Source organism: Novosphingobium sp. 32-60-15, assembly GCF_002280675.1.
Taxonomy (GTDB): Bacteria; Pseudomonadota; Alphaproteobacteria; order Sphingomonadales; family Sphingomonadaceae; genus Novosphingobium.
Map to the genome: position 1 here is coordinate 225847 of NZ_NCEN01000002.1, position 57513 is coordinate 283359.

Here is a 57513-nt window from a genome sequence, read left to right on the forward strand (position 1 = left end):
TTTTTAAGCGGAAAACCCATGCAGAACCTCAAACTTGAAACGAACGCTGACGGCTTCGCGATCCTGACGCTGGATGCCGCAGGCCAGACCATGAACGTCGTCAACGACGCGTTCCTTGCCGATATGGAAGAGGCCACCGCCAAGATCGCGGCAGATGACAGCATCAAGGGCGTGATCCTGACGTCGGGCAAGCCCGCCTTCATGGCCGGGGCTGACCTGACCCAACTGGTGCAAGGCTTCGGCACGCTGACCAAAGCGCAAGCCTACGCATTCTCGCAGCGCGCAACCGCAATGCACCGCGCGATCGAACAGTCGGGCAAGCCATGGGTTGCTGCAATCAACGGGCTGGCGCTGGGCGGCGGTTTCGAACTGGCACTGGCGTGCCATCACCGCGTTCTGGTCGACAATCCCAAGGCGCTGGTCGGCCTGCCCGAAGTCAATGTCGGGCTGCTGCCGGGTTCGGGCGGAACCGTGCGTTTGGCACTTCTGGTCGGCTACAAGAAGGCGCTGGACCTTCTGCTTTCAGGCCGCAGCGTTGGTCCTGCCGAAGCCTTGAAGCTGGGCATCGTCGATGAAGTGGTGCCCGCTGACAAGCTGATCGATACAGCGCGCGCATGGCTTGCCACCGGGCCTGACCCGGTCCGGCCGTGGGACGTCAAGGGCTGGGTGCCGCCGCAGAAAAAGGGCCTGACCGTGCCTGAAGATTCGGTTGCCTATATGATGGCCGCAGGCGCGATTGCACAGAAGGGCTATAACACGCCCGCACCGCAGGCCATCCTGTCAGCCGTGTTCGAAGGGCAGCAATTGCCGTTCGACAAGGCGCTGTCGGTGGAAGGCAAGTATTTCGCCAAATTGCTGACCGATCCTGTCGCCCGCAACATCATCCGCACCACATTCATCTCAAAGCTGGCCGCCGAAAAGGGCGCGCGCCGTCCGGCGGGCGTGCCCAAGTCCGAAGTGAAGAAGTTGGGTGTTCTGGGCGCGGGCATGATGGGCGCAGGGATTGCCTTCGTTTCGGCAACCGCCGGGATTGAAGTCGTGCTGCTGGACCGGGATGTACCCTCGGCAGAAAAGGGCAAGGCCTATACCGCCAAGGCGCAGGCCAAGCTGATCGAAAAGGGCAAACTCAGCCAGGACAAGGCCGACGCCGTGCTCGCACGGATCACGCCGACCGATGATTACGCGCTGCTGGAAGGCTGCGACATGATTGTCGAAGCCGTGTTCGAAGATACCGCGATCAAGGCAGAAACCACGCGCAAGGCAGAAGCGGTGATCCCGTCGACCGCCGTATTCGCGTCGAACACCTCGTCTCTGCCGATCTCGGCACTGGCTACCGCATCCAAACGGCCCGACCAGTTCATCGGCATCCACTTCTTCTCACCGGTTGACCGCATGGGTCTGGTCGAAGTGATCGTGGGCAAGCAAACCTCGAAAGAAACGCTGGCCAAATCGCTCGATTTCATTGCGCAACTGCGCAAGACGCCGATTGTCGTCAACGATTCACGCGGATTCTACACCAGCCGCGTGTTCCGCATGTTCATCTTTGAAGGCGTGGCAATGCTGGAAGATGGAGTAGAGCCTGCGCGCATTGAAAACGCTGCCAAGGCTGCAGGCTTCCCCATCGGGCCGCTCGCGCTGCTCGATGAAGTGACAATGGAATTGCCGGTCAAGATCGTAGACGAGGCCGCGCGCGATTCTGCCGACACCGAGAACAAATACACCATCGAACGCGGCATGAAGGTGTTGGGCCGGATGATCGAACTGGGCCGGGGCAGCCGCAAGGCAGGCGGCGGTTTCTATGACTATCCTGCAACCGGCAGCAAACACTTGTGGGCAGGGCTGGCACAGGAATTTCCCGTGTCCGAAAGCCAACCCGATCAGGAAGAGCTGAAAAAACGCTTTCTCTATTCCCAGGCCAACGAAACAGCACAGACCTTTGAAGAAGGCGTGCTGGAAACGCCAGAGGACGCCGATCTTGGCGCGATCTATGGCTGGGGCTTCCCGGCATGGACCGGCGGGACGCTCAGCTACATCGATACGGTTGGTATTGCCGCATTCGTGGCAGAATCTGACCGGCTCGCCCGGCTCTATGGCCCACGCTTTGCCCCTTCGGCATGGTTGCGCGAGAAGGCTGCAAAGGGTGAAGGCTTCTATCCCGCCGCCAATCAGCCGGCTGCCAAGGAGTTGACCTCAGCATGAAGCGCGTAATCTTCGAATCGGAACATGAGCAGTTCCGTGACAGTGTGATCAAGTTCATGCAGACCGAAGTCGGCCCTCATGCCGAGAAATGGCGCGCAGAAGGCATGGTCCCGCGCGAGTTGTATCTCAAGGCCGGCGAACAAGGCCTGTTGTGCACTTGGGCCGATGAAAAATACGGCGGAGCAGGAATCGAGGATTTCCGCTTCGAACAGATCATCATCGAAGAGAACATGCGCCACGGCGACATCGGCTTTTACATCAACCTGCACAACGATCTGGTCGCGCCCTACATCGCCAAGCTGGGCAATGATGAACAAAAGGATCGCTGGATGCCGGGCATCGTCTCGGGCGAGAAGATCCTTGCCGTGGCTATGACAGAACCGTCGACCGGTTCCGACCTTGCAGGCATGAAGACCCGCGCCGAAGACAAGGGCGATCATTGGCTGCTGAATGGTGCGAAGACCTACATCTCGAACGGCATTCTGTCCGATCTGATCGTAGTCGCTGCGCGCACCGATCCTGAAAGCCGCCATGGCCTCAGCCTGCTGGTGGTTGAGCGCGGGATGGAAGGCTTTGAACGCGGCCGCAAGCTGTCCAAAATGGGCTTGCACGCGCAGGACACCGCCGAATTGTTCTTCAACGACGTCAAGGTCCCCAAGGCAAACATGCTCGGCGATCCGGGGCAGGGCTTCCGCTATCTGGCGCGGTTTCTTGCGCAGGAACGCCTGGTCGCAGCCATCGGCTTCATGGCAACCGCGCAGACCGCATTCGACATCACGCTTGATTATGTCAAAGAGCGCAAGGCATTCGGTAAGCCCATCGGCGCGTTCCAGAACACCCGGTTCAAGATGGCGACGATGCGTACCGAACTTGATGCAGCGCAGACGTATATCGACCAACTGGTGCTTTTGCTCAACGCAGGTGAACTTTCGGCAGAAGATGCCTCGGGTGCCAAGCTGCTCGCTTCCGAACTTGAAGGCCGGGTGATGGACGAATGCGTCCAGTTCCACGGCGGCGCAGGCTATATGGAAGAATACCGGATCAGCCGAATGTACACAGATGCGCGCATCAGCCGGATCTTCGCCGGAACATCGGAAATCATGCGCGAAATCATTGGCCGCGGGCTCGGTCTTGACGAACGCAAGATGTCCTGACCAGAATGGGCACGCGCCACCTGGTCGATCCAGCGCTGCTACCGCTGATCGACTCTATGCCGCCGATGGTGCTGTCTGACGCCAGTTTGCCGATGATCCGCGCGGCGCTGCCAGCCATGATCAAAGCAGTGCCGCTGCCCGATCTGCCGGTTGCAGTCAGTGAAGTGATGGTACCATCAGGCGAAGATGACCGCGCGGTGCGGTGCCTGCAATTTCGCCCCGAGGCAGTGGCGGGCTCCGCTCCTGTACCTGTAATACTGCATATGCATGGCGGCGGACATGTGCTTGGAATGCCGGAAATGAATGCCGGTACGCTAATGCAGTGGGCCGATGCACTGGGCTGCCTGATTGTGTCGGTCGACTATCGCCTTTCGCCCGAAACGCGCTTTCCCGGCGCAATCGAGGATTGTTACGCCGTGCTTGGCTGGTTGCACAACCATGCCGCTGCGCTTGGCGTTGACCGCAACCGGATTGCAGTCAGCGGTGAAAGCGCAGGCGGAGCGCTGGCTGCTGGGCTTGCTCTGCTGGCGCGTGACCGGGGCGAATATGCTATTGCCTTCCAGCACCTCGAACAGCCAAGGCTGGATGACCGCACAGCAACGTCGGCCACACCAAATCCCCACACTGGCGAATTTGTCTGGACGCGGCAAAGCAGCCACTTTTGCTGGATCGCACAATTGGGCAAGGAGCCGGGCGGGGATGACACATCGCCATATGCCGCCCCAGCGCGGGCGGCTGACCTTGCCGGACTGCCTGCCGCATTCATCGCTGTCGGCACGCTCGACCTGTTTGTTGACGAATGCCTCGACTATGCGCACCGCCTGATCCGCGCCGGAGTGCCAACCGAACTGCACGTCTATCCCGGCTGCATGCACGGCTTTGGCATGGCGCGCGACAGCGCACCGGCACGCCGGGCCCAGGCCGACAATCTTGCCGCATTGCGCGCCGCGTTTTCGCGGTAAAACTTACAAAAGCGGAAGGGAAATCCATGACTACCCGGCACCTTGTCGACCCTGATCTGTTGCCGGCATTGGAGGCCTTCCCTTCGCTGAAGGCCACGCGTGAAACTTTGCCTGCAATGCGGGCGGCGATGGACCCGCTACTGAAGGGCGCGCCAGTTCCGGTCCTGCCAGTCAATGCGCAGGAAATTCATATTTCATCGCCTGAAGGCCATCAGGTGCGCGCAATCTTGCTTCGGCCCGAAGGCCTGACCGGCGCAGTTCCCGCCCTGCTGCATATCCACGGCGGCGCCTATATCATTGGCGTGCCCGAGATGAGCGTGCCAGAACTGACTGTCACTGCCCACCAACTCGGGATCGTGATCCTGTCGGTCGATTACCGGCTAGCGCCTGAACACCCGTTTCCTGCCGGAATCGAGGATTGTTATGCAGCGCTGGGTTACCTGCACGACAACGCGGCCACGCTCGGCATCGACGCTGCGCGGATTGCGGTCATGGGCGAAAGCGCAGGCGGTGGGCTGGCCGCGTCGCTCGCCCTGCTAGCCCGCGATCGCGGCTCGTATTCACTGGCGTTTCAACTGCTCGACGCGCCGATGATCGACGACCGCACGTGTGTGCGTCCGCAAAATCCGGTGACAGGCGAATTCATCTTTCAGCCTGCAGACAACCACTTCGGCTGGAGCTGTTTGCTGAATGCCGAACCGGGCAGCGCGGATGTTTCGCCATATGCCGCGGCTGCGCGCGCCACGCAATTGCAAGGCCTGCCACCAACACTGATCGCCACCGGTGCACTCGACCTGTTTCTTGACGAAAATGTGGATTATGCAATGCGACTGAATTCTGCAGGGGTTGCAGTAGAACTGCACATCTATCCGGGGTGCCCGCACGGTTATGTTATTGCCGCCGATGCGCCGGTTTCCCAGCGCGCGCTTGCCGATAAGCGACTGGCCCTGCGCAGAGCATTGGCACTCTGATGCCGGTCCTCGATATCGAGCGCCTGCTGCGCTATAAAGTCCCTGCGGCACATGACTTTTACGATGCGCGCGATACCATCCTGTATGCCTTGGGGACCGGCGCAGGTCTGGCCCCGCAGGTTGACGACCTCAACTTCGTGTTCGAACGCGACCTGAAGGCACTGCCATCCATGGCTTTCGTATTGGGAACACCGGGCTTCTGGGCAATGGACCCCGCCGCCGGTCTTGACTGGCCACGAATATTGCATGGCGAACAATCGCTTGTGTTGTATCGGCCGCTTCAGGCCCAAGGTGAAATCAGCGGCAGCACCCGGATTGGCGAAATTGCCGACAAAGGGCCTGGAAAGCCTGCACTGGTGCGTATTTATCGCACACTCACGGACGAATCCGGCGCAAAAGTGGCTGATATGTCCGAAGTTTGGGTGTTGCGTGAAGCCGGCGGTTTTGGCGGAGAACGCGCGCTATCGGGGCCGCCTCCTGTCATCGTTCCCGAGACGCCAGCCACGCACAGTCTCGACCTGCCGACCAGCTTGCAACAAGCCTTGATTTATCGGCTGTCGGGTGATCGCAATCCCTTGCATGTCGAAGCGGAAACAGCGCGGATCGGAGGCTTCGACCGGCCCATTCTGCATGGGCTGTCCTCGCTTGGTCTTGCCGCGCGCGCCTTGGTCCACCTGCATTGCGATGGCGATCCCATGCGCCTGTCATCACTAGCCGCCCGGTTTACAGCGCCCGTGCTGCCCGGTGACACGATACGGACGCAAAGCTGGCAGCACCAAAATCGCATTGTTTTCCGGTCCATTGCAATAGAACGCGATGTGGTGGTGATCGACGGCGGTACGGCATCGGTTGACAGTTTTGCCGATCCACATGCCATTCCTTCCGGGTGATAGGTTCGCGCGTTGCCGCAACACCGTTCATAGGCATTCGGCTATTTTGAATAGTGGCCGGAACAAGCACCTGATCGGAAAGTGAAAACGGCATGGCTGCGCAACCTGTTCAAACAAGCGAGACGCGTTTCGGGATCTGCAAGGTCTGCTGGGCAGGGTGCCCGGTTGAAGTGACGGTTGAAAATGGCCGTGCGACCAAGGTAATCGGCGACCGCCAGTCCCCTATATATGGCGGTTATACCTGCCCCAAGGGTCGGGCCATGCCTGATGCCCATTATTCACCGACGCGTGTGCTTCATCCGCGCAAGCGGATGCCCGACGGCAGTTACCGCGAAATCCCGATGGCGCAGGCGGTTGAGGAAATCGCCCAGCGTATTGAGGCGATCGTCGCAGATCATGGGCCGGAAGCCATCGCGGTCTATCCCGGCAACGGCAACCTGACCAACCCGATCAATCCGGTGATCGGCGCGATGTTCATCATGGCGATGGGCACATTCCCTGACCGTTTCTTTTCAGTCCAAACCATTGATCAGGCCGGAAAAGTCATTGCGCAGGCATTGCACGGCCGCTGGATTCCCGGTCCACAACCCTTCAGCACCGCCAAGACGTGGATCATGGTCGGCACCAATCCGGTCATTTCCAAGCAGGGTGTGATGGTCAATCCCGGCCAGACTGTGAAGCAAGCGGTGAAGGACGGCATGAAGCTGATCGTAATCGATCCGCGTGCCACAGAATCCGCCACGCATGCCTTCCTGCACATCGCCCCGCAACCGGGGCAGGATGCCAGCATTCTGGCAGGCATCCTTCGGGTAATATTGTCAGAAAACCTTTACGATGCGGACTTTGTGCGCGCCAATGCCATCGGCCTGGACATGCTGAAGGCGGCGGTTGAACCGTTCACGCCCGAACACGTTGCATCAGTCGCGGGTATCACTGCACAAGAAGTGGTGCTGGCTGCGCGCACTTTTGCCTTGGCCGACAGCGGCTGCGTCGTGACGGCCACAGGCGCGCATTTTCCGCTTCATGGTACGCTATGTGAATATCTCGCGCTCAGCCTGAATACGGTTTGCGGGCGGTGGGTGCGCGCAGGAGAAGCGCATGGGCAACCGCATGTGCTCCTTCCGGACGTTCCAATCCGCGCCCAACCTCATGCTGCCTATCAGCCGTGGGATTATACCAAGAAAAGCCGGATCAATGCCCTGCCTCAAACGGTTGTCGGCGCGCCGACTGGCACTTTACCCGACGAAATCCTGACACCCGGCAAGGGGCAGGTGCGTGCGCTGATCTGTTCCGGCAGCAATCCTGCGGTATCTTTGCCGGACCAGAACCGGGCGGGCCGTGCGCTACGTGCGCTTGATCTGCTCGTCTCCATCGATGTCGAGATGTCCAATACAGCGCGCATGGCCGATTACGTGATACCCGACAAGATGGCTCTGGAAACGCCGGCCTGCTCGCAATTTTCGGAATCGATGAAATACTACGGTATCTGGACGGGGGGTTACGAAGTTCCCTATGCGCAATATGCGCCAGCCGTGGTCGATCCGCCCGCAGGCTCGGACACCATCGAAAGCTGGGAATTTTTTTACGAACTTGCCAAACGCCTTGGCAAGCAAATCACGTATTTCGGCAATGCTGCAGGTACAGGCGAGCATTGGGACAAGCCTCCGGTGCCTTTTACCCTACCTATTGACCGGCGCCCAACGACGGAGGAGATGTTCGAAGCGATGTGCGCGGGTTCGCGCGTGCCCCTGTCCGAAGTAAAGGAATTTGCTCACGGCAATGTCTTTGCCGCACTGGACCTCACGGTACTGCCACGCGCTGATGACTGTACGGCGATGCTGCAATTGGCTGATCCGACAATGATGGCCGAACTGGCGGACGTGTTCGAACACCGCGGCGATACGGCCTTGCCCAGCGCTGAATTCCCGCTTCTGCTCATCCCGCGCCGCGCGAACGACATGATGAATTCGATTGGGCGAAACAATCCAAAACTTACCGCCCGGCGCACGCACAATCCGGCCTATCTGAACCCGGCAGACCTCGACGCGATGGGACTTGCAACCGGCGACATCATCCGGATCCGGTCTGCCCATGGCGAGATTCAAGGCGTCGCCGAGGCAGAAACACGTTTGCGTACAGGCACGATCTCGATGTCGCATTGCTTTGGCACTAATCCTGATGAGAAAGACGATCCGCTTGGGCAGGGGGGATGCACCTCGCGCTTGATCGATGCCAATGCAGCGTTCGATCCGGTGTTCGGACAACCCCGCATGGGTGCGATTCCGGTCAGCATCGAAAAGGTCCCAGCCTTGGCGCAATAACACCGTGCCCTATCGATAGATAGGAGTACGTCGTTGCATCGCAACGGCATATGCGCGACAAAGGCCTGCGAAAGCGACCAGCAGAGTCGCTTCCTTGGAGAGAGCAAAATCATGGGTCTTGTCCCCACGACGATCATTCCGCCGCGCACGACAGCAGTCATCGTTCAACGCAAAGGTTTCCTGAACCGTGTTGATGCGATTTGCCGGGCGAGGCTGGTCACGTTTTGTGCACCTGCCGGTAGCGGAAAGACTACGGCAGCGCATTATTGCCTCAACCTCATGAAGCAGCAAGGCCGTCCGGCGATGTGGCTTTCGGTCAGGGCTGGCATCCGCGACTTTTCATCGTTTTTCGGCGCGCTAAAAGCCGCAGGGGTCGCTGTAGGTCTGGAGTGGGACCATCTGGACCGCGATAGCCCGGAAGAGCTTTGGCTGGCAGCGCTCGCGCAAGAGCATGAAAAGCCACCGGTTCTTGTTGTCGATGATGCGCAATTGCTTCCTTTGGCAGTGCTGGATTTCATAAGCCAGGCGATATCCAGCGTCCGCGATGCGATGACCATCATCCTGATTTCACGCGGGGCGCTGCCGGTGCCAGTCGCCCGATCGCGCTCACTGGGCTTCCTCGTGGAAGTTGGCGCGCCCGAGCTTGCGTTCGACGATGAGGAAGCAAGCGAACTGGTAACCCGCGTTGCCGGTGTTCCAGTTGAACCAGAGGCCATGCAGCAAATCATTCGTGATGCGCACGGCTGGGCTGCCGGTCTTGTCATTGGTGGTGAACTGTACCGGCGCGAACAAGCGCGCGGAAAAGTGTGGCAACCGTTATCGGATTATCTGCGAAGCGAATTTGCAAGCTACTTCTCGGAAGAGGTTCTGGCTCTGCAAACCCCGGAAGTACGCGATTTTCTGATCAACACTTGCATTCTTGATGAATTGACCGGACCTTCCTGCGCGGCTGTGACCGGAGACGACAATGCCCGCGCGATGCTTGACGATGCCTATCGTGCGGGATTGTTCATCGATGCGATCGATGAAGAGCGCAGTTGTTATGCCTATCATCCATTGTTCCGGGCGATGGCGCTTGGCCGTCTTTATGAGCGGGCCTTCGCACGCGCTGCAGAATTGCACCGCCGCGCCAGCCGGTTCTTTGCCGCGCAAGGTGAATTGCTTAAAGCGCTTGAACATGCATCGGCCAGCGGCGACCAGGAATTTATGGCCGACCAGCTGGACTTGCTTGCAAATGAACTGACAACGACCGGGCACCTCCACCGGCTTGACCAGATTGCATCCGAATTGCCGCTTTCCATCAGCGCCAAGCGTCCGATGCTTGTCCTGGCAATGGCGTGGCGCCGCATTCGCAGGCTGTCCTACCCATCTGCAGGCCGCCTGATCGACACCGCGTGCGCCTTGCGCGATACGCTTGTGGCAGAGGGCAAACTCGATACGTATGCTGCAACGGCTCTTGATCACCACATTCGGCACCGCCAGATCATGCTTGCCGCCGCGCAGGACGATATGGTCCGCGTCGAACGTGATGCCGAAGTGCTGATTGCCGAAATCGGCGATGATGATGCTTACCTCAGTTGCACCCTGCTGGCGCAAGTGATTGCGGCCCGGCGCGAGTTTTACCACTTCCACGACACGCTGAAGCTGGAAGCAGAGGTTCGCCGTGCGCTGGATCGGCCCGGTGCAGAATTTGCGTCCATCGCTTTGAAGTGTTCCATTGTGCCAACGTTGATGACCCAAGGGAAAACTGCAATTTCCCGCCGGTTCAGCGAAGAAGCGCTTGCTTCGGCCGTTGCGCGCAATGACGAAATCCCCGGATTGGCTGCATTGCCGGCGTTACCGTTCGCCGAATTGCTGTACGAAATGGGTGAGCTTGATCAGGCCAACGAACTGGTAGAGCGCTATCTTCCGGGCATCCGCCACTGGGGGTTGGTCGATCAACTCGCGTCCGGCTATCTTGTGCGCGCGCGCTTGGCCTTTGCCAAAGGGGACAGCGTTGCGGCCTTGGCAGGGCTGGATGAGGCGCATCTGGTGGCAATTGAATGCGGATTGGACCGGTTGCGTGCGCACCTCACATCCGAACAGGTCCGGATTTTGGTCAAATCAGGCCGGATTGACGAAGCTGAACAGGCGTTGCGCGCGATCAACAAGCAGATCGACGAGGAACCCGTACCAACGCTAAATCCGTCACGCCGCCGCGAAAGTCTCGCCATCGCGTGGATCAGGATCGAGATGCACCGCCACAGGCTGGTGCGCGCCTGCAAAGTTGCGACGCGCTGGCTGGAGTTCGTCCGGCGAAGCGGCGACATTCGTTCCGCTGTCGCCTTCGAACTGCTGCTTGCGGAAATCTTCGTGCTCCAAGGCAACAGATCCAAAGCGCGCCGTGCGGTGCGGTCAGCCGTCGAATTGGCCGAACCTGCTGGCTGGACCCGGGTGTTTCTCGATGAAGGCGAAGTCATCTCTGCATTGTTGAGCGAGGCTTATGCCAATGGCCCGACGCTTGATACCCGCGCCGACAAGTTTGCGGCGATGCTGGTTTCGCTGGTGGACAACGGCCCGCAAATGGAAATCGATGAGAGCGAAAAGGCTTTCGGGCTGACGGGGCGTCTTGCGAGTCGCGAGATCGACATCCTGGTCATGGTCAGCGGCGGCCTGCGCAATCGTGAGATCGGCGAACGGCTTGGCCTGACTGAAGGCACCGTCAAATGGTACATGCAACAGATCTACGACAAACTGGGTGTCCGCCGCCGTCCGCAAGCTGTGCTGCGCGCGCGTCAGTTTGGTATCCTGACCTAAGATAGGCGCGCACCGGGCCGTCACCGCGTTTGTCGGCCCGCGAAGATGCGGGGCTTTCTCCCACCGGCTTAGACACGAGGACACCATGGCAAAAGGCAAAGTCATCATCAGTTGCGCCATCACCGGCGCCATCCATACGCCCTCGATGTCCGAATTCCTGCCGATCACGGCCGAGGAAATTGCGGAATCAGCCGTGGGCGCTGCCGAAGCCGGCGCTGCAATCATTCACCTTCACGCACGCAATCCGGTCGATGGCCGTCCCGACCAGAACCCTGACCTGTTCGAGCCTTTCCTTAAAGTGATCAAACAGCGATCTGATGCGGTGCTGAACCTGACGACAGGCGGGCACCCTTCCATGACCGTGGACGAGCGCATCCGCCCGGCAAGCAAGTTCGCGCCCGAAGTCGCCTCGCTGAACATGGGGACAATGGGCTTTGGCCTGTTCCCGATGCTTGACCGGTTCAAAACCTTCAAACACGAATGGGAACCTGCCGCGCTGGAGGCCTCGCGCGATCTGGTGTTCAAGAACACATATGCCGATATCGAAAAGTTGCTGGGCATCCTCACCCCGCTGGGCACGCGGTTCGAATTTGAATGCTATGACACCAGCCACTTGTACAACCTCAAGTATTTCCTTGATCGCGGGCTGGTAAAGGCTCCGCTGTTCATCCAGACCTGCTTTGGCATTCTGGGTGGCATCGGCAGCCACCCGGACGACGTCATGCACATGAAACGCACCGCTGACCGTCTGTTCGGCGACCAGTATGAGTGGTCCGTTCTGGGTGCAGGTGCACGGCAGATGAGCATTGTCGCAATGGCGGCCTCGATGGGCGGCAACGTGCGCGTAGGGCTGGAAGATTCCCTATGGGCGGGCAAGGGCAGGCTGGCACAGACCAATGCCGAACAGGTGACCATCGCCCGCCAGATCATCGAAGGCATGGGCCTTGAAGTTGCCTCGCCTGATGAAGCCCGCAAGATCCTTGATCTCAAAGGCGCGGACCGGACCAACATTTGATGCCGGACCCTTTTCTGAAGACCGCTGCGACCGGGCCGCTGGCCGGCGTCCGCATTGTCGAAATCGACGCAATCGGTCCGGTGCCGTTGGCGGCAATGCTGCTGGCGGATATGGGCGCCGAGATCGTGCGTGTGGCACGTCCGCCCAGCGCAGGCGCGGGCGCGTGGGACGATGTCGGCGGCGACATACTCCATCGCAGCCGTACTGTGACGTATCTCAACCTCAAGGACGCGGACGACCGCGAACACTTGTTGACGCTGATTGGCAAGGCCGACGCGCTGATTGAAGGCTATCGTCCCGGTGTCATGGAGCGGCTAGGGCTGGGACCGGACATCTGCCTTGCGCGCAATCCGGCACTGGTGTTCGGCCGGATGACCGGGTGGGGGCAAACAGGGCCGCTGGCCCTGCGCGCCGGCCACGATATCAACTACTTGTCGATCACCGGCGCGCTTCACGCCATGGGGGATGGTGAAAGTCCGCCACCGGTGCCGCTTAATCTTGTCGGCGATTATGGTGGCGGCGCAATGTTCCTGATTGCAGGTCTGTTGGCCGCAATCCTTTCCGCCAGGGCAACCGGAACGGGGCAAGTGGTAGATGCCTGTATCACAGACGGCGTACCATCGTTGATGAGCCTGTTCTACGCGTGGCAGCCCAAAGGGCTGTGGTCCGATGCGCCTGCGTCCAACCTGCTCGATGGCGGCGCGCCATTCTATCGCTGCTATCGCTGTGCAGATGGGCGCGACGTTGCGGTCGGGTGCCTTGAGCCGCAGTTTTTTGCTCAAATGATCGCGGGGCTGGGGCTGGAGGATCGCGGTTATAACCAGAACGAGCGTGCCGAATGGCCGCGCATGGAAGCCGATTTCAGCGCTTGCTTTGCCACGCGCCCGCGTGACGAATGGGCAGCGCTTTTTGCCGATACCGACGCCTGTGTAACGCCGGTCCTGTCAATGGCAGAGGCTCCGCTGCATCCGCACAATACCGCACGCGCTACTTTTGTAAGGCACGGGGCGATTAGCCAACCGGCACCGTCCCCGCGGTTTTCAGGTACGCCGGGCAGCATTGCGAAGCCCGAATCACTGACGATCGAGGCCGCCCTTGGCCGATGGTCCTGAACAACACGCCGGGGCAGCGCAGATTCGTGCGCTGCCACGCATATGTCAGCCGTTGCTGACCATCGTCTCGCGAAAGCGCGTCAGCAACGCAGCATCAACCCCGGCTGCAGCGAAATAGCCGTCAAGACTACCGTATTCTGCGGTGATCACCGCAAAAGCGGCTTGAAGAAACGCAACATCGACGCCGATCATTGCGTCGATCAGTCCTTGGGTAGGGACAAAGCCGAACGCTTCCAGGAACTGTTCCTCGATCCCGCCACGCAAACGCAAGTTCTTGGCGAACACGTCCGAGCGTTCGTAATCGGCAATCACAACGTCTTCGGGCACGCCAACCGCGCGCAGCAGCAATGCGACCATGACGCCGGTACGATCCTTGCCCGCTGTGCAGTGGACCAGCATCGGGGTTTCCCCCGCAACGATCGATTCCACCAGATGGGCAAGATGCGGAAGCAATGCGGATGGAATTGACGCGTAATTGTCTGTCAGCGCACGGCGCACGGTTTCGGGCGACTGGTCTTCGCGCAGGGCTTCCCAGCCGTTGTTGGTCTTGACCCGCAAGTCCGCCGTCACATCAAGATTGAGCAGCCGCGCGGTTTCAGCCCAATCGTTAGGGTCCTTGTCACGCTCGCCCGCCGATCGCAAGTCACAGACCAGCTTGATGTTCAGCGCGCCCAGTTCTTCACGGTGGATCGGCTCGAAACTGGCGGGGCCTTCTGAACGATAAATGATGCCGGGGCGCACGATGCCGCCGCCGGTTGTCGGCAAGCCGCCGATATCGCGAAAATTGAGCTTCGACAGGGCTTCGGTCATGGTGTCCTCGTAGCGAATGGAATTTGGCGATGGGGCTTTGTCTGAACGAAGACCGGCAATGGCGCCGCGCTCACCTGCCTTATGGCGGGGTGCCCGTAGCGAAGCCAGCGATAGCGTCACAAAAAATGACGGAGAGTGCGACGTGAACGTGATGATCAAGAGCTATCTGACGGACGGACTGATGCTCCCTGAAGGTCCGATAGCGATGCCCGATGGCAGCGTGATCGTGGTCGAAGTGCTGGGCGGCAGGCTGACCCGGATTGCCCCGGACGGCACAAAATCTACCATTGCGAACCTGGGTGGCGGGCCGAACGGCGCAGCCATTGGCCCTGATGGCCGCTGTTATGTGTGCAATAACGGCGGATTTGGCCACATGGCCTTGCCCGATGGCGGGTTGCTGCCACTGGAAGCACCGCTGAATACGCCGCCCGGATCAATTCAGGTTGTCGATCTGGCGACCGGCGCATTTGAAACATTGTATTCCCACTGCGAATCGACGCCTTTTTGGGGACCGAACGACATCGTGTTCGACGATGCGGGCGGCTTCTGGTTTACTGATTTCGGGCGTGACCGTGGCCGCACCCGGATGCGCGGCGCGCTCTATTATGCCAAAGCCGATGGATCGGAAATCTGCGAAGTGGTGACCGCACTTGACGGCCCTAATGGTGTCGGCCTCTCACCCGATGGCCAGACGTTGTATGTTGCATTGACGTTTGAGGGCCACCTGATCAGCTTCCGGCTGTCGGGGCGGGGCGTCATCGATACCTCGGCTTCGCACATTCCCAATGGCAGCACGATTGTCGGCCGGGCCGGGCCGGGGATGTATCTCGACAGTCTGGCAATCGATAGCGCGGGAAGGATCTGTTGTGCCTCGCCCGGAGCTGGCGCGGTGCTGGTGTTCCCGCCCGAAGGCGGCGCAGCAGAAATTATCGCGATCCCCGATTTCCTGACGACCAACATTGCCTTTGGTGGTCCCGATGGCAAGACAGCCTATGTCACGATGGGCAGCACAGGCCGGGTTGCGATGATCGATTGGGATGTACCGGGACTTGAACTTGCGTTCCATTGATCGCCGGCTTGGCCTTACTTACGTGGCAACGCATAAGCGATGATTTCGTCGCTTTCACCAGACAGCATACCGCCGTGTCCGCCCGCCGCAATTATGACAAACTGACGCCCGCTCTTGGCTGACCAGTACGTCGAGGGTGAGGCGTTACCGCCTGCGGGCAGGCGCGCGCGCCACAGTTCGCGACCTGTGGCGGAGTCATAGGCGCGGAAGGCGTGTTCCTGCGTTGCGCCGATAAACACCAGCCCGCTGCGGGTTGACACAGATCCGCCGATATTGGGCACGCCCATCGGGATCGGCAGGAACGTCGGCAGGGTCAATGGACCGCTATCGCGCGAGGTGCCAAACAGGCGTGTCCAGACCATCTTGCCGCTCCGCAAATCGACCGCGTTGATATGGCCATAGGGTGGTTGCTGGCAGGGAATCGCCAGCGGCGACAGGAACGGCGTAATGTGCGCGGCATAGGGCACGCCCTTTTGCGCCACTGGGCCGCCAACATCCGACATCCGTGCGGCGGTCATCGGCTTGACGCCCTGTTTGTCGGCATCGGCGCGCGGGATCAGGCGGTTATAGTTGGCGACCTGGTTGTTGTTGACGATCATCAACTGGCGCCCCGGATCAACCGAAACGCCGCCCCAGTCCACACCGCCAAGATAGCCGGGCCATGTCAGCGTTGGTTGTTTCGTCGAAAGCGGCGTCATATCGCCTGCGAACCGGGCCTGACGGAAACGTACACGGCACATCGCCTGATCAATGGGGGTAAGACCCCACATGCCTTTCTCGGTCGGGCGCGGGCCGCCGAATGACGGGATGCCCACCGAATAAGGCTGAGTGGGCGATACGCGTTCACCCGGCACACCATCTGTCGGCACCGGCTTTTCAACTACCGGGAGGATTGGCTTGCCGGTGGCACGATCCAGGAAGAAGATTTCGCCGCGCTTGGTCGGCTGCAACAAGCCCTTGATGCCGCCGGGCAAATCAACCAGTGTCGGCTGCGCAGGCACATCATAGTCCCAAAGATCATGATGCGTGGTTTGGAACGACCAACGCACAGAACCGGTTTCCGAATCGAGAGCGACGACCGAGCTGGAGAAACGATCGTCATTGGCGGTGCGGTGACCGCCGAAATAATCGGGCGTGGCATTGCCGGTCGGGACATAGACCAGACCCAGCGCGTCATCAGAACTCATCGGCGCCCAACTATTGGGCGTGCCGCGCGTAAAGCTTTGTCCGGCAGGCGGCATCCCGTGAAAATCGGGCTTGCCCGCATCGAAGGCCCAGGCAAATTTTCCGGTAACCGCATCAAAGGCACGCACGACGCCCGAAGGTTCGCCGGTGTGCTGGCCATCGGTCACCCATCCACCCAACACCAGCTTGCCACGCGCAATGGCGGGCGGCGAAGTGACAAAGTAATACCCTTTTTCAACCGGAGTCATGCCATCCAGCAGGCTGACCACGCCGTTTTTGCCAAAGCCTGCACAACTGCGACCGTCGCCCGCATCCATCGCCAGCAGGCGCGCGTCGATGGTGGCGGTATAAATGCGCTGCGCACAATGACCGGTGAGGCCGGGCACCTGATAATACGTCACGCCGCGACAAGTGAGGCCATAGACACCGTGCGGATCGGTACGGGTGCGGTTGCGCCAGACCTGCTTGCCCGATTCGGCATCAATCGCGATGACATCATTGGCACCAGTGCAGATATAGACCTTGTCACCGATCTTGAGCGGATTGGCCTGAAATGAAGATTTGCTTCCCGCAGGGGCCGGGCCGGTATGGAAGCTCCACACGCGTTCAAGATTGCCAACATTGGCAGGCGTTATCTGCGCCAACGCGGAGAAACGCGAACCGCCGCGATCATTCCCGTAAGCCGTCCATTCGCCTTCCTGCAGATTGGCGGGCGCGGGGCCATAAGCGTCGGTAGTCGCAGGTGGAGTTGCATCAATCCAGAACAAGGCCGCGACCGAGGCCAGAACACCAAGCCCAAGCCCCCGCCACAGCACGCGGCCCGCAGGAAGAGGCGCAGTAAGCCCGACATGGCTGCGATAGGCGCGTGTCAACATCCACAGGCCGAGACACGTCGGCATGGCGAGGCGTGGTGCCAGCGCCCAACCGTCTATTCCTACTTCCCACAGCGCCCAAACAAGGTTGGCGGCAAGAAATGTCCAGAACAGGTAGACCGACAGAGCCTTATGGCGAAAGCCGAGCACTGCGGTGACCACCATGACGACGCCGCTCGCCATATACCACGGCGACCCGCCAAGGGTGACGAGCTGCGCACCAAGCGCGGTTAGTGCCACACCTGCGGCCAGCATGATGATCAGAAACAAAGTGTTGAGGAAGCGCTGCATCGGTTTTCCGGTCTGGCTTTGGATAGGGTGGCAAACGGGCCGGGTCAGCCCATCTGGCCTTGCAGCCATTCCGGCACGCCGATCAGGTAGCTCTTTTCTTCATAAAGCCGTGCAATACGCCAGCCAGCAGGGGTGCGCACCAGGTCGTGAATATACCACAAGCCACAGATCATCGTATCCGTTTCGGAACCGTTGGTGACCGTCATGGGGTTATAACAGACGGTCTTGGTCTTTGCGCTCTGGCCATCTGCTGCAAATTCATAGCGTGTGGTTGAAACGACATGCTGCGCAGCAAGAACCTGCTTGAAGCTGGCGGTCAGGAACGCCTTGGTTTCGGCCAGCGTGCCCTTGAACAGGGCCATCTCGGAATAATCGATAAACGCATCGGCGGTGAAGAAGTCATCCAGTTTGTCAAAATCGCGCGCATCGACCGCGTAGCAATAGCCAACCAGCAAGTCCTGGATTTCGAACCGGTCGGACATTTCCTGAACGCTGATTGCCATACCGCTTTCCCCTCGATCTACATTTTTTCGCATTTTGAGGTTGGCATGAGCATCGACGTACAACCGCCTCTCCAAAGGTAGGTTGAAGCGCGAGGTGTGCTCGCCAAAGAAAGATTGCCCGCCGGGAAGTTGTTCCGGCCATGCCTGAACACAAGCCCGCGACATGCGGATCATATTAGGAGACTGACATGGGCCTCGCCCCCTTTACCGAAGCCGATTTCGTCCTTTCGCAGGAAAAGCGTGACGAAATCACCGAAGGCCTGACCCCGCGCCAAAAGTTCATGACAGAACATTGGATGAACCTCCACGAAGTCATCAATCGCGGTGATTGGGACGGCATGGACGAGTACTTCAATACCGACACCATGACTTATGACAACCCGAACCGTCCTGATCTGGGCACCTACTTCGTGTGGAAGACCTCACCGCAGGGCCTCTACAAGACGTTCCCACCCAGCATCTATCGCACGCTGAAGGCCTGGGGCCGTGGCGAAGACGAAATCTGCGTGTTGTGCCACCACCACGGCAAGCACACCGGCGGTCCTTACATGGGCGTCCAGCCAACCGGTAACGATCTGAACGTGTTGTGGTTCTCGTGGCTGCGCTTCCGCGGCGACAAGATCGATCACATCTATTCGATCTCGGACGTGCTGACGATGCTCAAGGACCTCGAAGTCATCGAAGTTCCGCAGCCGGTTGATCCTTACAAGTAAGGCTTCTGCTGCAGAATTTTCTGCGCAACAAAAAGGGCGCGTTCCGCAAGGAGCGCGCCCTTTTCTGTGTGGCAGATGCCTGAATATAAAGCTTGGCGGTAACCCCAACCCCTTGCGCATCCACAAAGGGGTTGGGGTCAAACGCTTGGCCTGCGGATTATTCCCCCAGCAGTATCTTCCAGGTATTGAGGTCTTCACCAGCGGCAAAGAAGCGTTCGTTCATGGGCAGACCGTTCTGGCCCCAGTAGTCCATGTTCGCGACCCACGCCTGGATGCCATACATTACCCAACGCGGGATCTGTTCGTTCCAGATTGTTTCAAGGTCGATTACATCGGTTGCGCCTTCCTTGATCAGGCAATCGCGATAGTGCGCGATCAGGTCCTTGTGGTGGTGGCGGCGTTCCTCGACTGTAAGCGAGCCGACGATGAAATACGTCAGATCGCGCCACGGACGGCCCCGGCGGCCAAGCTGCCAATCGAGCCACAGGCGTTCGCCCGACGGCAGGATATACGTGTTGCCTTGGTGGCAATCACCCAGAATCACGCAATAGGGCGCTTCGAATGCACGTTCGTATTCGGTCAGCTTGTCGTAGGCGCGCGACACCCGCTCTGGATCGTCGAGGTAGTGCTGCGGCGCGATTGCGCGGAAATTGGGGTCTTTCAGATTCTCGCCGATCCAGTGCCACATGATGCGGACCTGATCATGATCGACCGGAACATTCATCGAGGTCGGCAACCACGGCGCTGCTTCAGGAGTGATCAGCGGGCTGTTCCACAAGCCACCATGAAGCTTGGCAAGATCTGCAAGGTTCTGCGCAATGACGTCGATGCCATTTTGCTGCGTGCTGTGGCCGAACTTTCCGCCCCGGTCGATCAGGTCTTCCAACACCACGACACCGCGACCCGATCCATCATCGTCCCAATCGGAATAATAGCATTTGGCCGTCTGGCACGTGAGTTTGTCGGTGAGGAAGTGATAGAAACGCGCTTCCAGAGCGTGAATATCGACATCATCAAACATGCCCGACCAATTGGACTTGATGCACAAATTGCGTGGCAGACCAGCGGCGATGCCGGCCGCGTTCCAATCAACCGCGACTCGCAACTTGGTGGTGTGGCTGTCAAACAGTTGCACCACTTCCAGCTTTTCCGCGACAACGCCGGGATACTTGTAGGCCATGAGCTTGCCGAACCATTCGGCATCAGGCGTAAATCGCCCCGTTGGCAGCAACTCGGTGCGGCCGGGATAGGGACGCGGAACCATATTCTGGTCCACCACCCGCTTTTCCTTCACTGTGTCCTGCGTCATTAAAGTCATCTCCTCTCTCAAGCCCTGTACTGGAAGTCCCAAGAATTGCTGGGGCAGCCATTTGCCGGCAAAAAACACATCCGGGTCTCGTTCGCCCGTTGCTTAAAGTTTCTGGACGACAGCGCGCGATTGGACCCTGCCAACAGGAAGGTGTGATGCATTCCGCATAGGGACCAGAAAGATCGCAAGCCGAAACAATCGACGAGAGGATGGAGCCAGCAATGTCGAACAGCAAGGAAACTGCGGTAAGGAAATTCCTGGCGCTTTTTCATTCCCCCAAGCCGGACATCGGCCTGATGCGGGAGGCTCTGGCACCGGATGCACGCTGGCAGGCGGTCGTGCCGTTGGCAGACGTTGTCTACGGGGCCGATGCAATTTGTCGCGAGGTTGAACGCCAGTACCAGATTTACAAGGATTGCGAATGCGAGCTGCTGAATATCGCAAGCTCCGGCGACACCGTTTTTACCGAGCGCGTTGATCGCGTTCGCTTGCTCGATGGCGGCAAAGAAGTGATCACGAATGTTGCGGGCATTTTTACCGTGAACGAAGACGACAAGATCGTATTCTGGCGGGAATATTGGGACATGCTCGATATTGCTGACCAGATCGGCATTTCCGGAGAAGAAATGCGCAAACTGATGGACACGCAAGTCGCGGCCTGATCGTCCGGCCCTTGCTGCAGGAGAACCAATTGTGAGCACCAACGAAGAAGCCTGGACGCAGGGGTGTGAAACAGTCGATGCCGTTTATGGCGACGGCTATTCCGACATGATGCAACCTTACAAGGGGCACCGCTTCAATCAGGAAATCGTGAACAACCAGTTCGGCAACTTGTGGGCCGATCCCGCGATGACCATTCGTGAAAAGCGATTGATGGTTCTGGGCCTGACGACCATGCTTGGGCGGCCCGACCTGATCGAGACGCAGGTAACCGGTGCCCTGCTGAACGGCGAGTTCACGGAAGAACAACTGGAATTCATTCCGCATTTCCTGCTGTTCTATGCAGGCGCGGGCAATGCCTCTGCCTTGTTCCGCGGCATTGAGGCTGCGAAGGCCAAAGTGCAGGCGGGCAAGGTAAGCGGCTGATGATGCAGCATTTGGCATTGGCTGAATCCAGCGCCGTCCTGATCCGGCCGGAAAGCGATTGGTCAATACAGAACCGGGAATTCGTTGACGATTTCGAGATCGTCGCGCGCTTTGCTTCGCATGACCTGACCATGGACATCAGGCAATACGAATGGGTGCGTCCATCGTCCGGACATTTGCTGCCCCAAAAACACTACCTAGATATTTCGCTTGATGGCAGCTTGCGGCGCAGCGTGTTGCAATCCGAATGCTGGACCGAACCGCAATATTCCGGCGGCGTTCTATATCTGCCGCCAAATGTCCGATATTGGGGCCAGCCCGCGCTGGAAAAGCGCAATCTTCTATGCCTGTCATTTGGCGACGCCTTTCTTGAGGACGTGTTCGACGGAGAGAACCCGCTGCGCTCCTCTACGCCCCATGCCGATATCCAGAACATCGCGTTAAGGCGCGATCTCCTTGCTATTGCCAGCGAGCTTTCCTCACCGGGTTTTGCCGCAAGTACATTGCTGGGATCTTTGGCCGTAGGTGCGACCGTGGAACTGGCCCGCTGGTCGCAACTGGTTTCCGATCTGGGCAATGGTATCGTTCTGCCATTGCAGGCAAAGCGGATCGAGGAATACATCAGAAGCAATCTTTCCAGCACCCTGAGCATTTCCGATATCGGTCGTGCCTGCGGCATGAGCACGCGCAATGTCGCCCGGGTGTTCAAGCAAGCCACCGGCGGGAGCATCGGCGATTTCATCGCGCGATGCCGCATCGGGTTGGCCAAGGAATTGCTGGAATCCGACAATTACCGCATCAAGGAAATCAGCTGGAGATGCGGGTTCCGCAGTTCATCGGCCTTCTCGGCCGCGTTCCGCGCTGCAACCGGCATGACCCCGCGCGATTACAGATTGAGACCGGGAATGCTGCAGTAACGCATTGTTTTCGCGACGAAGAATAAACAACAGGAATAGATATAATGAGCAGATTGGCAGGCAAAGTGGCAATCGTCACTGGCGGCGGCGGTGGCATCGGATCGGCAGTCGCGCGGCGGCTGGTGGCCGAAGGCGCGCGGGTTGCCGTTGCGGATATCTTCGAGGAATCGGCGCAACGGGCCGCCCAGCCACTGGGGGATGCCGCAATTGCGGTGCAGTTCGACGCTGCCAGTGCCGAATCGGTGAAGGCGCTGGTCGAAAAGACCGTCAGCCATTTCGGCAAGTTGGATATCCTGCACAACAATGCCGCAATGACCGATCCGGTCAAATCGGCGCAAGACACCACTGCCATCGATATCCCGATGGAAATCTGGCAGGAAATCCTTGACGTTAACCTGACCGGGTATCTGCTGGGGTGCCGCTATGCCATTCCGCATATGATCGCCAACGGTGGCGGGTCAATCGTTAACACCGCGTCCAATTCAGGCACAGCGGGCGATTTGGCGCGCATCGCATACGGGTCCACCAAAGGCGCGATCATCACACTGACGCGCTATGTCGCGACGCAGCATGGCACCCAGAATATCCGCTGCAACAGCATTGCGCCGGGCGTTGTGCTGACCGAAGCGCTCGACAAGACGGTGCCCGGCCTGAAAGACATCATCAAGCGCCACATCCTGACGCCCGAATTTGGCACGCCTGACGATATTGCCGCGCTGGTTGCGTTCCTCGCGTCGGATGAATCACGCTATATCACGGGTGAAAACATCTCGATCTCGGGTGGCGGGTTGATCCATCAACCACATTACGCCGATCTCAAGGCATTCATGGAAGCAGCGGGCTAGATCCTGCCTCCTAAAACCAGATGACGTTAGATCAACTGGACGATACGCTTGCCCCGGTTCTCTCCCCGGTACAAACCGGCCAGAGCATCGGGGCAGGCCTCGATCCCTGACAGCAGGTCTTCCTGAAATGTCAGGCGACCTTCGGCGATCCAGCCGCGCAACGCCCCGACGGCCTCTTCCAGCCTGTCCATGTGATCGAACAGAACGAAGCCTTCCATCCGCGCACGCTTGACCAGCAAGTGCCGTTCCACGCGCGGACCTTCCGGCCATGGCTCCCACCGATCATAGGACGCCGTTCCGCAAACGACGACGCGCGCCTTTTGCGCCAGATGTGGCATCACTGCGTCCGATATGGCGCCAGCGGTATTATCGAAATAGATATCGATGCCGTCCGGACACAGTTCGGCCGCCCGCGCGCCGACGTCTTCCGCGCGGTAATCAATAGCAGCGTCGTAGCCGAACAGTTCCACGCAATCGCGCACTTTGGCAGGGCCGCCGGTGATGCCGATGGTGCGGCAACCGTGAATACGTGCGATCTGTCCCACAGCCGAGCCGACTGCACCGGCGGCGGTTGAGACAACCACAGTCTGGCCGGGTTTGGGCTCTGCAATCGTGGTCAGGGCGAGCAGCGCCGTCGTACCGTTAAGGCCCAAAATGCCTAGCGCCATCTTTGCTTCTGCAGCCGACGTGCGCTGCACGATGCGGTCTATGCTGACAGTGGCATAGTCCTGCCACCCGAACCAACCCGTCACATATTCGCCAACTGCATAAGCGGGATTGCAGGAGGCAACGATCTGGCCCGAACACAAGCTGCGCATGACTTCGCCAATGGCAACCGGTGCAGAATAATTGCCAGTATCGGCAATCCAGCCACGCATGGCAGGATCAACCGACAAGTAATGGTTGCGCACCACAATTTCGCCCGGCGCAGGTTCAAGGACCGTACTATGATCAATGGCGAAATCGTGTGCTTGCGCAACGCCTGCTGGCCGATTGACCAGCAGGACACGGCGATTGATTGCGTCGGGCTTCATCAGACTTTAGCTGGCAAGGCTGCGCGCCGCGATATAGCCCAACGTCATGGCCGGACCGACATTGCAGCCATGCGCCGGGGCGTGGCCGCGCCACAGGGAGTTTGCATCAAGCCCTGCTGCGTGAAGGCCGGGAATGACTTTGCCCGAAGCATCCAGCACACGCGCCTCGCCATCGATGCGCAAACCCACCGTGGTCGATCCATCACCCGGAAAGATCTTGACGGCATAGAACGGTGCGGTCTCGATCGGGCCGAGGCAGGCATTAGGGACGTGGCGCGGATCGCCAAGATCGCGGTCAAGCGCCGAGGCACCCTTCTGGAATTCAGGGTCCACGCCGGTTTTGGCGTAAGTGTTCATGGCTGATGCTGTTTTAACCAGCGCTGCGGCATCGACACCGATCTTGCCGGCCAGGTCCGCCAGCGTTGTGCCTTCGACCAGATAGCCTGCATCCACCAGTTTCTTGATCCCGCCACCCCCGGGCAGCGAAAGGCCAAGGCCATATTTCTTGACGAAGGGGGCATCGGCGACGAGCCAAGCCGGTACAGCGCCGGCTTTGTGCATATATTCGACAAATGTGTTCGACGCTTCATTGCCAAACCGCTTGCCCGATTTGTCGACTGCGATGCAGCCCGGCTTGGCCATGTCGATCAGATGCGCGTAGATCGCCTTGGTGCCATCGGGCTTTACCATGGTGGAGACGACCGACCACACCCCGTTCGCGACATTCTCGCCATCAATGGTGCCGCCCACTTCGAGGCCCATATTCATGCCATCACCAGTGTTGCATCCGGCCATGATGGATATGTGCTGATCGGGGTAGGGCATATAGGCGCGCCGCAGTTGTTCATTGGCCGAAAAGCCGCCTGTGGCAAGGACGACGCCTTTTTTCGCGTTAAGGTTCAGTGCCTTGCCATCGCGTTCCACACGAATGCCGGTGATCCCGTCCGGTCCGCCGATCAAGCCGGTAACGCCGGTGTTGCGCCACAAAGTGACGCCTGCATCATGCGCCGAACGCAACAGGCGGGCGGCCAGCGCATTGCCCATGGTGATACGCGATCCGCGCTTGCGGCCCATCATCTTGTCCAGCACGTACTGGCCGACGATCTTCATCATGTAGAACATCGATTTGGGCGATGATTTCATGGCATCAAGGTGGGGCAAGTCGGGCAGATCGACCATGAACCCGACCGGCGCGTTGAATTCGCTGCGCGGCAGACGCAACTGGTCTGCATAGCCGTTCAGCTTCTGCGTGCGGTATTCAAGCGGGCGCAGCAGACGCCCATCCTTGCTGGCCCCTTCAAGTTCGGGGTGCCAGTCGGGCGAATGATCCGCGAGCGCAAAGACGACTTCGGTCTGGTCTTCAAGAAACCGCACCATTTCAGGGCCAGCCTGCAGATAAGCATCAAGCGCCGGGGCGTTCAGTTCTTCGCCGACCAGTGCGCCAATGTATTTCCGCGCTGCGCCAGCAGGCTCAGGGATACCCGCCGCAAGCTGGTGGTGGTTGCCCGGAATCCAGATGCCGCCACCAGAAATTGCGGTGGTCCCGCCGAATACGTCGGTCTTTTCCACGACGAGAACCTTAAGGCCCTTGCGCGCGGCGGTGACGGCCGCGGTAAGGCCCGCTGCGCCCGATCCGATGACAATGGCATCCCACTCGTTGCTCATACATTCCCTCCAGCCAGGCCATTGGCAGGCCTGCTTCATGATCGCGCACGCTATCGGCGGTTTATCGGCAATGACCTACCGCATGGAAGGGGGCGGACGCTGAAGGGGCGTGATGATCGCATTTGAAATGCACAAAGTTGGAGAGCGATGATGCACACAATCACCAGCGATGACCGGATCGCCATAGCCGAACTGTTTGCGCGCTACTGCCACCGGGTCGACCATGGAGATACCGCAGGCTGGTTAGAACTGTTCACGCCCGATGGCACGTTCGAGGTGGCAGGAGTGATGCGTCTGGAAGGGCATGAACAAGTGGCTGCAATGCCAAGTGTCGTGGCAGAGCAAGGCGGGGGCAAGTGGCGGCACCAGATTACCAATATCGCCGTTGATGCAGGGGAAGATGCAGATACCGCGCGGGTAACCGCTTACGGCTTGGTGACGGACTGGGGCAATGATGGCAAACCGATGACGTTTTCCGACTATGCCATCACGCTGGTAAGGGCCATTGGCGGCTGGCGCATCCGCACGCTGGTGGCCACTGCGCCATGATAACCTGCCTTGAAGGGCAGGCCCCGGCAAACCCTGTCAGGCGATAGGGGTCTTGCCAGAGGCCATCCGGCACGGCGGAACGGTTTTAAAAAGGTAGAGACAATGACGCAAATCGAACCCGGCGCGCAGGCACTTTTCGATAAATTCGGAACTTATATTCTTCCCGGTCGGGTCAGCGATCCGCGTCGCGGAATCGAAGAAGCGATCGAGGCTGAACGCATCGGCCTTGGGTGTGTGTGGATTTCCGAACGCTTTGCATTGAAGGAACCGGCCGTGTTGGCCGGTGCTGTGTCGCAGGCCACATCAAAAATCCGGATCACCGGCACATTCTATGCCACGATGCGCCATCCAATCGTGACGGCAAGTGTCGCCAACCTGATGCAGGCGATGTCGGGCGACCGTTTCCGGATGATGTTTGCCCGCGCGGTCCCTGCTTACATGAAGATGATGGGCGCAGCGCCGATCACCATGGACCGGCTGGCCGATACCATTTCGATCATGAAAAGCCTGTGGGCCGGCGAAACGGTCAAATATGACGGCATCATGGGCAATTTCCCCAACCTGAAGATGACCGACAAGTACGACGGACCGCAGCCACCGATCATTTTTACCGCTATCGGGCCAAAGTCGCTCGAATTTGCAGGTTCACATTGCGACGGCGTGCTGCTGCACCCGTTCGTATCGCCACAGGGCGTACGCAACAGCGTCAAGATCGTGCGCGATGCTGCCGAAAAGGCCGGGCGCGATCCGATGTCTGTGCGCATCTATCACAACATCATCGTCGCACCCGATCTGCCCAAGGATGAGGAAGATGCCGTCGTGCGTGGCCGCGCGATCACATATTTCGAACTGCCCGGCTTTGGCGACCTGATCGTCGAGATCAATGAATGGGACAAGTCGGTGCTCGACCAGATCCGTGCCCATCCTAAAATCGCCTGCCTGAACGGCAAACCGGCCGATCAGGCCTATACACGGCAGGAACTGGTCGATGTGGGCGAACTTCTTCCGCAAATGTGGATCGACGAAGGCGCGGCTGTCGGCACGGCAGCGCAATGTGCCGACCAGCTTATGGCCTACCTTGATGCAGGCGCCGACGAAATCCTGCTCCACGGCGCAGGGCCAAAGGACATGGGGCCGCTGACCACCGAACTGAAGCGCGCGTTGGCCGCCAAGGGCTTCTGAGCGGGCCCTTTCCCCCGGCAGGTTGCGGTGCGGCCTGCCGGGGCCAGCTTTGATTGGCACACGGTCCCGGTAGCGGACCGGTGCCCGGGATAGGGAATGACGCAATGGCGCTGGCGCAAGCATCCGAAGCAATCGCCCCGTTGGAAGCAGACGCGCTGATTGCCGATGCGCAGGCACAAACGGGCTTTACCGATTTCGGACCCGACCTCAGCTTTATGACCGGCTTTCGCGAATTGGTGAAAGCGGTCGAGGCAATGGACCCACCAGCGCAGTTGCGCGCTACGGCCAAAGCCAATATCACCAAGATCCTGTCGATGCGCCTGCGCATGGCAGAAGATGACCGCAACCACCCCGAAATTGCCATGCAGGACGTGGGATCGCCGTTGATTGTGTGTGGTCTGCCGCGCACCGGCACAACCATCACGTATGACCTGCTGTGCCTCGATCCGGCAGCCCGCGCACCAACCGAATGGGAATGGTACATCCCCTGGCCCGCCCCGGAAAAGGCAACCTTCGCTACCGACCTGCGCATCGGGCAAGTGCAGGCGATCTATGAAAACTGGCTGGCGCACGCCCCGCAGCTTGCCGATATCCAGCGCATGGATTGCACGCAGCCGGGCGAATGCAATCACGGCATGATGATGCATTTTGCCAGCACCAACTTTCCAGCAGAACTGGGCGTCCCCGATTTTGCCAAGTGGTTATTGAGCACAGTGGCCGAAGGGCAATACCGGACACACAAGCGCCTGCTTCAGCAGTTCCAGTGGAAGGGACCGCAAGGGCGCTGGACGTTGAAATCGCCGCAGCACTTGTTCGATCTGCCCGGCTTGGTCGAAGCGTATCCCGGCGCGATGCTGGTTTGGACACACCGCGATCCTGTGCTGACGTTCTCATCACTATCCAGCATGATAGCGGCGTTTCTGGCCGCCGTGGGTGCCGACAAGGATATGAAAGCGGTGGGTCGCAGCGTGTTCGAAACGTGGAGCGAGGGGCTGGAGCGAGGCCTCAAGGCCCGCGATGCGCGACCCGATATTGCCGAACGCATCATCGATCTGGGGCACAGCGAGGTTGTTGCGGACCCTATGGGGTCGATCCGCCGCATTTATGACCGCTTCGGCTTGCCGTTCACGCCTGAACACGAGGCACGCATTACCCAGTTTCTTGCGCAGAATTCGGCGGCAAAGCGGCTGGGCCGCCACAAACACAGTGCCGAACAGTTTGGCATTGATCCGGACGAGGTGCGCGAACGACTCGCCCCGTATTACGCGCGGTTCGGGCACCTGTTGGCACCCCTTCCCACAAACGCAGGGTAATTACCGATGAGCGTACTCGACCGTTTCCGGCTTGATGGCCGCACCGCAATCCTAACAGGTGTCGGCCCCGGCGTGGGCGAACATGTCGCCAAGGCCTATGCCGAACTTGGCGCAAATGTGGTGATTTCCGCGCGCAGCCAGGACCGGCTTGACCGCATTGCCGGGGAAATCAACGCACTTGGCGGCGGCCGGGCGCGGGCAGTAGCGGTGGATGTGGCGAACAAGGCCGATCTGCAAAAGCTTGTCGATACCGCGCACGATGCATTCGGACCCATCCATATCGTGTTCAACAATGCCGCCGCTGGCGTGGTCTATGCCGCGCAAGGCGGGCTTTGGGCAAACACCGATGAGGTGTGGCAAACCGCGATGGATGTGAATGTCATGGCAACGTGGCGGCTGACCGAAATGACCGAGGCTGACATGAAAGGCCACGGCAAGGGCAGCATCATTTCGGTGCAGAGTTGCGGCGGGTTCACTCCGATCCCGCCTGCGGTCGCTTATGGCGTGAGCAAGGCAGCGCTGCTGTTTCTGGTGCGGGAACTTGCCAAGACGCAGGCACCGCACACCCGCATCAATTGCTTGTGCGTAGGATCGATGAGTCCTGACGGGCAGGAGGCGGAGATCCATCGTGGGCTGGGCCTTGCCGAACGCAATGCAATCAAGCGCTTCGGCGCGGCAGACGAGGCGGTAGGCGCGGCGATCCTGCTGGCGAGCGATGCTTCGAGCTATACCACAGGCAGCACGATCTTTACCGAAGGAGGCCGCGTCGGGACGATTTCATGAGCGCGAACCCGCTGTGGACTGATGATCAGGCCGAGGCTGAACGGCTTGCATTACGCCTTATCGAACGTGCCGATGTGCGCGCCGCGCGCGAAGTTGAGCGGGCTTTGATGCGCGCGCATCCCCTCGCCGCGACTGTCGATGGCATTGCCGGGCTGGACCGGGCGCTTGACCAATGGGTGCTGGGCCTTGCCATGCGTGAGGCCAATGGCGATCCCGCCGATCCCAAGGTGGTGTGGAACATCAGCAATGCCCCGCGCAACTGGTTCGGCCATGTCTATCAGGGCGCGGCAGTCGCCATTGATAATCCTGACAACTTCAACCGCGAAATCCCGGTCCACGGCGATGGCAATTACGAAATCACGATCCGGTTTTCAGACGATCCGCCGCAGTTGAGCATCGTGCTGGAAGTGGAACCGGACCATCACGCCGGGCTGGGCCGCAATCTGGGTGCTTTCACCTTGCAGGACTTGCGTGATCCGGCAGCACCGACCGCCCCTATGGTGGTGACAGTCGGGCCGGGCGAGGGTGGCCGCCATCATCTGCGGTCCGAGCCAGGCAAGCTGCATCAGGTCTATACCCGCGACAGCCAGCGCGACTGGAACCAGTTACCCGCGCAAGTTACCGTGCGCCGGATAGACCCGCCTGCCGGCCACCGTCCGCGCACCGAGGACGAAATTGCCGCCAAAGTCATCGCCGACTTGCCCGCATGGGTGCATTTCTGGAGCCATTTCAAGGATGATTTCCTTGGGCTACCCGAACCGCACCGGCTGGTCGGTCCCAATGGCCGCGATGGGGGCTGGGGTTACCTTGCAGGTGGGCGCTTCCGGCTAGGCGACGGCAAAGCCTTGCTTGTGACGATTGATCCGGCCGGCAGCTATTATTCCGGTTTCCAGATCGCCGATCCGTGGACAATCTCGCCCGATCCGATGGTCCGTCTGGTCAGCCTGAACAGCACGCAGGTTACAGCGAGCCCGGACGGCACGCAAAGCTATGTCTTGAGTGCGGTCGATCCCGGTGTCGCCAACTGGATCGACACCGCCAATCTGGCCGAGGGCTGGATGATGATCCGCTGGCAGGGCGTGCCGCCCACGGCGGACCCGGCAACGTTCATTCGCACGGTACAGGAATTCGACCTTGCCGATGTGGATAGAGTGGTGCCCGCAAGTGTCCCGCGTATCGACATTGCCGGGCGGCGCGCGCAGTTGATGAAGCGCGCACGCGATCATGGCACACGCACACGCGCGCCTGAATGGCTGCCCTGACGCTTCCAACCAAGGATTTCAACAGATGCAACCCAGCGGCTCCGTCCTCGAACTCTGTCAGGTTGTGGCTGATCTGGAACCGGCGCTTGATCACTGGACCGGGACCATCGGGGCAGGGCCGTTCTTCGTGTTCGATGTGCCGGTGCTGCCAGGCCAGATCTATCGCGGCGCGCCCACGCAAGTTTCAATGAAAGTGGCGTTCGGGTTTTCGGGCGGGCTGCTGATCGAATTGTTGCAGCAGACCAATGACGGCCCTTCGGTATTTCGGGAAATGCTTGAGAACAGCGGCCAGGGCTATCATCATGTAATGCTGCGCGGACCGTACGATGCCAACTTCGCGCGGCTTTCGGCAAAGGGCCATGAAGTGGCGTTCAGCGGGCAGATGCCATCGGGCGAACGGTTTTGCCTGTTCGACACGCAAGGCTGCGACGGTGCGTTCATAGAACTGATGGAAATATCCCCCGCGATGGAGCAATCGCTTTCGCGGATGCACCGCGCGCATCTGGCATGGGATGGCGTGACCGACCCGGTGCGCGGCCTGGACCGGCTTGCTGAATTTGCCTGATCGCACGCGGCTCCGCACCTGACCCTGACCTTCGATAGGGGTCGTGCGCGGCGCGCTGCCCCAATTCACGATCCAAAGGGCTGTAGTGGCCGCGCGAGAGGATCGATGATGAAGGTTGCATGGATTGGGCTGGGCCAAATGGGCCTGCCGACGGCGAAGGCAGTTGCAGCTGGCGGCCATGACGTTCGCGCATTCGATGTGAAAGCTCCCGCTGCCGAAGACGCACAGGGCCTTACGCTTGTCGGTTCCCCGCGCGAAGCCGCGCAAGGGGCCGATCTGGTTTGCCTTGCCGTGTTTTCTGACGATCAGGTTGCCGATGTGCTGACCGGGCCGGAAGGCGTGATCGACCTGTTGAAACCCGGTGCAATCGTGGCTGTGTTCACCACCGGCAGCATCGAATCGATCCAGGCTATCGCTGCCAGCGTACCGGCAGGCATTGCCATTCTTGATACCTGCTTCAGCCGGATGCAGTCGGAAATGGCTTCAGGCAAGTTGACGCTGCTCGTCGGCGGCGATGCGGACGCCATCGAGCGTGGCCGCCCGGTGTTCGATACTTTCGCCCGCGCGATTTTCCATGTCGGCGCAAGCGGCGCGGGCCGAGCGATCAAGCTGGTCAACAATATCCTTTTCGCCGGGCATTTGCAGCTTGCATCAGACGCACTGAAGCTGGCTGAAGGATTGGGACTGGAACGATCGTCTACTGCCGCAGCGTTGATCCAGTGTAGCGGTGCAAGCGATGTGATGGCACGGTTCGTGGACGAAGACCCTGCAAGTATGCTCGAAACCGCGCGGCGTTACATGGTCAAGGACGTGGCTGCAGCGATTGATGCGGGGAACACCGCAGGCGTGGAAATCAAAGCATTGGCCGCAGCAACCTCTACCTATCTCGCCAAATAAGCAGGAGGGACTGCCATGAGCGACACCACCGAAACCTCTGACGCACAAGCGCTGGCCGACCGCAATCGCGCCCTTGTCATTCGCCTTATGGCCGCGCTTGACAAGTCCGACGTAGAAACAATCCGCGCGATCATGGCACCCGATGTGGACTGGTACGTCTCTGGCGTCGGCACGCTTGATCTGGATACATTGCTGACCCAGTTGCAGGCGATGTTGGGCATCGCGAAAGTGGCGCAAACCACGATTATTGCCACGACTGCCGAAGGTGAACGCGTTGCTGTGGAATCGCGCGGCAACTTCGAATTCGAAGATGGCCGCAATTACCGCAATCATTACCATCATTTGTTCACCGTGCGCGATGATCGTGTGGTGGGTGTGCGCGAATATCTTGACCTGCATGAGACCGAGCGCGGGTTTGGTCCGATGGGGGCCAACGCTTGAACAACAAAGCCCCTGCAGCCACGGCAGCGATGCAAGGTGGCGGTTTTTATAACCGCAACTCAGGTCTGCAGGCGGCCAATCTCGGCTCGGCATTGCCCCTGCTGGTGGCGGCAGCGGGCAATATTGCACCTGATGCCCCAATGATCGGCATTGCAGATTATGGTGCTTCGCAAGGACGCAATTCGATGGCCCCTATGGCCGCCGCAATTGATGCCTTGCGCCCGCGTATCGGGCCAGATTGCCCGATTATGATCAGCCATGTCGATCTGCCATCGAACGATTTTGCATCGCTATTCACGCTGCTGGATGAAGATCCGGCCAGTTATCTGGCGGGGCGCGCAGAAGTCTATCCCGTGGCCATAGGGCGTTCGCATTATGGGCAGGTTCTGCCAAGCGGCAGTGTCGATCTGGGGTGGAGTTCCAATGCCTTGCACTGGATGAGCCGCAATCCATGTGCAGTGCCCGATCATGGCTGGGGCGTGTTCAGCGCCGATGCCGCCGTGCGCGACGCGGTTGATGCGCAGCTTGATGCGGACTGGACCAACTTTCTGATTGCGCGGTCGCACGAAATGCGGCGGGGCGGGCAGTTGATCTGCCAGTTCATGGGGCGGGGCGAAGACACCCATGGCTTTGAATGGATGGCAGGAGCGTTCTGGCAAAGCTGGGTTGATGTGGCAAATGCGGGCTTCGTGACCCATGCCGAACTGGGGCGGATCAGCGCGCCGTCAGCCGGACGTTCTGTAGCGCAGATCGAAGCACCGTTTCGTGATGGCCGCGTTTCCGGGCTGAAGCTGGTTGACGTGGCGGTGGTGCCAACACCCGATCCCTATTGGGATGCCTATCAGCTCAGCGGCGACGTCGTGCAGCTTGGGCAAATGTGGGCGAACATGATGCGCGCAGCCAATGGCCCAAGCTTTGCCGCAGCGCTTGATGACGGGCGGGACCGCAGCCTGGTTCTGGATGCAGTAACTGCGCGTCTTGCAGAACGCATTATGGCTGATCCGCAGCAGAACCGATCCTACAACATCATCGTGGCAATCACCGCGGCGGACTGAACCTCGCTTTAAAACATATTGAAATCGCGTGGTAAATCCTGCCCGCTCTTCGCAAAAACTGGGAGATATCGAGATGGCATTTGCATTTCCGGAGGCGGTAATTCCCGATCATGTTCCTGCAGATCTTGTGCGGCCATTTCCGTTCGTGTTCGGCATGACAACCGATCAGGACCCGTTCAACGAACTGGCAGCTTCGGTGCATGAAGGGCCCGAACTGATCTATGCGCCGCACGCCTATCCCGGTGGTTCGCCTGCATGGATTCCCCGCCGTATGGAAGACATGCGCGCGATCTACCTTGATACCGATCACTTCACGACGCACGATTTTTCGCCCTTCTCGAAGCTGACGGGCGGTACATGGATCAATTCACCGGTCGAACTTGATCCGCCGGCGCATGGACCGTTCCGCCAGATGGTCAATCCCGCATTCACGCCAAAGGCGATGGCCGCGCTGGAAGGCAAGATTCGCGAATATGCCGTCGAATACATCGACGGTTTCGCCGCGCGCGGATCATGCGAATTCATGGGCGAGTTCGCGTTCGAATTCCCGATCAAGGTGTTCATGGAACTGATGGGGCTGCCGCACGATCGCGTGGCCGAATTCATGGAATGGGAAATGAACCTGCTCCACAATCACGATCTGTCCAAGATCGCCGACGCGACACGCAAAGTCGTGGCCTATCTCAGCGTAGAGATCGACGACCGCCGGGCCAATCCCCGCAACGACCTGATCAGCTTTGGTGTGGCAGGCCAGATCGAAGGTCGTCCTTTGACGCAGGACGAACTGATCGGCTTTATGTTCAATCTGTTCATCGGCGGGCTGGACACGGTATCGACCAATATGGGCCTGCAATTCTGGCATCTGGCGACGCACCTGGATGACCAGGCGGCACTTCGCGCCAATCCGGCGGAAATCCCCCACGCCATTGATGAATTGATGCGCGCTTATGGTGCCGTCACCACCTTCCGCACTTGCAAGAAGGAAACGACCATCCGCGGCGTGACGATCATGCCGGGGGACAAAGTGGCGATGTCCACCACGCTTGCGGGCCGCGATCCGGCCGAGTTTGAAAATCCGGGCTTGGTCGATTTTAGCCGGCGGCCGCGCCATGTCGGTTTCGGCTTCGGCATTCATACGTGTGTGGGCATGCACCTTGCGCGGCGCGAATTGCGGATCGCGATGGAAGAATTCCTCGCCCGGATCCCGACATTCACGCTTGAACCCGGCCATACGGTCACCTGCCACATGGGAATGATCCAGCCCGTTGCCCTGCCGCTGGTGTGGAAACCAGCCGGCTGACGTTTGGCATGCCTGGATGACCCTGTCCTGAAGGGATTCCGGTTCCTGCCATAGGATAGGTTGCACCCCACTTGCCGCAGGTACAGCAAAAACAAAGCAGGAGCAGAAGCAGGGTCATGGATTTTTCGCTTTCCGAAGAGCAGCAGGCATTCAAAGATATCGTGCATCGCTGGGTTGAAGCCGAGTGTCCGAAGGACTGGATGCGCAAGCTTGAGGCGGACGAGGAAAACTATCCTTACGAGTTGTGGGACAAACTGAAGGAGCAGGGCTTCTTCGGTATCGGCATCCCCGAGGAATGGGGTGGTCTGGGCGGCGACGTGGTCATGCAGATGATCTTTGCCCGTGAATTCTCCCGTACCGCTGGCGGTCTTCTGTGGACCTGGGGACTCACCTCGTTCGGGGGGGCCAAGACGATCAGCGCCGTGGGCACTGACGAACAAAAGCAACGCTGGCTGCCGGAAATGGCTGCAGGCAACTTGCGCGTCTCGCTTTCGATGACCGAACCTGATGGCGGCACAGATGTGCTGGGCGCGATGAAGACGCGCGCCGAAAAGGTTGACGGCGGCTGGAAGCTTAATGGCGCAAAGATGTGGACGACCGCGGCCAAGGCGGCTGACCGTTTGCTGGTGCTGGCGCGGACCGACGCCAATGTCGAAAAGAAACACCACGGCCTGACCATGTTCTTCGTCGATGCCAAGACGCCCGGCATCACCGCGTCGCTGCTGCCAAAGCTTGGCATGCGGGCGATGGGATCGTGCGAAGTGCATTACGAAGACGTGTTCGTGCCTGATGAAGATGTGCTCGGCACCCCGGGCCAGGCTTGGTACGCCATGCTGCCCACGCTGAATAACGAACGCATCATGGTTGGCGCACAGTGCCTTGGCGCGATTGACGGCGTACTCGAAGACGCTTTGGTTTACATGAAGCAGCGCACGGCTTTCGGCGGGATCATTGGTCGCTTCCAGATCCTGCAGCATTACATTGCTGACATTGCTACCTGGCAAAAGACCACCGAATTGCTGCTCTATTACGTGGCGCAGCTTCAGTCAGAGGGTAAGCCCTGCGGCATTGAAGCCAATATGCTCAAGATGGTCGCTACGGAAAACGCCGTGAAGGCCGCCGACCTTGGCATCCAGATCCTCGGCGGCATGGGCTATTCGGCAGAAACCGACATGCAGCGCTACTGGCGCGACCATCGCATTTTGCGGATGACACCGATCTCTAACGAAATGGTGCGCAATTCCATTGCCGAAAGCTTCGGCCTGCCGAGGTCGTATTGATGAGCGACGAAGCTGAATTTCCACCTGCGCCGCAAGTCGCCGGAACCTCGCTTGACGGGACGAAGATCTTCACGGTCTCTGCCGAGGAAAACGCGCGTCTGTGCCGTTCGGTCGGCGTTGCGCCCGCTGCCGATGGCACAGCCCATCCGGTGTGGTATTATGTCGCCACGCAGGTGGCGATGGGCAAAACCGTGGCAGGCGTGTGCGAAACATGCGAATTTGATGTCGAAGACGGCCCCATGATGGGTTCGTCGGGCGTGCGCTTTTCCGGGCCGATCATGGTGGGCCAGCCTTATAAGGTCGGTGGCGAAATCCTCAGCCTTGTGCGCAAGAAAAGCCGCAAACTGGGTGTGATGGATGTGCTGACCTATCGGTTGCGCCTGCATCCCGCTGATGGCGGCGACGCCATTTTGGAAACCGATAATGTCTGGGTGTTGCCGCGGAAGGAACTGGCATGAACTACGCCGTTGGCGATGTGATCGCGCCGTTCACAATTGAAAGCGTGAGCGCGGAGGCGATGAAGGATTGGGCCGTATTCCTGGCCGATCCCAACCCTATCCACCTTGATGTAGAAGTGGTGAAAGCCAAAGGGCTGGGGGATCGAGTGATCAACCAGGGCCCGATCAATGTGGCCTATATGATGAACATGCTGATGGCAGCGTTCCCCGGCGGCACGATCGAGGCAATGGATTCCCGTTTCCTCGACAATGTCTATGGCGGTGACAAGGCTGTCGCCAGCGGCAAGATTACGGCGGTTGATGGCAACCGCATTGATTGCGAATTCAGTCTGGATATCGAAGGTCGTGGCACCGTAAATGCCGGGACTGCAACAATCCGGCTCAACGCCTAACAGGAGAGAATACTATGCCCAGCGGACCTTTTGCCCATGTTTGCATGGTCGTGCGCGATCTCGACAAGGCGATCGTGGACTGGACCAAGATTCTGCGCGTGCTTGACCCGGCGCAGCTTGACCAGCGCATCGTCAAGTATGACGAATTTTCGAGCGGTGACGATGCCGGTATGAAGTGGGCGACATTCGTCAACGATCACGGCACCGAAATCCAGTTCATCCAGCCAGCGCCCGGCACCCCGATGGGCCGCCGCCTCGACAAAGTGGGCGAACATGTCCACCACTTGTGCTTTGCGACTGACGATGTTCCCGGCGCGATGGAAAAGCTGCGCGCCGAAGGCCTCGACCTTCCGGGCGAAGGCGTGACCTACAACGATCCGGACATGACCTGGCAGAAATGGAGCTGGGTCGGTGCCAAGAGCACGCACGGCTGCCTGATCGAAGTTGCCAGCCCATACGAAAGCCACAACGACGGCAAGTGGCATCACGCACCCGAAAAGTTCGCTTACAAGGGTTCGGGTGAGCATCCGATCTTCAACGAGATCGCGCCGCCGCTGGCTACTGCTGCAGAATAACCACGCGAACTCTTGCAATGAATGCACCGGTGCAGGCCGTGGTCGAATTTCCCGGCGACGGCCTGACCCTGCGTGCGGATGCTTATGGTCCGCATGCAGGGCCGCCGGTGCTGTTCTTTCACGGCGGTGGGCAAAGCCGCCGGGCATGGAGCGGCGCCGCGCGCAACATTGCCGCGGCAGGATATCGTGCCTACACCGTTGACCTTCGTGGTCACGGGGAAAGCGACTGGGCGGCGGACGGCGATTACCTGCTCGACGCCTTCGGCCGTGATATCGAGGCACTGCTGGATTCCTTTGACCGGCCGGTTACGCTGGTTGGCGCGTCGCGCGGGGGGCAATCCGCGCTTGTTGGCGCATCGCGAAGGCCGGGCAAGGCCGCGCTCGTCATGCTGGCCGATGTGGCGCCTTTGCTGCGCGACGTCGGTGTTGATGCTTTTCGCGATTTCTTTGCCGCCAGCGCTGCCGGCTTTGCCACGATCGAGGCCGCTGCCGATGTCCTGGCAGCCCAACTCGGACTTCCGCGCCGGTCAGACATTTCGGGCCTTGAAAAGACCATGCGACGCGCTGATGATGGTCGCTTGTACTGGCAATGGGACCCGCTGACCGTGTCACCCGAATTTCTCAACCCGCCCTCCGAAGGCCTCGGTTTGGAACAGGCCGCCGCCCGGATTACGGATCCTGTGGTGCTGGTGCGCGCCGAACTTTCGACAATCGTGACGGACGAGGGCGAGGCATTGTTCAGAAAATTGACGCCGCAGCTGGAAGTGGTGCTCGCCAAGGGCGTAGGCCATATGGTGACAGGTGACCGCAACGATGCGTTTGCGGAAACCTTGCGTGACTACCTTTCGCTTTACAGTCCAGTGGCATGAGCGGACCGGAAACTTCGCGCTCGGCGCTGGTGGTTGGTGGTTCGGGCGGGCTTGGCGCTGCCATTTGCCGTGCCATGGCGGCCCAATGGGGCCGGATCGCGGTGGGCTATCGTTCGGGCCGGGACGCAGCACAAGGCCTTGCCGCAGAACTCGGCGGTCTAAGCATCGCCGTTCATTGCGATCTGGGCGATGCCGCAAGCGTTGCTTCGGCCATCACCGCAGCGAATGCGCAAGACGTGCCGTTGGGGGCCGTCATATTTGCCGGCGGCGTGGCGATTGAACAGCCGTTTGTAAGCAAGATCGTCGAGGCGCAATGGCGGCAGGTGATCGAAGTGGAATTGATCGGGTTTACCCGCGTCGTTTCAGCGGCAATTCCGGTGTTACGCGCCAATGGCGGTGGGTCGATCACGGCGATATCGTCAGTTGCCAATTACAGTTATCCTCCGGGCGATGCGCTGTCATCGGTTCCGAAAGCGGCGATTGAATCGCTGTGCCGGGCCGTAGCGAAAGAGGAAGGCAGATCAGGCATCCGCGCCAATGCCGTTGCGCCGGGCATCATCGATGCAGGGCTTGGCGCGCAATTCCTTGCCGACCTCTATTCGCCGGAAGTCTGGGATACGCAGCGACAGCGGATTGCGTTGCGCCGGTTCGGGTCGGCCGAAGAAATTGCCGATGCCGCCGCTTTTCTGGCTTCGGACCGGGCTCGCTACATCACCGGACAAACCCTGATCGTAGATGGCGGCTTCAGCCTGTAGAGCGAGATGACGACAGCTCAGGCCGCCAAGTCCGTTGCAGGGCCGCGATCATAGCGCGCCTCGAACGCCGTCAGGTATTCACGATAGCCTTTGGGTTCGCGCCGGGTAAGCGGGTTGTAGAACGGCGAACAGATCTTCAGGAAATTGCTGATGAAATGACGACCCATGATCTTCCTGGCGACCTTGTCACGCGCCACTGACTGCTTCACTTGCGCCGGAGTCATTGTCGAACGGTCATGGTCGAGCAACTTTTTCGAAACCATCAACTGGAAGCGACCAAGGTGAACAATGGCATAGAAATAGCCATAGAGCCGGTAGAAATAGGCGAACACGGGATTGAGGCCGCTCAATTCATGATAGACGTCTGAACAGACCGTGCGATGTTCAAATTCTTCGGCCAGATGCCAGCGCCACATGTTTGTCGGCTCCGGATCGGCATGTTCGAGCAATTCATTGTAATCCTCGAAATAGAGGACGCAGGCAGTAGCGCTGAGCGATTCAAAACCTTCGCTATAGGCAAGATTGAAGCGCAGCGATTTGGTGGCGAGGAATCGGGCGAAGGTCGCTTCGAATTCTGCTTCAACAGGCTTGAGCAGTTCATAGCCGAGATCGTGCATCCGCTTGTTAAAGGCAATGTGTTGCCGGCAATGCTGCATTTCCTGCTTGATGAATATATCAAGTTCGCGGTGCAACGCGGTCTTTGATGGATCGATCCGCTTCTTTGCCTGCATCATGACTTTAAGCAGATAGGGTTCGATATAGGCCGGGATCAGCGACGCGGCATTCGCGCGCTGGGCAAATTCCTGATTGGGCGCCCAATGCGCGCGCAGGCTCGAAAAATCGAATTTCGGAAACCGGGCTTTCATCGCTCATCCTCAGTTTGGCACAATGCCGGCCGCCGGTTCTTGGCCTGCGGTCCTTCAACTTGAGGGCAGCATATCCTTATCGTGCATGAAATTCAATCAAGCTGGACGCACAGTCAGGCAAAGTTCGACGCGGCGGCATCATGAAATCAGAAGGGCGGCTATTCCTTGTGGACGCACTGTCCAAAAATCGCATCACCATGCCATATTGCGCGCTTCGTCAAAACTATGCATGATATGGTCATTGAACGCACGGGGCACGCAGAACAGCACCGGCGCTGCATCATCCAGGAGCGGAAAGCATGAAAGTGTCCTACCTTTGCATGACGGGATACGATGGCCCGGCACCGGGTATTGCGATCTGGCCGGCATCACCCGAGTTCTGCTTTCCCGATGTCGCGCAAGTGTCGTACTCGCGCTACCTGGATATGGCTGAGGCCGCCGAAGCGCTGGGGTTCGATTGGGTTAGCGTGTCCGAACACCACTATGCGCCCTATCAAATGACGCCCAATCCGATGATCATGGCATCGGCCATCATCCAGCGCACGAAAAAGGTCAGGGTGGCTTTGCTGGGTCCACTGGTGCCGCTGAACAATCCGGTGCGCCTGGCCGAAGAAGTGGCGATGCTCGATGCGTTGAGCGGGGGGCGACTGGAGGTGCTGTTCCTGCGCGGTACTCCTAACGAGCACAAGACATATGGCACCCCTGCTGACCAGACCAAGCAAATGACGCAGGAGGGGATCGACCTCATCCTGAAGGCTTGGACGAATGAAAAGCCGTTCGCCTGGGAAGGGGAGCAGTACCAGTTCGATACGATTTCAATCTGGCCGCGCATCACCCAGCAGCCGCACCCGCCGGTATTCGGATCGGGCAACAGCGAAGATTCGGTGGTGTTTGCGGCCAAGCGGCGAATCGGCATCGCCTTTTCGTTTGCCGCGCCTGAAACCGTCAAGGACTGGATCGCGCTGTATCGCGCAGAATGCGCCAAAGAAGGCTGGGAGCCGACGCCAGATCACGTGATCTATCGCGGCATTGCGTATTGCGCGCCCACAGACGAACAGGCCGAATCCGATATGATCGCCTATTTCGGCCAGCAGGCCGAAGCTCAGGGCAAACTGCAGTCAGCCACGCTTGGCGGGCCTCCGGTTCTGGAACTGGTGGCCAAGCCCTATTTCGTGGGAAGCCCCGAAACCCTGATCGAAAAGTTCCGCGTGCTGCATGACATCGGCGTGGGCGTGTGCGACCTTCCTTTTGTGGTAGGATCGCCCGAACAACAGCGCGCGTCGCTCGATCTGTTCGGCCGGGAAGTACTGCCTGTTGTGCAAGGGTGGAGCAATATGCGCTTTGCCGAAACCGCACACGCCGAGGCCGCAGAATAAAATAGCCAAAAACTGGCGGGCAAAGCTTGGGAGAGCTGGATTAATGACCGAAGCGCTGACTTTGCCTGCGGGCTTTGAAGACCTTGGGCAATTCGCGGCGGTCTGGGGCAAACTGGAGACGCAGGAACAACGCTATCTCCAGCGCCAGCATGGCACGATGGCAGAACTCAAGGCGTTCTACGATGCAACCGCGCCGCGCCTGAACGCCATTTTCGACCATCTCGATAAGTTCCCGATGGAAGCACTCCCCCCGCCCGAAGCGCTGCTCTATCGCACGGCATTGGGACTGACTGAAGTGGCGATGGCAGTCGAAGTGTTTGGCCAGCCTTGCGTCCCTTATGCCCCGTTCCCGCACAAGATGGCGATCGAATGGAGCGAGCTTTCGCCGCCTCTGGCGCCTGCGGGAGCTTGACCCGTGAACGGCCCCGATGCACCCGAAAAGTCCCTTATCCCCCAACAGTTCGCATTCCTTGAACCATTCGTCGAGACATGGGGCCATCTGCGCACGCAAGATGAACGCTATGCCAAGCGACAGGCGCTTGACCAGGAAGAGCTCGAAGCGTTTCACGCAGCGCTTGCCCACCGCCTTGAGGAAGTCTTTACCCACCTCGACCAGTTTGATCCGCAAGCCCTTCCCGAAGCCGAAGCGTTGCTGTTTCGTGTTGCGTTGGGCTTGACCGAGGCCGCGCAAGCGGTCGAGATTTTCGGACAGCCGCGTGTTCCCCATGCACCTTTTCCGCATGGCGTGGCCATCGCATGGAACGGCTATCAGCCACATTGAAGCCATCAAACGGGTGCGGGAAGCCATATGGTCAATATTGAAGAACACATGACAAAGGCCCGCGATCTGGGCCTTGAAAACGACCGGGTTCCCGTCGAATATTATACGTCTGCCGCGTATTTTCGGCGCGAACAGGACATGATCTTCCGCCGTGCGTGGTTGATGGTCGGCCGGGTTGAGGACGTTGCCGAACCGGGCGATTTCATCGTGCGCGATGTGCCGCCGCTCAAAGCCAGCGTTATCATCGCGCGCGGCAAGGACGGCAAAGTACGCGCTTTCCACAACACCTGTTCACACCGCGGCGTTGCGCTGGTCTGTCAGGATCGCGGCAATGCGCTGACGTTCCGCTGCCCGTACCATGCGTGGATTTACCGCATCGACGGATCGCTCAGCGCGATTCCGGCAGAGCAGGATTTTCCCCATGTCGACAAGGCCGCCAATGGTCTTGCGCCGATTCATCTCGACACATGGGCGGGATTCATCTTCCTCAACTTTGCCGACGAGCCCGAGGCAACCTTGCCCGAATTCCTCGCCGGTCTCGACACGATGCTCGATGGTGCGCCGTTCGACCAGTTTCCGTTCAGCATCCAGGTATCGGACGAGATCGACTGTAACTGGAAGAACCTCGTCAATGCCTTCAACGAGGGGTATCATGTCGCAGTCCTGCACAACAAGACGCTGCGCGCAGCGGTCGTACCCAAAGACAATCCGCACCTGCATTACCTGGATATAAAGCAGTTCGGGCCGCACAGTGCAGGCACCGTGCCCCGCAATTTCGACTATGATCCGCAAGCGCCTGCTCTGACGTGGGTCTACGCACAGATGCTGCCAACTTCCGCACCCGATGTTGCCGCGATTAACGAGGGCCGCGCCGGATTTTACGAGCATCCCGGCATTAACCGGCTCAAGATCCCGAACTTCGGCACTGAAACGATTACGATATTCCCGAACATTTCGATTCAACCGCTGGCGAACGGCTATCTGTTCTATCAATTCTGGCCGATGTCCGAGGGGCGCATGCGCACCGATGTGCGAATTTACAGCCGCCACGCTCCGCGCACATTGCGTGAAGAGTTTGCGATGGCCAGCACTCTGGCCGCAACACGCGATGTGGTGGTCGAAGATATGGCAATGTCGCGCCTGCAACAGATCGGCTTTGAATCGGGTGGCAAAAAATACCAGCAGTTCGGGCAGAACGAACCGCTGCTGCGGATGTTCACGCGCGATTACGAAGCTTACCTTGCAGGCGGTGGCATGCCCCGCCAACCGGACAAGGCAGAAGCCGCAGAGTAATCGCTAACCAGGCGTCGCCCTGTCTTCAGATATGTTCATCGCATTTGCCGGTGGTGCACACCTTGATCATCATATCTGGAAGGTGGGGACATAATGAAACAAGCTGGATCTAGACAAGGCGCCTTAAGGCTTTGCGTATTCGCAGGTCCGTTGTGGGGAACCCTGTTCTTCATCGCGCTGTGGCCGCTGATGCACATTTTTCCGCCCTATAGCCCCACCTGGAGCGCTGCCGAAGTTGCGACGCATGTTCGGGACAATCAGACCGGGTTTCTGGTTGGCGGTATTCTGCTGATGACAGCGGCTGCCATCGTCTGGCCGTTCATCACGGTGATCCTCCTGTTCTTGAAGAAAATCGAGGGCCGCCTTCCAATCTGGACAACTGTTACCGCGCTGGTCTTTACATTCGGCCAGTTCACGGTGTTCATGTGCGGCCTTGCCTTTACCATGGCCGCCTTCCGCCCCGAAGCATCGAACGAGATGATCCGGGCGTGGAGCGATCTTGGCATGTTCCTGCTGGTGATACCCGCCATTCCGGGGACAACGCAGTACCTCGCCACGGGCGCTGTCATCCTTCAGGATAGCCGGGCCAAGCCAATCCTGCCGCGCTGGTACGGCTATCTGAACTTGTGGGTCGGTATCCTGAGCGCGCCCGGCGCCGTCGTCGGCCTGTTCAAGGTGGGGCCGTTTGCGTGGAACGGCATTGCCGCGTTCTGGATTCCGGCCGTAGTATTCGGCGTGTGGATCACCGCGACACAGATCATCCTGCTTGGCGCGATAAAGCGCAATGCTTTGGCGGATGAGCAACCGTGATCGAAACGCATGACCGTACTGAAACTCCCCGGGGGCATATTCCCGGGGAGCCAGGCCTTTGGGTTCTGATTTTCGGGGATCTGCTGGTCTTTGGCGTCTTGTTCGTGACGTACGCCGTCAGCTTGGTGAACGATGCTGATGCGATGCGCCTGTCGCAAGAAAAACTGGGGCGCGGGCTTGGCTTGGCCAATACCATCCTGTTGCTGACAAGTTCGTGGTTCATTGCGCACGCCGTAATTGCGGCGCGGCGTGGCGCTCCGGGTGTGCGGCGGTTGATCTTTGCGGCCATCGCACTGGGCACTGCATTCGTCGCTGTAAAAATCGTCGAATGGGGCGGGCATATCGGCAGCGGCGATACATTGAACAGCAGCAGCTTTTTCACGTTCTACTTCATGTACACAGGTATCCACTTGCTCCATGTCCTGATCGGACTTGGCGTCTTGTGCTGGACCGCAACACAATGTGACAGTCGCGGGGCATGGACGGGATCGTTCGCGGTCCTTGAAGGCAGTGCGGTGTTCTGGCACCTCGTCGATCTGCTCTGGGTCATGATCTTCGCGCTGCTTTATCTGCTGCGCCATGGAGGTGCAGCATGACGTGGGTATCGAAACGCCTGACCGTGTCGTGGTTGGTTCTGGTGACTGTCAGCATTCTCTCGTTCGAATCGTCGCTATTCGGATCGAAAGCAGCCGGGGCGATCGTGATTGCAATCGGATTGCTGAAAGCTTGGATTGTCGGCAGCGAATTCATGGAAATTCGCTGCGCGCCATTGATTATGCGCGCCATCTTTTTGTCATGGTTGCTCATCGTTGGAGGCGCGCTGCTATCAGTGGTCTATCTGCTTGGCAGCTGAGAGTGTTATGCTCTTCGGCAACCCATGCTGATACGTCATGGCCCGAAGGCTTGGAACAACTTGGAGCCAGATGACACCAATCCGGTCAACCTGATAAGAACCGAGCCACAGATCCTGACCGACCAGCGCCGCTGCCGATAGTCCGTTAAAGTGCAGTTGTGGCTGTCCATAGGCGAAAGTGGCAATGCGCCGGGTGGCAAGGTCAAGCTCGCCAACCACCCAGCCGCGATGGCAGGCCATGGCATCGGCCTGACCATTGGTGACTTTTCGCAGGCCCCCGCACGCCGGTTCATCAAGCCGCATTCCGGCAAGGAGCAAGCGCCCGCCGGTCCAGTGGATATTGTCGGGCATGAAATCGGGCGCTTCAATCCGGGCGAGCGGTTGCGCGGTATCCCTGCGGTCAAACACGACAACCGCGTGCCAGCCGAACGCCACAACATAAAACCGGCGCTGGTCAGGATCGACCTCAATGCCATTGTTGCCGGGCAGTTCGGTGCCGGGAAGCAAGGCAAAAGCGCGGTCACCCGGGCCGCGTTGCCAAACCGCGCCGGTGTTCTGGCCAAGCATGAAATCGCCAATGGTTGTGCCCGGACGCGTCAGCACGGTGACCAGAACAGTGCCGTCTGAAAACTGCGCGACACTGTTGGCCACGTGTCCGGCGGGCATGGGCATGCAGCCGCGCCAGCGCAGGGATGGCGCTTGTCCCGCCGCCGCCGATACATCAAACGCTTCAACAGCTTCGCGCCCACCGTGGTTTACAACCAGCAGGCGATAAAGCCCTGATTTGAGCATGCGCAGCGAGAGGCCGCGCGCATTGAACAACGCAGCATCTGGCGGCACCTTACAATCCGGAAAAGCCGTGCGATCATGTGCCAGTTGGTCCGGACTGCCGCTATACCACTGCGTCAACGCGCGTGTCCGGGTGTCTACCAGTTTCAGACCTGCGCCCTTTGCGAACCCGCTGGTTATGAGCCATTGGGTATCGGGAAGGGCGAGCAGATCCTCGGGCCGTTCAGCGCCGCTAACATAGGCCAATACGCTGTCAGCCGCGCAATTGACGCTTTGGCCCTGCACGTTTGCTTGTGCTGTAAACGGGGCGGCGACGCCAAGCAGCAGAGCCAGACAGGCAATAAAACGCAGCATCAATCCCGGGGCCGCGCGGGGGCTGCGCGCAGTTGCGGTGCACTGGATTCCAACAGCGGCATATCAGCAAGATGCGGCCAAGGCATGGTTCGGGGTTGTTCTGCCAACCAGACAATGCGGGGCTTGGCCGGATCAAACGCTGGCCATTTGCCCAGTTTTGCGCTTTGTGGCACACCATTACGCGCAAACGCGAGCATTGCCCCGGCCATTTCATCTTCAAGCGCGGTGTCTACTGGTTCCCATACGCGGGTTTGACGGAAAAGGTTCAACGCAGGGCGTGTTCGCAACCAATATGGTACATCACCAGTGTGATAAGCGCCGACTGTCGCCGGATCGTGATCGCTAAATGTGATACCCGGCGCATAAGGCTGTCGCCGCGCAAAAATATAGGCATAAGCAGGCTGCGTTCCGAATTTGCGTTGCGCTTGTGCCCATAAGGCCATTTGACGGCCAACGGTGGCATCGCGGGCAATATCTGCAGCAGCGCGGGCAGGGGTCTCTTTGCCGTAGGCTTTCAGAATGGCGTTTGCGCTATCGGGGAAGCGCTCGCGAACCGCAGCATCAAGCCCCGCCTTGTCTGCCACCGGGCCGAAAGGGCGGAAGGTTTCATCGCGGGTATATCCGACAAGGACCGGCACATCGTTTTGTGCGCGGGCGGCAAAGACTTCGTCCATTGATCCGGTCAGCACATGACCGTCACGCACCATCGCATCGCGCCGGGTTGTTGCTGCGGCAATGCGGTCACCGGGAAGGCTGCGCATATCCGCCAAAGATGCTGCGCCGAGTTCCTTTTGCAGCGCGCTCCCTTGCGCTTCGCCCTGCGCCAAAGGCACGGGGCCGAGCATGCCGCCAAAGCCGCTACCGCTCATCGCAACAGCTTTGTGGAACAAGCCTTTGGCCAAAGGGCTGGACTGGAGCATGGCGACCGACATGGCGCCTGCTGATTGGCCAACGATGGTGACATTGGCCGGATCACCGCCGAATTTGGCAATGTTGCGTTGGACCCATTCCAAGGCCGCAATCTGGTCCATCAACCCGTAATTGCCCGATCCGCCATAGCCCGATTCCGCGCTGAGATCCGGGTGCGCCAAAAAGCCCAATGCGCCGACGCGATAGGCGATGTTCACCCGCACCACGCCATCGCGCGCCAGCGGTTCGCCCGAATAGTTCGCCATGGCAGCAGAGCCGATGTTGAACCCGCCGCCAAATATCCACACCACAACCGGCGCTTTTGCGGCTTTTTTCGGTGCCCATACATTCAGGTAAAGGCAGTCCTCGCTGGTCGCTTCATTGCCGAAGTAGTGGTTTTGCAGCGAACCGCGCAGCGGCTGCAAGCATTCGGGCGCAAAGCGATCCGTGTGAAGCACCCCCTGCCACGGTTGGACCGGCTGCGGCGGCTTCCACCGCAAATCACGCAGCGGTGGTGCGGCAAATGGCACTCCGTACCACGCCGCAACGCCCGAGGGCGTTTCAAACCCCTCGATTGCGCCGCCATCAACCGTGATGGGTGCAGCCTGCGCCACTGTGGCCAGTGCCAGCGCGATTCCCGCGAGAAACGCCCTCATCATTTCTTGGTAACACCGAGTTTTTCATGGAAGAAATCAAAGGTTGCGTTGATCGCTTTGAGTGATGCATCGCGGGTTTCGGCAGGGGTTTTGCCGAAAAAGCTGTGATCCACCGCCGGAATGAAGATGGACTGTACCGGCACGCCTGCGGCCTTCAGCGCAGCTTCGCCAATGCGCGATTGCTCTGCCGGAACGACTTTGTCCTCATCGCCGTGGATCAACAGAAACGGCGGGTCCTTGGCGTCGATATAGGCCACCGGGCTGACCACGCGGTTCTGGTCTGCCGTGCAAGGGCCGGTGCAGCCGAGCAGCTTGGCCCCGGCAGAATTGCCATCGGGCGTGGCGTTCATTCCGGCAAAATCGAACACACCGTACCACGTAACCGCGGCCTGAACGCAGCCATCGCTGGCAGCGGCAGGATCAAGTGCGGTGTCCTTGCACGTCAACGCGGTCAGCGCCGTAAGATGTCCTCCGGCTGATCCGCCCCACACACCGACCCGTGCAGGATCAATGGCATAGCGCGCGGCATTGGCCCGCAAGAACCGGATTGCCGCATTGGAATCCTGCAATTGGGCCGGAAATTGGGCTTCGGACGACAGCCGATATTCTAGGCTGGCGACCGTAAACCCTTCGGCGGCAAGGCTGGCGAGAACTTTGGGGAAATCGGCAAACGCGCCTGAATGGCGGGTGTGCCCGGCACGCCATCCGCCGCCGTGGATATACAACACCAGCGGATGCGGACCCTTGCCTGCCGGAACGTAGATATCAATCACTTGCGGCCGATAGCCATCAACAGTTGTGTAAACCACATCACGCCATGCCTTTACCCCGCCAGCAAAAGTGACCGGTGCCTGGGGAAAGCGATCTTCCAGAACCGGCTTTTCCGCGATGGGAAATACACGGTCTTTGGCACCGGCAGACGGTGCAAGCGTGGTGGCAAGCAGGGCCGCGAACACGGTCGCGCCGGGGAGCATTCGGGTCATCATTCTCTCCGTTCGGTTTTATCTTGTTCAGGAATACGTCAGGGGATCGGGCTTGTGATGGGCCTGTGCGGCGAGCCGGATCGGCGCATTGACGGCACCATATCCGGTATAGCCGCGCCGTTCGACCACTTCGAAAAACACGCGGCGGGCAAAGGCGCGGCTATAGAATTGCAGATATTCGGCATCGCCATCCCTGTCATACAGCAGATCAGCCGCCGCCATTTTCTTTACCAATTCGGGCGCAAGGCCCCAGCGTGCCTCAAGGTCATCATGGTAATTGCGCGGGATGGCCAGGCGGGGGAGGCCGCCTTTTTCCGCGCTGTCAGCCACGGCAAAGGCATCGTCTGTAGCAAATGCGAGGTGCTGAACGCCTGCGCCAAAGTAGTTTTGCACAAAGCGCGAGGTGAGCGATTGGGCCGCCAGCGAGCCGTTAAGCGTAAAGCGCACCGCCTTGTTGGCACTTTCCACCGCCTGGCTTTGCACCAGACCCATCGGGTCTGCGATTTCAAGCTGCGGCGTTTTACCAAGATCGAACATGGCGACATAAAACAGCAGCCAGCTCAGGAATTCTTCATACTGCATGGTCTGCGCGATATGATCGACAGCGGTCAGCAACGGCGCTTCGGGCGCGGGTTCAAGCAGATGCGGAAATTCGTGCGCCCACATCGCATCGCACGTTGCTGCATCAACAAAGTACAGCAAACTGCCACCAACGCCGCGCACACTGGGCACCGGCCATTCATCGGGCGCAACCGCCTGTTCAAACCGGGGGACGCGCAGGAAATCGGCGCGGGCAAGGGCTGCGGGCACATCGGCAACCGTCAGCCCGATGGCGCAGACAGACGCGCCGTGCACCACGTCAAATGCATGGGCAAGGCCATCGGGTTCGCAATTGATCACGATATTGATCGCGCCCTGCTGCCAGCGGGTTACGTCTTTTGACCGGTGGCGCGCGGTGGGGTGGAAACCAAGCGGGCGGAGCATTGCGCCCAATGCATCGGCTTCTTCATGGCTGGCGGCAAATTCGATGAATTCGACGCCGTGCGGTTCAATCTTGGGTGGCAGGGCAGCCGCTTCGGCGCTGGGCCGGGCGATCCCGCCCTGCATCAGCCGCAGTGACCGGTAGCCATCCAGAGCCACACCATGGGCCGAACCTGCACGAAACCGGTCATTAAAGATTTCGAGGCTCCAATAACCATCATAGCCGATGCGGCGGATGGCATCGGCCCAGTCATCCAGCGGAAAATCACCCTGGCCCGGCATGGACCGGAAATGACGGCTCCATTGCAGCAGGTCCATATCCAGCACAGGGGCATCTGCCACTTGCACGATGAACAGCTTGTCTGCGCGAATATCGCCAATACTGGACGAAGGGATACGGCGCGACAGCGAATGGAAACTGTCGAGCACAAGCCCGATGGCGGGATGATCGACATCGCGCACGATCCCCCACGCATCGCGGTGATCATTCACATGGCGGCCCCATGCCAGCGCTTCATAGCCGATGCGCAGCCCGCGTTTGGCAGCGCGTTCGCCCGCCTCATGAAGATCGGCGATTGTGCGGGCGCGGTCAGGATCGGCCAGTGGCGAACAGGACGAGCAAGCCAGCAGCAGGTCGGTGCCCAATTCCTGCATGACATCAAACTTGCGCTCCAGCCGGTCAAACGCGCGGGCGCGCTGCGGTTCGGGCAGGCCTTCGATATCGCGGAAGGGCTGAAACATGGTACAGGCAAGGCCGAGGTCGCGCATCATCGCGGCAATTTCGCGCGCAGAATGGTGCGTCGACAGCAGGTCATTCTCGAAAATTTCAGCGCCATCATAACCCGCAGCGGCAATCGCCTGAAGTTTGGCATCAAGCGTGCCGCTGATCGAGACGGTGGCGATGGACGTTTTCATGGGTGCTTGATCCCGGCTCTCCGTCATCCGACTCTGGGGCCGGTGTTGACAACCTAAAATGTTAGGGACTAGTTCGTTACATAAATGAAGCGGCGATGCAAGGGGAGGCAAGTGACAGAAGGTGCGGATGGCAGTACCGATGGCGGTGCAGCAGCGATTGCACAGAATCGGGGAAAAACCGGTTCAGGTGGCAACGCGGGCAGACCACGCCGCGAAATGGCGCTAAGCTATAGCGCAGAAGGCCGCGCCACGCGCGATGTGTTCATGTCTGCAAAGGTCGCACCATTGTCCAAATCCGATGCCCCATCCGAGATTGCAGCAAAGCCGCCACGCCGCAGCCGCGCCGAAAGTCGTGAACAGGCAATCAACCAGATCATTGACATTGCAACGAACGAGTTTGTTGAAAAGGGCCTCGCCGGTGCCCGGATCGACGAAATTGCGGGCAAGGCCACCAAGCGCAAAATCTACTATTATTTCGAGGGCAAGGACGAGCTTTACCGCGCGGTGCTGGAGCGCGCCTATACCCGCGTGCGGGAAAGCGAGGCGCATGTCGATATCGAGAGCGGAACAGCAGCTGAAGCGCTGCACCGCCTGATCGAACATGATGTGCATTACCACGCCCGCCACCCTGAACTGGTGCGGTTGGTGATGAACGAAAACATCCACCGCGCCGAACATCTCAAACAGATCAACGGGTTGCCGCAGGGCAACCGCCGCGTGATCGACATCTTGCAGACGATCATCACGCGGGGCCAGAATGAAGGGTTGTTCCGCGATGGCATTGATCCCGTTGACTTGCACTTCAACCTGACTGCGTTGAGCTTTTACAACGTTTCCAACCAGTTCACATTTGCGCACAACTTCGGGGTCGACATGACCAGCGACGAGGCAATCGCGCGCCGCGCGGTGCAGGTTGCCGATATCATTTTAGCTTGGGTGACGAAAAAGGACTGACCACTTGGGCGAAAGGGCGGCACTGCTGCACGGCGCCACAAGCGGATCGGCCATACGTCAACCAGGCATGTCTTAAGGAGAGGACGAATGGCACTTCCCATCGCCACGGGCGATAACCTGGCGAGCGATCCCGCCCATGACCAGACAACTTGGACGGCCAAGGGCCTTGCCATCGTGGGCTTGTGCTTTGCCATCAACATGGCTGACGGCGTGGACGTCACCATCCTGTCGTTTATTGCACCACGGCTGCAGCGCGATTGGGATATTGGCGCGGCGACGATGGGCAACCTGTTCAGCGCGGGCCTGATCGGCATGGCGATTGGCGGCATGCTGATTGCGCCGATGGCTGACCGGTTGGGGCGGCGTGCAGTGATCCTTGCCGCGCTTGTGCTGATGTCGGTCGGCATGTTTGCCAGCAGTTTTGCCAGCAGCGTGACCATGCTGTTTGCCATGCGGATTGTTGTGGGATCGGGCATCGGTACGGTGCTGGCGGCCATGGCGGCGCTGGCGGCGGAAAGCGCTCCGCCTGAACGGCGCAATCTGGCGGTTGGCGTGGTGCAGGCCGGATATCCCTTTGCCGCCGTATTTACCGGGCTGATTGTGGCACAATTGCTGCCGGTCTATGGTTGGCAGGCCATGCTTTTTGGCGCGGCGGTGCTGACAGTAGCGCTATTTCCTGCGGCCATGTTCGTTTTGCCAAAGGACCGCCCGCAAGCTGCCGCTGCTGACGCCGATAAGGCCGGCAAGCTTGGCGAATTGTTCGGCCCGGATTTGCGCGCGCGCACTTTGGCGCTTTGGAGCGCGGTGTTTTTCGGGCTGATGGTCCTGTACTTCATCGTCAGCTGGATTCCGAAGCTGTCAATCGCGGCGGGCCTGTCGGAAACCAACGGCATTTATGCCGGCGCGCTTTACAATCTGGGCGCATTTGTCGGCACCATGTCGATGAGCTTCCTTGCCTTGCGGGTGCCACTGGGGCGACTGGTGCCAACGATGCTGGTATTGGCAGGCGTGGCCATGGTGGTGTTCGGATCGGTGACATTGCCGGTATGGCTGACGCTGCTGGTCGCCTTCATCATCGGTGTGCTGCTGCAGGGGGGCTACAACGGTGTGTGGCCCATCGCGGCGGGCGCTTATCCGGCGCGGCTGCGCGCAACCGGGATCGGCTGGGCAATCGGTGTTGGCCGTGGCGGAGCGGTAATCGGCCCGATGCTGGGCGGATACATGATGGCCGCCCAGGCGCCTCTATCCTTGCTGTTTCTTGCCTATTGCGTGCCTTTGGCAATCTGCGCGGTTGCCGCTTTCCTTGTCGAGCGAAACAAAGTGTTACCATCCAGTAACAACTAAATTGACAGGGACTAGTTCGTACCATAAATGCCGTTGCCGTGAGGCGGCGAATCCAGCTGCCCTTGGAGGAGGATGACCATGCATTTGAGGGGCTCGCGCCTAACCGTTTCTGCGTCGTTGCTTTCGGTGGCGATTGCGATTGCCGCGCCTGCAATGGCACAAGATGCCGCGCAAGATGCAGCAACCGAAGCACCGCCGGTTGACCGCGAAATCATCGTCACCGGATCGCTGATCGCGCGCCCCAACAACACGGCCGTCAGCCCGATTGTCAGCGTTGGTGAAGCCGCATTGAAAGAAACCGGCCAGGTTAACTTGCAAGATGCGCTGAACCAGTTCCCCAGCTTTACCACGGCGGGCAATTCCAGCACCGGCGGGCAGGGCACCGGTGGCCGTGCGTCAGTCAACCTGCATGGCCTTGGCACCAATCGCAATCTTGTGCTGCTCGATGGCAAGCGCCTGCCGCTTTCGGACATCAATGGCAACGTCGACATCAACATCCTGCCAGAATCGATCATGAGCGGCGTTGACGTCATCACCGGCGGCGCTTCGGCAATTTACGGTTCGGACGCCATTTCGGGCGTGGTCAATTTCAAGACGCTGCGCTCGCTTGAAGGTGTGCGGATGGATGTGCAAAACGGCATCAGCAGCCGGGGCGATGCCTATCGCTTCAACGGATCGCTTGCGCTTGGCAGCAGCTTTGGCGAAGGGCGCGGCAATGTCCTGGCGGCATTCAGCTATGCCCAGCAGGACGCGGTCAACGGATCAAGCCGTGACTTCTTTTACGACAAGACGCCATCGGGTTTCATTGGCACCGGCGTATTTGTACCAAGCGCGCTCAACGCGCCCAATGCCGCTGTCGTGACCGGGGTGTTTTCCGGCTATGGCGCAACAACCTTGCCCGGCAATGTCCAGTTGCAGAACCTTGGCTTCAACAATGATGGCACACTGTTTACCCAGACGGGTGCAGCAAACTATCGCGGACCGCGTGATGGCAACGGCTATCTGATTGTCGCCAACAACGTGCGCATGCCGGTGGGCCAGCAGATCGATTTTTCAAACGGTCTGAAGCGCAAGAGCGCCTTTGTGAAGGCCGATTACGAAGTGACGCCGGGCATCACTGCCTATGGCCAGTTCCTTTATGTCGATCTGTCGGTGAAGACTGCTTCGGGCGGCAGCCTGACGCAATTCGGCGCGTTGACGACGGTGCCCGTTACCAACCCGTTCATCCCGCAGGACTTGCGCACGATTCTGGCTTCGCGCCCGAACCCGAACGCGCCATTTTCGTGGAGCGGACGCTATGTTGGCGTGCCTTACAAGAACTGGGACGAAAACTATTCCGTCCAGCAATATATGGCGGGTCTGAAGGGTGACATCACTTCGGGCTGGTCGTTCGATCTCTACGCGTCCTATGACCAATCGGTCCATGACCAGCAGTTGAACGATGCTGTCGTCAAAAGCCGGGTGCAAACGCTGCTGAATGCGGCTGACGGCGGGGCTTCACTGTGCAGCGGCGGCTTCAATATGTTTGGCGATGCCAATGCGCGTTCGCTTTCGCAGGCTTGCGTCGATTACATCACCAAGACGGCGTTCTCGAAGGAGCGGTTGGCGCAAACCCAGGCGCAGTTGCAGGTCAACGGCAAGCTGTTCGATCTGGGGGCCGGGCCTGCACAGATCGCGCTTGTCGCAGGCTATCGCAAGAACACTTACAATTACATTCCCGACAGCGACCTTCGCGCGCAGAACATTGAATCCGTCATCGCATCGCAGGCCGCATCGGGCCGGATTTCGGTGAAGGAATTTGCCGCGCAGATCGACATTCCGCTGATCGCCGACAAGCCGTTCATTCAGGAATTCGGCATTGGCGGCGCTGTGCGTTACTCCGATTATTCGGTAACCGGTGGCGTGACCAGCTATGAAGCCGATGTGCGGTGGAAGCCGGTAGACGGACTGCTGTTCCGTGGTAGCTACCAGCGCGCGGTTCGTGCCCCCAACATCGGGGAATTGTTCTCACCGCAACAGGGCACGCAATTGGTGATCGGCACACCTCCGGGTGCGCTGGGTGATCCTTGTGACGTGCGCTCCAATGCGCGCACCGGGGCAAATGGCGCTCAGGTTGCCGCCCTTTGCGTGGCGCAAGGTATCCCGCAGGCCGCGATCTCAAGCTATACCTTCCCGACCACGGCAACCGGACAGCTGGTTTCGGGCAACACCGCTTTGACGCCTGAGCGTGCCAACACTTTCAATGTCGGGTTCGTGCTGAACTCGCCTTTCGACGGCGGCCTGTTCTCTGACTTCACGCTCTCGGTCGATTACTACAACATCTCGGTTGAAAACGTGATTTCGAATGTGCCCGGCCTGACCGTGCTTTCGAAGTGCTTCAACCTTGACGGTTCCAACCCGACCTATGACCGTAACAACCAGTTCTGCGGCTTGTTGCAGCGCGATAATGCGGGGCAGTTGGTGACGGTTGCAACGCCGTTCCTCAACCTTGGTTCAGTCAAGACCGACGGCGTGGAAGCGCAAGTGAACTGGTCAGTGCCATCGCCGTTCTTGCGCGGTGACAGCGGCCGTCTGTTCGTCAATGCTGCGGTGGGCTGGCTCAACAAGTACAACCTGCAATTGCTGCCCGGTGCGCCGGTGCTGGATTACACCGGCATCAGCAACGGCGCAGCAGGCGTCAGCAGCTTGCCGCCACGCGCCACGCCAAAATGGAAATCGGTGACCAGCTTTGGCTACCGCTCGGACAATGCCTCGCTCGGCATGCGCTGGCGCTATCAAAGCGGGATGAAGGACACGACCTCGGTCCTGACGCCCGCCACCGCCCAGGTGGGCGTCGGTGCCTATGCCTTGTGGGACTTGTTCAGCACGATCAAGGTCAACAAGACGATCGAGTTCCGCGCAGGGGTGAACAACCTGTTTGATCGCGGCCTGCCATTTGTGGCCAGTTCACAAAACGGCACGGACGTGGCGTTGTATGATCCCATCGGGCGCTCGTTCTATTTTGGCGCACGCGTAAACTTCTGATCCACCCTTAGTCCCGGCGTCACCCCGGCGCCGGGACTCTTTTGACAAGGTAATGATGATCCGTACAGGCCTTCTCGGACGCTCAATTCTCGCATCGCGGTCACCCGAACTGCACGAGAAGGAAGCAGAAGCACAAGGCCTCAGCTTGACGTATGAACTGTTCGATTTTTCCGCACGGGGATGGCCGGACGAAGATTTGGCTTCGGTGATGCGCACATTGGTGGCCGATGGTTTTCGCGGCTTCAACGTGACCTATCCCTTCAAACAGGCGGTTGTTCCGCTGCTCGACCATCTGGACGAGAGCGCGCTGGCCGTGGGTGCGGTTAACACGGTCGCGGTGCGCGATGGTGCGCTTATCGGTTACAATACAGACATGCCCGGATTTCGCGGGTCATTTCTGGCGGCATTGCCCGGCGCGGCAACCGGGCGCATTGTGCAACTTGGCGCAGGGGGCGCAGGCGCAGCCGTTGCCAGTGCTTTATTATCAATTGGTGTCGGCAGGCTCGATCTGGTCGACGTGGATCAACCCCGCGCAACCAGTCTGGCCAGCGAATTGGCCACGCGTTTCCCCGGCAGTGACATCCATATCGCAACGCCGGACAGCATCGATACGGCAACTGCTGACGGCATCGTCAACGCCACACCTGTAGGGATGGTGGGCAAGGCGGGCATGCCATTGGGTGCAGATCGCATATTACCAACCCACTGGGTTGCCGACATTATCTATTTCCCGCCGGAAACCGAACTCCTCCGGGTCGCACGGGCAAAGGGGTGCCGCACCATGAATGGCGTTGGCATGGTCGTCGGACAGGCCGCGCGGGCGTTCGAGATAATAACCGGCCACAAAGCCGACAGCGCCCGTATGGCAACCACGCTCCGATAAACTTCAGGCCGATAAACTTCAGGCCGATAAACGTCAGGCGCATCATGCCGCCATGGTCAGCACGGCCAAATGTTCGATACGCTTGTGATGGGCCGCGTGCTGTTTCTTTGACGGTTATGTCGTTTGCAAACACAGCGCTCGTAAACCCACACCCAGCCTCTCTCTTGAAGGAGAGGAGCGAGACTGATTGAGCCTAAGGCGAAATTAGTCGCAGCGGGAGGGTTTCCGAACCGATCGTATTTGCAAACGGCCTAATCGCCTATTCATTGCTGTGGCGAATTGATACCGATCCTCTTGTGCAATGTGCAAAGAGGGCTGCGCTGGCATTTGCCTTGGCGTGATAATAA

The 57513-nt window shown here is 59.4% G+C and carries 53 protein-coding genes; 42 read left to right on the forward strand and 11 right to left on the reverse strand.

Features of this window, described 5'->3' with window-relative positions; all coding sequences use genetic code 11:
• Positions 1-18 precede the first annotated feature (18 nt).
• From B7Y89_RS02605 to B7Y89_RS02645, 9 genes are all read left to right on the forward strand, one after another.
• Complete coding sequence (locus B7Y89_RS02605; protein WP_292935469.1) at positions 19-2199, forward strand: 3-hydroxyacyl-CoA dehydrogenase NAD-binding domain-containing protein; 2181 nt, start codon at positions 19-21, stop codon at positions 2197-2199.
• Positions 2196-3353, forward strand: coding sequence for an acyl-CoA dehydrogenase family protein (locus B7Y89_RS02610; protein WP_292935471.1), 1158 nt, complete (start codon positions 2196-2198; stop codon positions 3351-3353). The genes B7Y89_RS02605 and B7Y89_RS02610 overlap by 4 nt, the downstream gene beginning before the upstream one ends.
• Before the next feature lie 5 nt (positions 3354-3358).
• Positions 3359-4315 carry an alpha/beta hydrolase gene (locus B7Y89_RS02615; RefSeq protein ID WP_292935473.1) on the forward strand — a complete coding sequence of 319 codons (957 nt, stop codon included), beginning with the start codon at positions 3359-3361 and terminating at the stop codon, positions 4313-4315.
• Positions 4316-4341: 26 nt separating this feature from the next.
• On the forward strand, positions 4342-5286 hold the full coding sequence (locus B7Y89_RS02620) for an alpha/beta hydrolase (RefSeq protein ID WP_292935474.1): 945 nt from the start codon (positions 4342-4344) through the stop codon (positions 5284-5286).
• Positions 5286-6176 carry a MaoC/PaaZ C-terminal domain-containing protein gene (locus B7Y89_RS02625; protein ID WP_292935476.1) on the forward strand — a complete coding sequence of 297 codons (891 nt, stop codon included), beginning with the start codon at positions 5286-5288 and terminating at the stop codon, positions 6174-6176. The genes B7Y89_RS02620 and B7Y89_RS02625 overlap by 1 nt, the downstream gene beginning before the upstream one ends.
• A 92-nt stretch (positions 6177-6268) precedes the next feature.
• Positions 6269-8497 carry a molybdopterin-dependent oxidoreductase gene (locus B7Y89_RS02630; RefSeq protein ID WP_292935478.1) on the forward strand — a complete coding sequence of 743 codons (2229 nt, stop codon included), beginning with the start codon at positions 6269-6271 and terminating at the stop codon, positions 8495-8497.
• Between the two features lie 111 nt (positions 8498-8608).
• Positions 8609-11293, forward strand: coding sequence for a LuxR C-terminal-related transcriptional regulator (locus B7Y89_RS02635; RefSeq protein WP_292935480.1), 2685 nt, complete (start codon positions 8609-8611; stop codon positions 11291-11293).
• Positions 11294-11378: 85 nt separating this feature from the next.
• Positions 11379-12308 (forward strand): 3-keto-5-aminohexanoate cleavage protein, encoded by a 930-nt coding sequence (locus B7Y89_RS02640; protein WP_292935481.1) that lies wholly within the window; start codon positions 11379-11381, stop codon positions 12306-12308.
• On the forward strand, positions 12308-13420 hold the full coding sequence (locus B7Y89_RS02645; protein WP_292935483.1) for a CaiB/BaiF CoA-transferase family protein: 1113 nt from the start codon (positions 12308-12310) through the stop codon (positions 13418-13420). Before B7Y89_RS02640 ends, B7Y89_RS02645 begins: the two co-directional genes overlap by 1 nt.
• A 45-nt stretch (positions 13421-13465) precedes the next feature.
• Here the strand turns inward: B7Y89_RS02645 and B7Y89_RS02650 are convergent, their stop codons facing one another.
• Positions 13466-14230 carry a tyrosine-protein phosphatase gene (locus tag B7Y89_RS02650; protein WP_292935485.1) on the reverse strand — a complete coding sequence of 255 codons (765 nt, stop codon included), beginning with the start codon at positions 14228-14230 and terminating at the stop codon, positions 13466-13468.
• Between the two features lie 151 nt (positions 14231-14381).
• Between B7Y89_RS02650 and B7Y89_RS02655 the strand changes: the two genes are divergently transcribed.
• Entirely contained in the window at positions 14382-15299 is a 918-nt protein-coding gene (locus B7Y89_RS02655; RefSeq protein WP_292935573.1) for an SMP-30/gluconolactonase/LRE family protein, read from the forward strand.
• Between the two features lie 14 nt (positions 15300-15313).
• Here the strand turns inward: B7Y89_RS02655 and B7Y89_RS02660 are convergent, their stop codons facing one another.
• On the reverse strand, positions 15314-17647 hold the full coding sequence (locus B7Y89_RS02660; protein ID WP_292935487.1) for a membrane-bound PQQ-dependent dehydrogenase, glucose/quinate/shikimate family: 2334 nt from the start codon (positions 17645-17647) through the stop codon (positions 15314-15316).
• A gap of 44 nt (positions 17648-17691) precedes the next feature.
• Positions 17692-18150 carry a nuclear transport factor 2 family protein gene (locus tag B7Y89_RS02665; protein ID WP_292935489.1) on the reverse strand — a complete coding sequence of 153 codons (459 nt, stop codon included), beginning with the start codon at positions 18148-18150 and terminating at the stop codon, positions 17692-17694.
• Between the two features lie 188 nt (positions 18151-18338).
• On the opposite strand from B7Y89_RS02665, the gene B7Y89_RS02670 reads away from it, so the two are divergent.
• Positions 18339-18863, forward strand: coding sequence for an ester cyclase (locus B7Y89_RS02670; RefSeq protein WP_292935491.1), 525 nt, complete (start codon positions 18339-18341; stop codon positions 18861-18863).
• A 157-nt stretch (positions 18864-19020) separates the two neighbouring features.
• Here the strand turns inward: B7Y89_RS02670 and B7Y89_RS02675 are convergent, their stop codons facing one another.
• Positions 19021-20172: a phosphotransferase gene (locus B7Y89_RS02675; protein ID WP_292935493.1), complete on the reverse strand. Its 1152-nt coding sequence runs from the start codon at positions 20170-20172 to the stop codon at positions 19021-19023.
• A gap of 221 nt (positions 20173-20393) precedes the next feature.
• Between B7Y89_RS02675 and B7Y89_RS02680 the strand changes: the two genes are divergently transcribed.
• The 4 genes from B7Y89_RS02680 to B7Y89_RS02695 are packed head-to-tail and all read left to right on the forward strand — an operon-like array spanning position 20394 to position 23020.
• Positions 20394-20834: a limonene-1,2-epoxide hydrolase family protein gene (locus tag B7Y89_RS02680; protein ID WP_292935495.1), complete on the forward strand. Its 441-nt coding sequence runs from the start codon at positions 20394-20396 to the stop codon at positions 20832-20834.
• Between the two features lie 31 nt (positions 20835-20865).
• Entirely contained in the window at positions 20866-21258 is a 393-nt protein-coding gene (locus B7Y89_RS02685; protein WP_292935497.1) for a hypothetical protein, read from the forward strand.
• The gene (locus tag B7Y89_RS02690) at positions 21258-22175 is read left to right on the forward strand and encodes an AraC family transcriptional regulator (RefSeq protein ID WP_292935498.1); all 918 of its coding nucleotides are present in this window, start codon (positions 21258-21260) and stop codon (positions 22173-22175) included. Before B7Y89_RS02685 ends, B7Y89_RS02690 begins: the two co-directional genes overlap by 1 nt.
• Before the next feature lie 44 nt (positions 22176-22219).
• On the forward strand, positions 22220-23020 hold the full coding sequence (locus B7Y89_RS02695) for a glucose 1-dehydrogenase (protein WP_292935500.1): 801 nt from the start codon (positions 22220-22222) through the stop codon (positions 23018-23020).
• A gap of 26 nt (positions 23021-23046) precedes the next feature.
• Here B7Y89_RS02695 and B7Y89_RS02700 read toward each other — a convergent pair whose 3' ends face one another.
• A complete protein-coding gene (locus B7Y89_RS02700; protein ID WP_292935501.1) occupies positions 23047-24054 on the reverse strand; it encodes an NADP-dependent oxidoreductase in 1008 nt (335 codons plus the stop codon).
• A 6-nt stretch (positions 24055-24060) separates the two neighbouring features.
• Complete coding sequence (locus B7Y89_RS02705) at positions 24061-25719, reverse strand: FAD-dependent oxidoreductase (RefSeq protein WP_292935503.1); 1659 nt, start codon at positions 25717-25719, stop codon at positions 24061-24063.
• Between the two features lie 147 nt (positions 25720-25866).
• Here B7Y89_RS02705 and B7Y89_RS02710 point away from each other — a divergent pair, with 147 nt between their 5' ends.
• From B7Y89_RS02710 to B7Y89_RS02785, 16 genes are all read left to right on the forward strand, one after another.
• Positions 25867-26268: a nuclear transport factor 2 family protein gene (locus tag B7Y89_RS02710; protein ID WP_292935504.1), complete on the forward strand. Its 402-nt coding sequence runs from the start codon at positions 25867-25869 to the stop codon at positions 26266-26268.
• 102 nt (positions 26269-26370) lie between these two features.
• Complete coding sequence (locus tag B7Y89_RS02715) at positions 26371-27450, forward strand: TIGR03857 family LLM class F420-dependent oxidoreductase (RefSeq protein ID WP_292935506.1); 1080 nt, start codon at positions 26371-26373, stop codon at positions 27448-27450.
• Between the two features lie 104 nt (positions 27451-27554).
• Positions 27555-28763 (forward strand): sulfotransferase, encoded by a 1209-nt coding sequence (locus tag B7Y89_RS02720; RefSeq protein WP_292935508.1) that lies wholly within the window; start codon positions 27555-27557, stop codon positions 28761-28763.
• A gap of 6 nt (positions 28764-28769) precedes the next feature.
• Positions 28770-29546, forward strand: coding sequence for an SDR family oxidoreductase (locus B7Y89_RS02725; protein ID WP_292935510.1), 777 nt, complete (start codon positions 28770-28772; stop codon positions 29544-29546).
• Positions 29543-30808, forward strand: a complete 1266-nt coding sequence (locus tag B7Y89_RS02730; RefSeq protein WP_292935512.1) for a hypothetical protein — start codon at positions 29543-29545, stop codon at positions 30806-30808. The genes B7Y89_RS02725 and B7Y89_RS02730 overlap by 4 nt, the downstream gene beginning before the upstream one ends.
• 25 nt (positions 30809-30833) lie before the next feature.
• Positions 30834-31373, forward strand: coding sequence for a VOC family protein (locus tag B7Y89_RS02735; RefSeq protein ID WP_292935513.1), 540 nt, complete (start codon positions 30834-30836; stop codon positions 31371-31373).
• 105 nt (positions 31374-31478) lie between these two features.
• Positions 31479-32270: an NAD(P)-dependent oxidoreductase gene (locus tag B7Y89_RS02740; protein ID WP_292935515.1), complete on the forward strand. Its 792-nt coding sequence runs from the start codon at positions 31479-31481 to the stop codon at positions 32268-32270.
• Positions 32271-32285: 15 nt separating this feature from the next.
• Positions 32286-32711, forward strand: a complete 426-nt coding sequence (locus B7Y89_RS02745; RefSeq protein ID WP_292935517.1) for a nuclear transport factor 2 family protein — start codon at positions 32286-32288, stop codon at positions 32709-32711.
• Positions 32708-33766, forward strand: a complete 1059-nt coding sequence (locus B7Y89_RS02750; RefSeq protein WP_292935519.1) for a hypothetical protein — start codon at positions 32708-32710, stop codon at positions 33764-33766. Before B7Y89_RS02745 ends, B7Y89_RS02750 begins: the two co-directional genes overlap by 4 nt.
• A gap of 73 nt (positions 33767-33839) precedes the next feature.
• Positions 33840-35066 (forward strand): cytochrome P450, encoded by a 1227-nt coding sequence (locus tag B7Y89_RS02755; protein ID WP_292935521.1) that lies wholly within the window; start codon positions 33840-33842, stop codon positions 35064-35066.
• Between the two features lie 116 nt (positions 35067-35182).
• A complete protein-coding gene (locus B7Y89_RS02760) occupies positions 35183-36346 on the forward strand; it encodes an acyl-CoA dehydrogenase family protein (protein WP_292935523.1) in 1164 nt (387 codons plus the stop codon).
• The gene (locus B7Y89_RS02765) at positions 36346-36804 is read left to right on the forward strand and encodes a hypothetical protein (protein WP_292935525.1); all 459 of its coding nucleotides are present in this window, start codon (positions 36346-36348) and stop codon (positions 36802-36804) included. The genes B7Y89_RS02760 and B7Y89_RS02765 overlap by 1 nt, the downstream gene beginning before the upstream one ends.
• Positions 36801-37196, forward strand: coding sequence for a MaoC/PaaZ C-terminal domain-containing protein (locus tag B7Y89_RS02770; protein ID WP_292935527.1), 396 nt, complete (start codon positions 36801-36803; stop codon positions 37194-37196). The genes B7Y89_RS02765 and B7Y89_RS02770 overlap by 4 nt, the downstream gene beginning before the upstream one ends.
• Before the next feature lie 14 nt (positions 37197-37210).
• Positions 37211-37771, forward strand: a complete 561-nt coding sequence (locus B7Y89_RS02775) for a VOC family protein (RefSeq protein ID WP_292935529.1) — start codon at positions 37211-37213, stop codon at positions 37769-37771.
• A gap of 17 nt (positions 37772-37788) precedes the next feature.
• Complete coding sequence (locus B7Y89_RS02780) at positions 37789-38640, forward strand: alpha/beta hydrolase (RefSeq protein ID WP_292935531.1); 852 nt, start codon at positions 37789-37791, stop codon at positions 38638-38640.
• The gene (locus B7Y89_RS02785; RefSeq protein ID WP_292935533.1) at positions 38637-39395 is read left to right on the forward strand and encodes an SDR family oxidoreductase; all 759 of its coding nucleotides are present in this window, start codon (positions 38637-38639) and stop codon (positions 39393-39395) included. The genes B7Y89_RS02780 and B7Y89_RS02785 overlap by 4 nt, the downstream gene beginning before the upstream one ends.
• Before the next feature lie 17 nt (positions 39396-39412).
• Here B7Y89_RS02785 and B7Y89_RS02790 read toward each other — a convergent pair whose 3' ends face one another.
• Positions 39413-40261 carry a metal-dependent hydrolase gene (locus B7Y89_RS02790; protein WP_292935535.1) on the reverse strand — a complete coding sequence of 283 codons (849 nt, stop codon included), beginning with the start codon at positions 40259-40261 and terminating at the stop codon, positions 39413-39415.
• A gap of 299 nt (positions 40262-40560) precedes the next feature.
• Here B7Y89_RS02790 and B7Y89_RS02795 point away from each other — a divergent pair, with 299 nt between their 5' ends.
• The 7 genes from B7Y89_RS02795 (at position 40561) to B7Y89_RS02825 (ending at position 45374) form a co-directional block, all read left to right on the forward strand.
• On the forward strand, positions 40561-41637 hold the full coding sequence (locus tag B7Y89_RS02795) for an LLM class flavin-dependent oxidoreductase (protein WP_292935537.1): 1077 nt from the start codon (positions 40561-40563) through the stop codon (positions 41635-41637).
• A gap of 43 nt (positions 41638-41680) precedes the next feature.
• Positions 41681-42049 (forward strand): hypothetical protein, encoded by a 369-nt coding sequence (locus tag B7Y89_RS02800; protein WP_292935539.1) that lies wholly within the window; start codon positions 41681-41683, stop codon positions 42047-42049.
• Positions 42050-42052: 3 nt separating this feature from the next.
• On the forward strand, positions 42053-42418 hold the full coding sequence (locus B7Y89_RS02805; protein WP_292935541.1) for a hypothetical protein: 366 nt from the start codon (positions 42053-42055) through the stop codon (positions 42416-42418).
• 48 nt (positions 42419-42466) lie between these two features.
• Complete coding sequence (locus B7Y89_RS02810; RefSeq protein ID WP_292935543.1) at positions 42467-43711, forward strand: aromatic ring-hydroxylating dioxygenase subunit alpha; 1245 nt, start codon at positions 42467-42469, stop codon at positions 43709-43711.
• Between the two features lie 93 nt (positions 43712-43804).
• Positions 43805-44521 (forward strand): hypothetical protein, encoded by a 717-nt coding sequence (locus B7Y89_RS02815; RefSeq protein ID WP_292935545.1) that lies wholly within the window; start codon positions 43805-43807, stop codon positions 44519-44521.
• A complete protein-coding gene (locus B7Y89_RS02820; RefSeq protein ID WP_292935547.1) occupies positions 44518-45117 on the forward strand; it encodes a cytochrome c oxidase subunit 3 in 600 nt (199 codons plus the stop codon). The genes B7Y89_RS02815 and B7Y89_RS02820 overlap by 4 nt, the downstream gene beginning before the upstream one ends.
• Positions 45114-45374, forward strand: coding sequence for a hypothetical protein (locus B7Y89_RS02825; protein ID WP_292935549.1), 261 nt, complete (start codon positions 45114-45116; stop codon positions 45372-45374). The genes B7Y89_RS02820 and B7Y89_RS02825 overlap by 4 nt, the downstream gene beginning before the upstream one ends.
• On the opposite strand, the gene B7Y89_RS02830 is transcribed toward B7Y89_RS02825, so the two are convergent.
• From B7Y89_RS02830 to B7Y89_RS02845, 4 genes are read right to left on the reverse strand one after another with little or no spacing between them, the layout of a single operon-like run.
• Positions 45348-46517, reverse strand: coding sequence for a hypothetical protein (locus B7Y89_RS02830; RefSeq protein WP_292935551.1), 1170 nt, complete (start codon positions 46515-46517; stop codon positions 45348-45350). The two genes, B7Y89_RS02825 and B7Y89_RS02830, sit on opposite strands and share 27 nt — an antisense overlap.
• Positions 46517-48085 (reverse strand): carboxylesterase family protein, encoded by a 1569-nt coding sequence (locus tag B7Y89_RS02835; protein ID WP_292935553.1) that lies wholly within the window; start codon positions 48083-48085, stop codon positions 46517-46519. The genes B7Y89_RS02830 and B7Y89_RS02835 overlap by 1 nt, the downstream gene beginning before the upstream one ends.
• Positions 48082-49065: an alpha/beta hydrolase gene (locus tag B7Y89_RS02840; protein WP_292935555.1), complete on the reverse strand. Its 984-nt coding sequence runs from the start codon at positions 49063-49065 to the stop codon at positions 48082-48084. Before B7Y89_RS02840 ends, B7Y89_RS02835 begins: the two co-directional genes overlap by 4 nt.
• 27 nt (positions 49066-49092) lie before the next feature.
• Positions 49093-50961 carry a sugar phosphate isomerase/epimerase and 4-hydroxyphenylpyruvate domain-containing protein gene (locus B7Y89_RS02845; protein WP_292935556.1) on the reverse strand — a complete coding sequence of 623 codons (1869 nt, stop codon included), beginning with the start codon at positions 50959-50961 and terminating at the stop codon, positions 49093-49095.
• A 111-nt stretch (positions 50962-51072) separates the two neighbouring features.
• On the opposite strand from B7Y89_RS02845, the gene B7Y89_RS02850 reads away from it, so the two are divergent.
• The 4 genes from B7Y89_RS02850 to B7Y89_RS02865 all read left to right on the forward strand — a co-directional run bounded on the left by B7Y89_RS02850 (position 51073) and on the right by B7Y89_RS02865 (position 57166).
• On the forward strand, positions 51073-51915 hold the full coding sequence (locus B7Y89_RS02850; protein ID WP_292935558.1) for a TetR/AcrR family transcriptional regulator: 843 nt from the start codon (positions 51073-51075) through the stop codon (positions 51913-51915).
• Positions 51916-52002: 87 nt separating this feature from the next.
• Positions 52003-53259, forward strand: a complete 1257-nt coding sequence (locus tag B7Y89_RS02855; RefSeq protein ID WP_292935560.1) for an MFS transporter — start codon at positions 52003-52005, stop codon at positions 53257-53259.
• Positions 53260-53331: 72 nt separating this feature from the next.
• Entirely contained in the window at positions 53332-56283 is a 2952-nt protein-coding gene (locus tag B7Y89_RS02860) for a TonB-dependent receptor (protein ID WP_292935562.1), read from the forward strand.
• A 52-nt stretch (positions 56284-56335) separates the two neighbouring features.
• Complete coding sequence (locus B7Y89_RS02865; RefSeq protein ID WP_292935564.1) at positions 56336-57166, forward strand: shikimate dehydrogenase; 831 nt, start codon at positions 56336-56338, stop codon at positions 57164-57166.
• The last annotated feature ends 347 nt before the right edge of the window (positions 57167-57513 follow it).

Coding starts and splice junctions, on each gene's coding strand:
- B7Y89_RS02765 (WP_292935525.1), top strand. CDS start 36,346: ATGAGCGACGAAGCTGAATTTCCACCTGCGCCGCAAGTCGCCGGAACC.
- B7Y89_RS02785 (WP_292935533.1), top strand. CDS start 38,637: ATGAGCGGACCGGAAACTTCGCGCTCGGCGCTGGTGGTTGGTGGTTCG.
- B7Y89_RS02660 (WP_292935487.1), bottom strand. CDS start 17,647: ATGCAGCGCTTCCTCAACACTTTGTTTCTGATCATCATGCTGGCCGCA.
- B7Y89_RS02780 (WP_292935531.1), top strand. CDS start 37,789: ATGAATGCACCGGTGCAGGCCGTGGTCGAATTTCCCGGCGACGGCCTG.
- B7Y89_RS02800 (WP_292935539.1), top strand. CDS start 41,681: ATGACCGAAGCGCTGACTTTGCCTGCGGGCTTTGAAGACCTTGGGCAA.
- B7Y89_RS02840 (WP_292935555.1), bottom strand. CDS start 49,065: ATGACCCGAATGCTCCCCGGCGCGACCGTGTTCGCGGCCCTGCTTGCC.
- B7Y89_RS02835 (WP_292935553.1), bottom strand. CDS start 48,085: ATGATGAGGGCGTTTCTCGCGGGAATCGCGCTGGCACTGGCCACAGTG.
- B7Y89_RS02865 (WP_292935564.1), top strand. CDS start 56,336: ATGATGATCCGTACAGGCCTTCTCGGACGCTCAATTCTCGCATCGCGG.
- B7Y89_RS02845 (WP_292935556.1), bottom strand. CDS start 50,961: ATGAAAACGTCCATCGCCACCGTCTCGATCAGCGGCACGCTTGATGCC.
- B7Y89_RS02760 (WP_292935523.1), top strand. CDS start 35,183: ATGGATTTTTCGCTTTCCGAAGAGCAGCAGGCATTCAAAGATATCGTG.
- B7Y89_RS02735 (WP_292935513.1), top strand. CDS start 30,834: ATGCAACCCAGCGGCTCCGTCCTCGAACTCTGTCAGGTTGTGGCTGAT.
- B7Y89_RS02775 (WP_292935529.1), top strand. CDS start 37,211: ATGCCCAGCGGACCTTTTGCCCATGTTTGCATGGTCGTGCGCGATCTC.
- B7Y89_RS02640 (WP_292935481.1), top strand. CDS start 11,379: ATGGCAAAAGGCAAAGTCATCATCAGTTGCGCCATCACCGGCGCCATC.
- B7Y89_RS02610 (WP_292935471.1), top strand. CDS start 2,196: ATGAAGCGCGTAATCTTCGAATCGGAACATGAGCAGTTCCGTGACAGT.
- B7Y89_RS02675 (WP_292935493.1), bottom strand. CDS start 20,172: ATGACGCAGGACACAGTGAAGGAAAAGCGGGTGGTGGACCAGAATATG.
- B7Y89_RS02860 (WP_292935562.1), top strand. CDS start 53,332: ATGACCATGCATTTGAGGGGCTCGCGCCTAACCGTTTCTGCGTCGTTG.
- B7Y89_RS02755 (WP_292935521.1), top strand. CDS start 33,840: ATGGCATTTGCATTTCCGGAGGCGGTAATTCCCGATCATGTTCCTGCA.
- B7Y89_RS02690 (WP_292935498.1), top strand. CDS start 21,258: ATGATGCAGCATTTGGCATTGGCTGAATCCAGCGCCGTCCTGATCCGG.
- B7Y89_RS02830 (WP_292935551.1), bottom strand. CDS start 46,517: ATGCTGCGTTTTATTGCCTGTCTGGCTCTGCTGCTTGGCGTCGCCGCC.
- B7Y89_RS02725 (WP_292935510.1), top strand. CDS start 28,770: ATGAGCGTACTCGACCGTTTCCGGCTTGATGGCCGCACCGCAATCCTA.
- B7Y89_RS02740 (WP_292935515.1), top strand. CDS start 31,479: ATGATGAAGGTTGCATGGATTGGGCTGGGCCAAATGGGCCTGCCGACG.
- B7Y89_RS02665 (WP_292935489.1), bottom strand. CDS start 18,150: ATGGCAATCAGCGTTCAGGAAATGTCCGACCGGTTCGAAATCCAGGAC.
- B7Y89_RS02650 (WP_292935485.1), bottom strand. CDS start 14,230: ATGACCGAAGCCCTGTCGAAGCTCAATTTTCGCGATATCGGCGGCTTG.
- B7Y89_RS02825 (WP_292935549.1), top strand. CDS start 45,114: ATGACGTGGGTATCGAAACGCCTGACCGTGTCGTGGTTGGTTCTGGTG.
- B7Y89_RS02605 (WP_292935469.1), top strand. CDS start 19: ATGCAGAACCTCAAACTTGAAACGAACGCTGACGGCTTCGCGATCCTG.
- B7Y89_RS02615 (WP_292935473.1), top strand. CDS start 3,359: ATGGGCACGCGCCACCTGGTCGATCCAGCGCTGCTACCGCTGATCGAC.
- B7Y89_RS02730 (WP_292935512.1), top strand. CDS start 29,543: ATGAGCGCGAACCCGCTGTGGACTGATGATCAGGCCGAGGCTGAACGG.
- B7Y89_RS02795 (WP_292935537.1), top strand. CDS start 40,561: ATGAAAGTGTCCTACCTTTGCATGACGGGATACGATGGCCCGGCACCG.
- B7Y89_RS02710 (WP_292935504.1), top strand. CDS start 25,867: ATGATGCACACAATCACCAGCGATGACCGGATCGCCATAGCCGAACTG.
- B7Y89_RS02815 (WP_292935545.1), top strand. CDS start 43,805: ATGAAACAAGCTGGATCTAGACAAGGCGCCTTAAGGCTTTGCGTATTC.
- B7Y89_RS02700 (WP_292935501.1), bottom strand. CDS start 24,054: ATGAAGCCCGACGCAATCAATCGCCGTGTCCTGCTGGTCAATCGGCCA.
- B7Y89_RS02745 (WP_292935517.1), top strand. CDS start 32,286: ATGAGCGACACCACCGAAACCTCTGACGCACAAGCGCTGGCCGACCGC.
- B7Y89_RS02855 (WP_292935560.1), top strand. CDS start 52,003: ATGGCACTTCCCATCGCCACGGGCGATAACCTGGCGAGCGATCCCGCC.
- B7Y89_RS02645 (WP_292935483.1), top strand. CDS start 12,308: ATGCCGGACCCTTTTCTGAAGACCGCTGCGACCGGGCCGCTGGCCGGC.
- B7Y89_RS02680 (WP_292935495.1), top strand. CDS start 20,394: ATGTCGAACAGCAAGGAAACTGCGGTAAGGAAATTCCTGGCGCTTTTT.
- B7Y89_RS02790 (WP_292935535.1), bottom strand. CDS start 40,261: ATGAAAGCCCGGTTTCCGAAATTCGATTTTTCGAGCCTGCGCGCGCAT.
- B7Y89_RS02630 (WP_292935478.1), top strand. CDS start 6,269: ATGGCTGCGCAACCTGTTCAAACAAGCGAGACGCGTTTCGGGATCTGC.
- B7Y89_RS02695 (WP_292935500.1), top strand. CDS start 22,220: ATGAGCAGATTGGCAGGCAAAGTGGCAATCGTCACTGGCGGCGGCGGT.
- B7Y89_RS02705 (WP_292935503.1), bottom strand. CDS start 25,719: ATGAGCAACGAGTGGGATGCCATTGTCATCGGATCGGGCGCAGCGGGC.
- B7Y89_RS02715 (WP_292935506.1), top strand. CDS start 26,371: ATGACGCAAATCGAACCCGGCGCGCAGGCACTTTTCGATAAATTCGGA.
- B7Y89_RS02770 (WP_292935527.1), top strand. CDS start 36,801: ATGAACTACGCCGTTGGCGATGTGATCGCGCCGTTCACAATTGAAAGC.
- B7Y89_RS02625 (WP_292935476.1), top strand. CDS start 5,286: ATGCCGGTCCTCGATATCGAGCGCCTGCTGCGCTATAAAGTCCCTGCG.
- B7Y89_RS02655 (WP_292935573.1), top strand. CDS start 14,382: ATGATCAAGAGCTATCTGACGGACGGACTGATGCTCCCTGAAGGTCCG.
- B7Y89_RS02720 (WP_292935508.1), top strand. CDS start 27,555: ATGGCGCTGGCGCAAGCATCCGAAGCAATCGCCCCGTTGGAAGCAGAC.
- B7Y89_RS02620 (WP_292935474.1), top strand. CDS start 4,342: ATGACTACCCGGCACCTTGTCGACCCTGATCTGTTGCCGGCATTGGAG.
- B7Y89_RS02670 (WP_292935491.1), top strand. CDS start 18,339: ATGGGCCTCGCCCCCTTTACCGAAGCCGATTTCGTCCTTTCGCAGGAA.
- B7Y89_RS02810 (WP_292935543.1), top strand. CDS start 42,467: ATGACAAAGGCCCGCGATCTGGGCCTTGAAAACGACCGGGTTCCCGTC.
- B7Y89_RS02635 (WP_292935480.1), top strand. CDS start 8,609: ATGGGTCTTGTCCCCACGACGATCATTCCGCCGCGCACGACAGCAGTC.